General features: G+C 56.4%; 51 protein-coding genes, 3 tRNA genes and 2 rRNA genes (1 of these 56 only partly in view). 34 read left to right on the top strand and 22 right to left on the bottom strand.

Going from position 1 to position 57,671, the window contains the following annotated elements:
- From dnaA to rrf (QFX05_RS06750), 16 genes are all read left to right on the top strand, one after another.
- On the top strand, positions 1-1,343 hold the 3' portion of the coding sequence (dnaA, locus tag QFX05_RS06825) for a chromosomal replication initiator protein DnaA (RefSeq protein WP_279741959.1). It extends 358 nt beyond the left edge of the window; only the last 1,343 of its 1,701 coding nucleotides appear in the window; the start codon falls outside the window, past its left edge; it ends in the stop codon at positions 1,341-1,343.
- Between the two features lie 787 nt (positions 1,344-2,130).
- Positions 2,131-3,255 carry a DNA polymerase III subunit beta gene (dnaN, locus tag QFX05_RS06820; RefSeq protein ID WP_279741958.1) on the top strand — a complete coding sequence of 375 codons (1,125 nt, stop codon included), beginning with the start codon at positions 2,131-2,133 and terminating at the stop codon, positions 3,253-3,255.
- A gap of 205 nt (positions 3,256-3,460) precedes the next feature.
- Complete coding sequence (gene recF, locus QFX05_RS06815; protein ID WP_279741957.1) at positions 3,461-4,702, top strand: DNA replication/repair protein RecF; 1,242 nt, start codon at positions 3,461-3,463, stop codon at positions 4,700-4,702.
- The gene (locus QFX05_RS06810; protein WP_279741956.1) at positions 4,695-5,390 is read left to right on the top strand and encodes a DciA family protein; all 696 of its coding nucleotides are present in this window, start codon (positions 4,695-4,697) and stop codon (positions 5,388-5,390) included. Before recF ends, QFX05_RS06810 begins: the two co-directional genes overlap by 8 nt.
- A 416-nt stretch (positions 5,391-5,806) precedes the next feature.
- Positions 5,807-7,837: a DNA topoisomerase (ATP-hydrolyzing) subunit B gene (gene gyrB / locus QFX05_RS06805; RefSeq protein WP_279741955.1), complete on the top strand. Its 2,031-nt coding sequence runs from the start codon at positions 5,807-5,809 to the stop codon at positions 7,835-7,837.
- A gap of 79 nt (positions 7,838-7,916) precedes the next feature.
- On the top strand, positions 7,917-10,547 hold the full coding sequence (gene gyrA, locus QFX05_RS06800) for a DNA gyrase subunit A (RefSeq protein ID WP_279741954.1): 2,631 nt from the start codon (positions 7,917-7,919) through the stop codon (positions 10,545-10,547).
- Positions 10,547-11,128, top strand: coding sequence for a DUF3566 domain-containing protein (locus tag QFX05_RS06795; protein WP_279741953.1), 582 nt, complete (start codon positions 10,547-10,549; stop codon positions 11,126-11,128). The genes gyrA and QFX05_RS06795 overlap by 1 nt, the downstream gene beginning before the upstream one ends.
- Before the next feature lie 199 nt (positions 11,129-11,327).
- Positions 11,328-11,401: transfer RNA gene (locus tag QFX05_RS06790), tRNA-Ile, on the top strand.
- A 144-nt stretch (positions 11,402-11,545) separates the two neighbouring features.
- Positions 11,546-11,618: transfer RNA gene (locus tag QFX05_RS06785), tRNA-Ala, on the top strand.
- Between the two features lie 3 nt (positions 11,619-11,621).
- Positions 11,622-11,738, top strand: a 5S ribosomal RNA gene (gene rrf / locus QFX05_RS06780).
- Between the two features lie 556 nt (positions 11,739-12,294).
- On the top strand, positions 12,295-13,524 hold the full coding sequence (locus tag QFX05_RS06775) for an inorganic phosphate transporter (protein WP_279741952.1): 1,230 nt from the start codon (positions 12,295-12,297) through the stop codon (positions 13,522-13,524).
- 2 nt (positions 13,525-13,526) lie between these two features.
- Positions 13,527-13,832 (top strand): hypothetical protein, encoded by a 306-nt coding sequence (locus tag QFX05_RS06770; protein ID WP_279741951.1) that lies wholly within the window; start codon positions 13,527-13,529, stop codon positions 13,830-13,832.
- Between the two features lie 50 nt (positions 13,833-13,882).
- Positions 13,883-14,335 (top strand): DUF3349 domain-containing protein, encoded by a 453-nt coding sequence (locus QFX05_RS06765; protein ID WP_279741950.1) that lies wholly within the window; start codon positions 13,883-13,885, stop codon positions 14,333-14,335.
- A gap of 206 nt (positions 14,336-14,541) precedes the next feature.
- Positions 14,542-15,723: an acetamidase gene (locus tag QFX05_RS06760; RefSeq protein ID WP_279741949.1), complete on the top strand. Its 1,182-nt coding sequence runs from the start codon at positions 14,542-14,544 to the stop codon at positions 15,721-15,723.
- 91 nt (positions 15,724-15,814) lie between these two features.
- Positions 15,815-15,887, top strand: a tRNA-Ala gene (locus QFX05_RS06755).
- Positions 15,888-15,890: 3 nt separating this feature from the next.
- Positions 15,891-16,007 (top strand): 5S ribosomal RNA (gene rrf, locus QFX05_RS06750).
- Positions 16,008-16,272: 265 nt separating this feature from the next.
- Here the strand turns inward: rrf (QFX05_RS06750) and QFX05_RS06745 are convergent.
- Positions 16,273-16,608 carry a hypothetical protein gene (locus QFX05_RS06745; RefSeq protein ID WP_070684764.1) on the bottom strand — a complete coding sequence of 112 codons (336 nt, stop codon included), beginning with the start codon at positions 16,606-16,608 and terminating at the stop codon, positions 16,273-16,275.
- A 173-nt stretch (positions 16,609-16,781) separates the two neighbouring features.
- Here QFX05_RS06745 and QFX05_RS06740 point away from each other — a divergent pair, with 173 nt between their 5' ends.
- Both QFX05_RS06740 and QFX05_RS06735 read left to right on the top strand, forming a co-directional pair.
- Positions 16,782-17,309 (top strand): peptidylprolyl isomerase, encoded by a 528-nt coding sequence (locus QFX05_RS06740; RefSeq protein WP_279741948.1) that lies wholly within the window; start codon positions 16,782-16,784, stop codon positions 17,307-17,309.
- A 158-nt stretch (positions 17,310-17,467) separates the two neighbouring features.
- On the top strand, positions 17,468-18,250 hold the full coding sequence (locus QFX05_RS06735; RefSeq protein ID WP_279741947.1) for a rhomboid family intramembrane serine protease: 783 nt from the start codon (positions 17,468-17,470) through the stop codon (positions 18,248-18,250).
- A gap of 375 nt (positions 18,251-18,625) precedes the next feature.
- Here QFX05_RS06735 and QFX05_RS06730 read toward each other — a convergent pair whose 3' ends face one another.
- The 5 genes from QFX05_RS06730 to QFX05_RS06710 all read right to left on the bottom strand — a co-directional run bounded on the left by QFX05_RS06730 (position 18,626) and on the right by QFX05_RS06710 (position 23,126).
- Positions 18,626-19,444 (bottom strand): shikimate 5-dehydrogenase, encoded by an 819-nt coding sequence (locus tag QFX05_RS06730; protein ID WP_279741946.1) that lies wholly within the window; start codon positions 19,442-19,444, stop codon positions 18,626-18,628.
- Between the two features lies 1 nt (position 19,445).
- Complete coding sequence (locus QFX05_RS06725) at positions 19,446-19,766, bottom strand: glutaredoxin domain-containing protein (protein WP_279741945.1); 321 nt, start codon at positions 19,764-19,766, stop codon at positions 19,446-19,448.
- Positions 19,767-20,265: 499 nt separating this feature from the next.
- On the bottom strand, positions 20,266-20,430 hold the full coding sequence (locus QFX05_RS06720) for a ribosome recycling factor (protein WP_279741944.1): 165 nt from the start codon (positions 20,428-20,430) through the stop codon (positions 20,266-20,268).
- A gap of 438 nt (positions 20,431-20,868) precedes the next feature.
- Entirely contained in the window at positions 20,869-22,266 is a 1,398-nt protein-coding gene (locus tag QFX05_RS06715; RefSeq protein ID WP_279741943.1) for a galactokinase, read from the bottom strand.
- A 257-nt stretch (positions 22,267-22,523) separates the two neighbouring features.
- A complete protein-coding gene (locus QFX05_RS06710) occupies positions 22,524-23,126 on the bottom strand; it encodes a TetR/AcrR family transcriptional regulator (protein ID WP_279741942.1) in 603 nt (200 codons plus the stop codon).
- 292 nt (positions 23,127-23,418) lie between these two features.
- On the opposite strand from QFX05_RS06710, the gene QFX05_RS06705 reads away from it, so the two are divergent.
- The 4 genes from QFX05_RS06705 (at position 23,419) to QFX05_RS06690 (ending at position 27,397) form a co-directional block, all read left to right on the top strand.
- Complete coding sequence (locus QFX05_RS06705) at positions 23,419-24,321, top strand: biotin synthase (protein WP_279741941.1); 903 nt, start codon at positions 23,419-23,421, stop codon at positions 24,319-24,321.
- Between the two features lie 248 nt (positions 24,322-24,569).
- Positions 24,570-26,312: a cation:proton antiporter gene (locus QFX05_RS06700; RefSeq protein ID WP_279741940.1), complete on the top strand. Its 1,743-nt coding sequence runs from the start codon at positions 24,570-24,572 to the stop codon at positions 26,310-26,312.
- 201 nt (positions 26,313-26,513) lie between these two features.
- Complete coding sequence (locus QFX05_RS06695) at positions 26,514-27,041, top strand: hypothetical protein (protein ID WP_279741939.1); 528 nt, start codon at positions 26,514-26,516, stop codon at positions 27,039-27,041.
- Between the two features lie 11 nt (positions 27,042-27,052).
- Positions 27,053-27,397 carry an ATPase gene (locus tag QFX05_RS06690; RefSeq protein WP_279741938.1) on the top strand — a complete coding sequence of 115 codons (345 nt, stop codon included), beginning with the start codon at positions 27,053-27,055 and terminating at the stop codon, positions 27,395-27,397.
- Between the two features lie 152 nt (positions 27,398-27,549).
- Here the strand turns inward: QFX05_RS06690 and QFX05_RS06685 are convergent, their stop codons facing one another.
- From QFX05_RS06685 to QFX05_RS06660, 6 genes are all read right to left on the bottom strand, one after another.
- A complete protein-coding gene (locus QFX05_RS06685) occupies positions 27,550-28,074 on the bottom strand; it encodes a hypothetical protein (protein WP_279741937.1) in 525 nt (174 codons plus the stop codon).
- 161 nt (positions 28,075-28,235) lie between these two features.
- Positions 28,236-29,009 carry an HAD family hydrolase gene (locus tag QFX05_RS06680; protein ID WP_279741936.1) on the bottom strand — a complete coding sequence of 258 codons (774 nt, stop codon included), beginning with the start codon at positions 29,007-29,009 and terminating at the stop codon, positions 28,236-28,238.
- Positions 29,010-29,191: 182 nt separating this feature from the next.
- Positions 29,192-30,046 carry a PTS system mannose/fructose/sorbose family transporter subunit IID gene (locus tag QFX05_RS06675; protein WP_279741935.1) on the bottom strand — a complete coding sequence of 285 codons (855 nt, stop codon included), beginning with the start codon at positions 30,044-30,046 and terminating at the stop codon, positions 29,192-29,194.
- An 11-nt stretch (positions 30,047-30,057) separates the two neighbouring features.
- Positions 30,058-30,927 (bottom strand): PTS mannose/fructose/sorbose transporter subunit IIC, encoded by an 870-nt coding sequence (locus QFX05_RS06670; protein WP_279741934.1) that lies wholly within the window; start codon positions 30,925-30,927, stop codon positions 30,058-30,060.
- Positions 30,924-31,904 (bottom strand): mannose/fructose/sorbose PTS transporter subunit IIA, encoded by a 981-nt coding sequence (locus QFX05_RS06665; RefSeq protein WP_279741933.1) that lies wholly within the window; start codon positions 31,902-31,904, stop codon positions 30,924-30,926. Before QFX05_RS06665 ends, QFX05_RS06670 begins: the two co-directional genes overlap by 4 nt.
- Positions 31,905-32,624: 720 nt before the next feature.
- Entirely contained in the window at positions 32,625-33,494 is an 870-nt protein-coding gene (locus tag QFX05_RS06660) for a PRD domain-containing protein (protein ID WP_279741932.1), read from the bottom strand.
- 252 nt (positions 33,495-33,746) lie between these two features.
- Here QFX05_RS06660 and QFX05_RS06655 point away from each other — a divergent pair, with 252 nt between their 5' ends.
- From QFX05_RS06655 to QFX05_RS06625, 7 genes are all read left to right on the top strand, one after another.
- Positions 33,747-34,490, top strand: a complete 744-nt coding sequence (locus QFX05_RS06655; RefSeq protein WP_279741931.1) for a response regulator transcription factor — start codon at positions 33,747-33,749, stop codon at positions 34,488-34,490.
- Between the two features lie 93 nt (positions 34,491-34,583).
- The gene (locus QFX05_RS06650) at positions 34,584-36,239 is read left to right on the top strand and encodes a sensor histidine kinase (protein WP_279741930.1); all 1,656 of its coding nucleotides are present in this window, start codon (positions 34,584-34,586) and stop codon (positions 36,237-36,239) included.
- 250 nt (positions 36,240-36,489) lie between these two features.
- Entirely contained in the window at positions 36,490-37,191 is a 702-nt protein-coding gene (locus tag QFX05_RS06645) for a TetR/AcrR family transcriptional regulator (RefSeq protein WP_279741929.1), read from the top strand.
- Between the two features lie 201 nt (positions 37,192-37,392).
- A complete protein-coding gene (locus QFX05_RS06640; RefSeq protein WP_279741928.1) occupies positions 37,393-40,188 on the top strand; it encodes an MMPL family transporter in 2,796 nt (931 codons plus the stop codon).
- Between the two features lie 72 nt (positions 40,189-40,260).
- Positions 40,261-40,716 (top strand): fluoride efflux transporter FluC, encoded by a 456-nt coding sequence (locus QFX05_RS06635; protein ID WP_279741981.1) that lies wholly within the window; start codon positions 40,261-40,263, stop codon positions 40,714-40,716.
- A complete protein-coding gene (locus QFX05_RS06630; protein ID WP_279741927.1) occupies positions 40,716-41,168 on the top strand; it encodes a fluoride efflux transporter FluC in 453 nt (150 codons plus the stop codon). The genes QFX05_RS06635 and QFX05_RS06630 overlap by 1 nt, the downstream gene beginning before the upstream one ends.
- A gap of 223 nt (positions 41,169-41,391) precedes the next feature.
- Complete coding sequence (locus QFX05_RS06625; RefSeq protein WP_279741926.1) at positions 41,392-42,033, top strand: VanZ family protein; 642 nt, start codon at positions 41,392-41,394, stop codon at positions 42,031-42,033.
- A gap of 190 nt (positions 42,034-42,223) precedes the next feature.
- Here QFX05_RS06625 and QFX05_RS06620 read toward each other — a convergent pair whose 3' ends face one another.
- From QFX05_RS06620 to QFX05_RS06610, 3 genes are all read right to left on the bottom strand, one after another.
- Complete coding sequence (locus QFX05_RS06620; RefSeq protein ID WP_279741925.1) at positions 42,224-42,493, bottom strand: aquaporin; 270 nt, start codon at positions 42,491-42,493, stop codon at positions 42,224-42,226.
- A 446-nt stretch (positions 42,494-42,939) separates the two neighbouring features.
- Positions 42,940-44,169: an acetylornithine deacetylase gene (gene argE / locus QFX05_RS06615; RefSeq protein WP_279741924.1), complete on the bottom strand. Its 1,230-nt coding sequence runs from the start codon at positions 44,167-44,169 to the stop codon at positions 42,940-42,942.
- Positions 44,170-44,305: 136 nt separating this feature from the next.
- Positions 44,306-44,848, bottom strand: a complete 543-nt coding sequence (locus QFX05_RS06610; protein ID WP_279741923.1) for a flavin reductase family protein — start codon at positions 44,846-44,848, stop codon at positions 44,306-44,308.
- Between the two features lie 393 nt (positions 44,849-45,241).
- Here QFX05_RS06610 and QFX05_RS06605 point away from each other — a divergent pair, with 393 nt between their 5' ends.
- From QFX05_RS06605 to QFX05_RS06585, 5 genes are all read left to right on the top strand, one after another.
- Positions 45,242-47,242, top strand: coding sequence for a DUF6541 family protein (locus QFX05_RS06605; protein ID WP_279741922.1), 2,001 nt, complete (start codon positions 45,242-45,244; stop codon positions 47,240-47,242).
- Between the two features lie 254 nt (positions 47,243-47,496).
- The gene (locus tag QFX05_RS06600) at positions 47,497-48,183 is read left to right on the top strand and encodes a glycosyltransferase family 2 protein (RefSeq protein WP_371567857.1); all 687 of its coding nucleotides are present in this window, start codon (positions 47,497-47,499) and stop codon (positions 48,181-48,183) included.
- A 2-nt stretch (positions 48,184-48,185) separates the two neighbouring features.
- Positions 48,186-48,563, top strand: coding sequence for a DUF2304 domain-containing protein (locus tag QFX05_RS06595; RefSeq protein ID WP_279741920.1), 378 nt, complete (start codon positions 48,186-48,188; stop codon positions 48,561-48,563).
- A gap of 50 nt (positions 48,564-48,613) precedes the next feature.
- A complete protein-coding gene (locus QFX05_RS06590) occupies positions 48,614-49,489 on the top strand; it encodes a glycosyltransferase family 2 protein (RefSeq protein ID WP_279741919.1) in 876 nt (291 codons plus the stop codon).
- 117 nt (positions 49,490-49,606) lie between these two features.
- Entirely contained in the window at positions 49,607-51,007 is a 1,401-nt protein-coding gene (locus QFX05_RS06585; protein WP_279741918.1) for a hypothetical protein, read from the top strand.
- 90 nt (positions 51,008-51,097) lie between these two features.
- Here the strand turns inward: QFX05_RS06585 and QFX05_RS06580 are convergent, their stop codons facing one another.
- From QFX05_RS06580 to QFX05_RS06555, 7 genes are all read right to left on the bottom strand, one after another.
- On the bottom strand, positions 51,098-52,213 hold the full coding sequence (locus tag QFX05_RS06580; protein WP_279741917.1) for an acyltransferase: 1,116 nt from the start codon (positions 52,211-52,213) through the stop codon (positions 51,098-51,100).
- Positions 52,214-52,274: 61 nt separating this feature from the next.
- Positions 52,275-53,267, bottom strand: a complete 993-nt coding sequence (locus QFX05_RS06575) for a glycosyltransferase family 2 protein (RefSeq protein ID WP_279741916.1) — start codon at positions 53,265-53,267, stop codon at positions 52,275-52,277.
- Between the two features lie 41 nt (positions 53,268-53,308).
- On the bottom strand, positions 53,309-54,289 hold the full coding sequence (locus QFX05_RS06570) for a glycosyltransferase family 2 protein (protein ID WP_279741915.1): 981 nt from the start codon (positions 54,287-54,289) through the stop codon (positions 53,309-53,311).
- Positions 54,290-54,395: 106 nt separating this feature from the next.
- A complete protein-coding gene (locus QFX05_RS08405; RefSeq protein WP_459550500.1) occupies positions 54,396-54,608 on the bottom strand; it encodes a phage holin in 213 nt (70 codons plus the stop codon).
- Entirely contained in the window at positions 54,601-54,825 is a 225-nt protein-coding gene (locus QFX05_RS06565; RefSeq protein ID WP_279741914.1) for a hypothetical protein, read from the bottom strand. The genes QFX05_RS08405 and QFX05_RS06565 overlap by 8 nt, the downstream gene beginning before the upstream one ends.
- 194 nt (positions 54,826-55,019) lie before the next feature.
- A complete protein-coding gene (locus QFX05_RS06560; RefSeq protein WP_279741913.1) occupies positions 55,020-55,619 on the bottom strand; it encodes a hypothetical protein in 600 nt (199 codons plus the stop codon).
- Positions 55,620-56,648: 1,029 nt separating this feature from the next.
- The gene (locus QFX05_RS06555; protein ID WP_279741912.1) at positions 56,649-57,299 is read right to left on the bottom strand and encodes a peptidoglycan amidohydrolase family protein; all 651 of its coding nucleotides are present in this window, start codon (positions 57,297-57,299) and stop codon (positions 56,649-56,651) included.
- Between the last annotated feature and the right edge of the window lie 372 nt (positions 57,300-57,671).

Genomic DNA, 57,671 nt, shown 5'->3' with positions numbered 1-57,671 from the left:
ATCCCGAGACGCCCGCTGGCTCGCGTGCCTTTGAGTACTACACGGAGCCGCATCCGGGTCCGGACCACTACGAGGTGCCCGCTGATGAGCAGGTCACCCGCCCCTCTATGCATGCTTTGGAGGCGGAGCGTGCCGGATTCCCCTCCGTACAGCAGCCCGCTCCGACAGCTCCTGTTGAGGCGCCATCTCCTCGCGAATACCCGACACCTTCTTTCGTTCCGGACGCCCCGGCGGTACCGGAGGCTCAGCAGGTGCATCCGCATGAAGACCCGGAAAACGCGCCGACTTGGGATAGCTCTGCCCGACTGAACCCGAATTACACCTTCGACACCTTCGTGATTGGTCAGTCCAACCGCTTTGCGCACGCAAGCGCTTTCGCAGTGGCGGAGCAACCCGGCATTGTCTACAACCCGCTGTTCATCTACGGCGGTTCGGGTCTGGGTAAGACCCACCTGCTGCACGCGATCGGCCACTACACCAAGTATCTGTACCCGAATTTGCGGGTGCGCTACGTGAATTCTGAGGAGTTCACGAATGACTTCATTAACTCGATTCGTGACGATGAGGGTTCGTCGTTCAAGCAGATTTACCGCAATGTCGATGTTCTGCTGATTGACGATATCCAGTTTTTGGCGGGTAAAGAGGCGACGATGGAAGAGTTCTTCCATACGTTTAACGCCCTGTATAACCACCAGAAGCAGATCGTGATTACCTCTGATTTGCCGCCGAAGCAGCTGACCGGTTTTGCTGAGCGTATGCGTTCACGGTTCGGTTCAGGCCTGAATGTGGATGTGCAGCCTCCGGAGCTGGAGACTCGTATCGCGATTCTGCGGAAGAAGGCTCAGAACGAGATTTTGCCGGTGCGCGATGACGTCATGGAATACATTGCGTCCCATGTCACGGCCAATATTCGCGAGTTGGAGGGCGCGCTAATTCGTGCGAGCGCTGCCGCCTCGATGAAGAAGCCGCCGGAGCCCATTACCCTGGCTGAGGCTGAGACTTATCTGAAGGATTTGCTCTCTGATACCGGTGGCGCGGAGATTACATCAGCACTGGTTTTGGCGACGGTGGCGAAGTATTTTGATGTCTCCATTGAGGATATGCAGTCGAAGTCTCGCACCCGTACACTCACGAATGCGCGTCAGGTGGCGATGTATCTTCTGCGTGAGCTGACCGAGATGTCTCTACCGCGTATTGGCAACGATTTGGGTGGCCGCGACCATACGACGGTGATGCACGCGGTGCGTAAGGTGAGCGCACAGATGGCTGAACGTCAGACAATTTTCAACCAGGTGACTGAACTGACGAATTTGATCCGCCAGGAGCAGCGCGCCGCCGGCTAAATGTGCTTTTCTCCCCGTTCCGTAGCTTATTTTACGCCTCGACTAGATGTTTTATGGGATTCCGGGCGAGCATTCACGCTGGATTCAAGGATTTTAGTGACTCGAAAAAGTGGATTTTCGGGGTGTGGATAAGCTGTGCTTTAACTCATGCATTCGTGTGGACGTTAAGTGCATGAATATTCAAAAGGTGTGGAATTGAGAAAATGTATAAATATCCATACACAATGCATCCTCAGCACTGAGTGGATTCTTCCACTTAATGTCCACAGGCTACTTCCGTGTCATTGCAGGCAAGGAAGGGGTTTTCCACCGTTTCCACAAGCGTTAACAATACTACTATACTTAAAGAAAAAATCCTCCCCATAACAAGTCGTTCTGCTCAGCAAACCGGGTTGGTTCAGGTTTTTCTATGTGTCCCTACTGAAAATCGTAGATTTTTGCGGATTTGGATTGATCGCTGCATGCTATCTCTGAGCTTGGGTTTGCATAAGAAACCAACACTGAATCATCATCTAGTTCGAATCTTTTTTCGACTGGATTCACTGCATCTTCCACCTATCTTTGTAATTACAAAAATACAGCGGCCCTTAATGCCTTACCCCACCCAATTTTTCACTACAGGATTGACCTTCGAGTCTCTGTGTAATTACAAAATCCGGTAGGATGGATAGACGCGCGCGCGGAAGATTCACTGCGCATCAGAGCACGCGGTATTTCCGGCTCTATCGTCCAAAGTTTTACGTGCGCCCAAAAACTACTATCTAATTCCGTGAAAGGCGCCTTCTCGATGAAATTCACCGTTGAACGCGATGTCCTTGCCGAAGCAGTCGGCTGGACGGCACGCTCACTTCCGTTGCGTCCCACCTCCCCCGTACTCAACGGTCTGCTGATTACCGCCTCCGCAGGTGAGGTTAGCATCGCAAGCTTCGATCACGAGACCAGCGCCCGTCAGGTCATTGCAGCCGATGTTGAAGTAGAAGGCGTTTGCCTGGTTCCCGGCAAAATCCTGGCAGAAATTTGCCGTTCTTTGCCGAACTCGCCCGTCGAGTTCACTGCAGATGAGTCCGTTATTCGTATTCACTGCCGTTCCGCTAACTTCCAGCTGGCTGGCATGCCGGTCGTGGACTACCCCGAGCTTCCCGAGCTTCCCGAAATTTCCGGTACCGTGGACGGTGCTGAGTTCGCTGAAGCCGTTAAGCAGGTTCAGATTGCGGTGTCCAAAGATGAGACCCTGCCGCTGCTGACCGGTATCCGCGTAGAAATTAATGGCGACACCATGACCCTGCTTGCCACCGACCGCTATCGCCTGGCAATGCGCGAAATTAAGTGGAACCCGGTCAACCCCGATGTTCAGGCGGCTGTGCTGCTGAAGGCTAAGACCGTCTCCGAGGTCGGTAGCACCCTCTCCGGATCTGGTGAACTGTCTATCGCTCTGCCCGCCGCCGGCGAGCTGATCGGCTTTACTGCCGGCTCCCGCCGCACCACCAGTGTTCTGATGGACGGTGACTACCCCAACATCCGCGCACTGTTCCCGGAGCAGACCCCGATCCACGCAGTTGTTCGCACCTCCGATCTGGCTGAGGCTGCTCGACGTATCTCCCTCGTGGCGGAGCGCAACACTCCCCTGCGTCTGAAATTCACTCAGGGTTCGGTTGCTATTGATGCCGGCCGCGGTGATGAGGCTCAGGCTTCCGAGACTCTGCAGGCGCACCTGTCCGGTAATGACATCACCGTTGCGTACAACCCCGCCTACCTCTCGGATGGTTTGAAGGTTTTCGGTACTGAGTTTGTTCGTTTCTCCTTCACCGATGCGCCGAAGCCCGCCGTGATTTCCGGTCAGAACGAGCCTCTGGCTGAGGATGACCGCAACTACCGTTACCTGCTGATGCCGGTTCGCCTGCCGTCGAACTAGGTCCAGCCTTTGCCGCCCCGTACGTCTTTCGGCGCCCATGCGCCGCGAGTATGTGCGGGGTTGCGCTGTTTTTTCTGTGCTCATCCGCGCGGAAAAACCTAGTATTGTGACCTCTCACTGTGCCTTCCAGCAGGGTGCCGTGAAGCCCTAAGATAAGAACCCTAGCTAAGAACCCGCGTATGAAACCCCGTGAAAGGAGCTTCCGGTGTATATCGACCATATTTCGTTGTTGGATTACCGCACCTACGCTCTGCTGAGTCTGCCTCTTTCGGCGGGAGTTACGGTGTTTCTGGGCTCGAATGGTGTGGGGAAAACCAACATTGTTGAGGCGATCGACTATGCAGCGTCGCTATCTTCGCACCGTGTAAGTTATGACGGGCCGCTGGTGCGGATGGGCGCTTTGCGAGCTTATATTCGCACCCGTACGGTGCGTGGTTCGCAGCAGACGGTGACTGAGTTTGAGATTGCTCCGGGGCAGAGTAACCGGGTGCGCATTAATCGTGCCGCGCCGGTGCGTGCTAAGGAGGCGCTGGGTATTGCCCGCACGGTGCTGTTTTCTCCGGAGGATCTTCAATTGGTGAAGGGGGATCCTGCGGGTCGTCGTCGTTTTGTGGATGAGCTGGCTATCTCTTTGCGTCCGGTGGTTGCCGGCTACCGTAGCGAGTATGAGCGGATTTTGCGGCAGCGTAATTCGCTGCTGAAATCCATGCAGCGTAAGGCGCGGGACGAGAACGCTTTGAGCACACTCTTGGTGTGGGATGAGCAGCTGTCGACTCTGGGCGCCCAGCTGCTTTCTGCGCGTTTTCGTCTGCTGCAGCGTTTTTTGCCGCAGCTTCGCCGTGCCTATGCGGGGCTGACGGACGGCTCTAAAGAGGTCGGGTTCAACTATGAGTCGACTGTTTTTTCGAGCATGGGCGAGCGCTCAATCGAGCATGCGGCGCTGATGCGCATTGAGGACCTCAAGGAGGCTTTGATGCGTGGTTTTGCGGAGCGTAGGCGCGATGAGATTGAGCGTGGCGTGACCCTGGTGGGTCCGCACCGTGAGGATATTACCCTGCTTCTCGGCGGCATGCCGGTGAAGCATTTTGCCTCGCACGGGGAGAGCTGGTCTTTTGCGCTGGCACTGAAATTGGCGTCCTGGTTTGTGCATGTTGAGGATGACTCCTCGGTGGGTTCTTCGCCGATTCTGATTCTTGATGATGTGTTTGCGGAGCTGGATTCTGCGCGCCGCCACCGCCTGGGTGCGATGGTTGCTGGCGCGGAGCAGGTGCTGATTACCTGCGCGGTACTTAGTGATATTCCGGAGGAGCTGGGCGACTACCGGCTGGTGTCGGTGACCGCGGGACACGCCGAGTATGCGCATCCTGCCACCGACTCTGTCACTGACTCTGCGGGACGGTCGAGCTCAACCGATTCTGCGCTCGAGGAGAGTGACGGCAATGAGTAACCCCACCCGTCCCCAAAACCATGTTTCACGTGAAACATTCGATGAATTCGCGGAATCGCAGTTTGTGGAGACTCAAAATCCGCGCGAGGTTGACTGCGTAGGTGAGTTCTACCGTGACGAGGTGGATGCCCCCTCCGCCCTGCTGACCCGCATGCGAGTGGCAGCTCAAGAACGCGGCGAGGCGCCCCTGAACGTCTTCTCAGCGAATAAAATTATGCGCGATTTTGGTGCGGTCATGTCCGGCACCGCCTCGAAGAAGAAATCACTGCGAGCGCAGGGCTGGGACCCCCGCGTTATGGGCGGCTATAGCGGCCCCGGAGAGAGCTCTCGCGATCCCAAACCCCTCGGTGGTATCGTCAGTGCTCTGATGCGTTCTCGCGGATGGAAAGAGCCCGTGGCAGTCTCTAGTGTGCTGGCTCGCTGGGCAGAGCTGGTGGGCCCTGAAATCGCGGCGCACACCCGCCCGATCAGCTTCGAAAACTCCATTGTTGAAGTCCAATGCGACTCTACCGCCTGGACGACTCAGCTGCGCCTGATGCAGGGGCACCTCATTGAACTATTCCGCCACGAACTGGGTGAAGGTATCGTAGCTCAAGTTCGAGTACTGGGTCCGAATAACGGACACTGGAATCAGCGAGGCTATCGGCGCGCTACCGGCATGCGCGGTGTACGTGACACATACGGGTAGCCTTCTGATTGCCCCCGACCCTCGGGCACCTTCTGGTTGAACAGTGTTAGGTCAAAATAAGCCTTTTTTACACGGCATGAAAGCTATAGAAGCGCCAGCAATCCCCACGAGGCTGTGAGCTGTACCCCCTTACCTCAAGAGGGGGTTGAACCACTCTAAACCGCCTTTGTGGGCTTTTGAGCTGGTGATAGCCCTCAAAAAGCTCAATAAATGACGTATACAGATGGTTTTATGCTCTCTTGCTCGGTAAAATAAAAGAGACAATGCGTAAAGTGTGCCCACCTATGGGCACTACCGGCAGCACGGGTTGTAATAGGCACTTTCTTGTGCCCTCTGTGAGGCGTTCTAGGCTCCGCTCTTAACTACCCGTAACTTTTCTTCGCCGGTTGCATCATCTACTCAAGGAGTTCTGCCTCGTGGCATCTGAACAGAATGCATCTGAACAGCAGCATGAATACGGTGCATCCGATATTACCGTGCTGGAAGGTCTGGAAGCGGTTCGCAAGCGCCCCGGCATGTACATTGGCTCGACCACTGAGCGCGGTCTGCACCACCTGGTCTACGAGGTCGTAGATAACTCGGTTGACGAGGCGCTCGCTGGCTACGCCTCCGAAATTGACGTGACCATTCAGGCTGACGGTTCTGTCCGCGTGAAGGATGATGGCCGCGGTATTCCCGTGGATGAACACCCCACCGAGCGCAAGTCCACCGTTGAGGTTGTTATGACCGTGTTGCATGCCGGTGGTAAGTTCGGTGGCGGCGGCTACTCGGTCTCCGGCGGTCTGCACGGTGTGGGTATCTCCGTGGTGAATGCACTGTCGACCCGCGTGATTACCGAGGTGCACCGTCAGGGCTACGCATGGCATATCTCCTTCTCTAACGGTGGCGCGCCGGATGGCCCCCTGCGCCGTGGTGAGCCTTCCGATAAGACCGGCACTATCCAGACCTTCTACCCGGATCCTGAGATTTTCGAGACTGTTGAGTTCGACTTTGAGACTCTGCGCGCACGTTTCCAGCAGATGGCGTTCCTGAACAAGGGGTTGACCATTACCCTAACTGATGAGCGCGAGAAGTTCGTTGGTGACGAGGTTACCGACGAGGAGAAGGCGAATACCCTCAACCGCGTGCGCGCGAATGCTGAGGGTTTCACGACCGTCACCTACCGTTATGACAACGGCCTGTTCGACTATGTGCACTTCCTCAATGCAGGTGCGAAGACCATCGTGAACGAGGAGATTGTCTCCTTCGAATCTGAAGACACCGACCGCAATATGAGCCTGGAAGTGGCAATGCAGTGGACCGGTGCATACAAGGAATCCGTCTACTCGTACGCGAACACGATTAACACCCATGAGGGCGGTACCCATGAAGAAGGTTTCCGTGCTGCTCTGACCTCGCTGGTGAACCGTTATGCGCGTGAGAATAAGCTGCTGCGCGATAAGGACGATAACCTCACCGGTGAAGATGTGCGTGAGGGCCTGACCGCGGTGATTTCGATTAAGATTTCTGAGCCGCAGTTCGAAGGTCAGACCAAGACTAAGCTGGGTAACTCGGAGGCTAAGTCCTTCACCCAGCGTGAGGTGAATGATCACCTCGGCGACTGGTTCGGCCGTAACCCCGCGGTGGCTAAGGATATCGTGCGCCGCGCAATCACTGCCGCTCAGGCACGTATTGCAGCTCGTAAGGCACGCGAAACGACCCGCCGTAAGGGTCTGCTGGAAACCAGCTCCATGCCCGGTAAGCTCAAGGACTGCTCCTCGAAAGATCCGTCGATTTCTGAGATTTACCTGGTGGAGGGTGACTCTGCGGGTGGTTCGGCGGTCCAGGGTCGTAACCCGAATACTCAGGCTATTCTGCCGTTGCGCGGTAAGATCCTGAACGTTGAGCGAGCTCGCCTAGATCGTGCCCTGTCGAATGCTGAAATTCAGGCGATGATTACCGCTTTCGGTACCGGTATTGGTGATGACTTCGATATTGAGAAGGCTCGTTACCACAAGATTGTTCTGATGGCGGATGCGGATGTGGACGGTCAGCACATTACGACTCTGCTGCTGACTCTGCTCTTCCGCTTTATGCGTCCGCTGATTGAGGCCGGATACGTGTACCTGGCTCAGCCGCCGCTGTACCGCATCAAGTGGTCGAATGCGCCGCACGACTATGTATACTCGGACGCTGAGCGTGATGAGGCTCTGGATCGTGGTGCCGCAAAGAACCTGCGCCTGCCCAAGGATAACGGTATTCAGCGTTACAAGGGTCTGGGCGAGATGGACTACACCGAACTGTGGGACACCACTATGGACCCAGCACGCCGCACCCTGTTGCAGGTGAAGATGGAGGATGCAGCTGCTGCTGACCAGATCTTCTCTGTTCTGATGGGTGAAGATGTGGAAGCTCGCCGTGAGTTTATTCAACAGAACGCCAAGGACATTCGTTTCCTTGATATCTAGCCCGAAAGGGTATATACCCCATATGACATATGTCAAATGAGGTATATGACTCTATGGGGCATAAACAAATGAGAAAGTTATGAGCGAAGAACACCAGAATGAGACCACCGAGGTTGACGTAGTCAGCAATGGTGGTGCTGAAAGCGTAGACCACCACGGTCACATTGAGCAGGTGGACCTGCAGACTGAAATGCAGCGTTCCTACCTGGACTATGCGATGGCGGTTATTATCGGTCGTGCCCTGCCGGATGTGCGTGACGGCCTCAAGCCGGTGCACCGCCGTGTGATCTACGCGATGTACGATGGCGGCTACCGTCCGGACCGATCCTTCAACAAATGCGCCCGCGTGGTCGGCGATGTGATGGGTCAGTTCCACCCCCACGGTGACAGCGCTATCTACGACACTCTGGTGCGTCTGATTCAGAGCTGGATTATGCGTTATCCGCTGGCACTGGGTCAGGGTAACTTCGGCTCTCCGGGTAATGACGGTGCTGCAGCGCCTCGATACACCGAGACCAAGATGGCTCCCATTGCCTTGGAGATGGTGCGTGATATCAACGAAGACACCGTTGATTTCCAGCCCAACTACGACGGCAAGTCCCTGGAGCCTACCGTTCTACCCTCACGCATCCCGAACCTGCTGGTTAACGGTTCTTCGGGTATTGCTGTGGGTATGGCGACTAATATTCCGCCGCATAACCTGCGTGAGGTTGCCGAGGGTGTGGAGTGGTTCCTGAAGAACCCGCACGCCACCAATGATGAGCTGCTGAACGCGCTGATGGCGCGCATTAAGGGCCCCGACTTCCCCACCGGTGCACAGATTCTGGGCACCAAGGGCATTGAGGATGCGTACCGTACCGGTCGTGGTTCCATTACCATGCGCGCGGTGGTCAACGTGGAAGAAATCCACGGTCGTACCTGTCTCGTGGTGACCGAGCTGCCGTACCAGGCAAACCCGGATAACCTAGCAATTAAGATTGCTGAGCTCATCAAGGACGGTAAGGTCAGCGGCATCGCGGATTTGCGCGATGAGACGTCGGGTCGTACCGGTCAGCGTCTGGTGATTGTGCTCAAGCGTGATGCTTCCCCGAAGGTTGTGTTGAACAACCTGTACAAGCACACCCAGCTGCAGGAAAACTTCTCCGCGAATATGCTCGCCATTGTTGATGGTGTGCCGCGTACCCTGTCCCTGGACGCGTTTGTGCGTCACTGGGTGGATCACCAGATGGACGTTGTCGTTCGTCGTACCCGTTACCGTCTGCGTCAGGCGGAGGAAGAGGCACACATCCTGCGTGGCCTACTGAAGGCTCTGGATGCTTTGGATGAGGTTATCGCCTTGATTCGCCGCTCCCCCACCGCTGATGAGGCGCGTAGCAGCCTGATGGAGTTCCTGCAGATTGATGAGGCTCAGGCCCAGGCAATTCTGAACATGCAGCTGCGTCGTCTGGCTGCGTTGGAGCGTCAGAAGATTCAGGATCGCCACGATGAGCTGATGCGTATGATTGCTGAGTACAACGCGATTATTGCCTCGGAGATTCGCCAGCGCGAGATTATCTCTGAGGAGCTGGGCGAGATTGTGAATCGCTACGGCGATGAGCGTCGCACCCAGATTATGTACGGCTACAACGGTGACATGTCCATGGAGGACCTCATCCCTGAGGAGGAGGTCATGGTTACGATTACTCGCGGCGGCTACATTAAGCGCACCCGCAGTGATCAGTACCGTAGCCAGCACCGAGGTGGTAAGGGTATTAAGGGTGCCTCTCTGCGCGGTGATGATGTGGTGGAGCATTTCTTTGTGACCACTACGCACAGCTGGATTCTGTTCTTCACGAACCTGGGTCGCGTGTACCGTGCGAAGGGTTACGAGCTGCAGGAAGCTGGCCGTGACGCGAAGGGCCAGCACATTGCGAACCTGCTGGAGTTCCAGGGCGGCGAGCATATTGCTCAGGTCATGGAGCTGAAGAATTACGACGATGCTGAGTACCTGGTGCTTGCTACTCGCGGCGGTATGGTGAAGAAGAGCCGCCTGAGCGATTACGATACGAACCGTACTGCCGGCCTGATTGCGATTAACCTGCGTGAGGGCGATGAGGTTGTTTCGGCGTTCACTGTGTCGGCTCAGGACGATATTCTGCTGGTGTCGCGTAACGGTATGTCGCTGCGCTTCCACGCTGATGATGAGTCGCTGCGTCCGATGGGTCGCTCCACTTCCGGTGTGACCGGTATGAAGTTCCGTGAGGGCGATGAGCTGATTTCTGCGAATGTGGTCACTGAGGGCTCCTTCGTCTTCGTGGTCACTGAGGGTGGTTACGCGAAGCGTACGAGCGTGGATGAGTATCGCGTGCAGGGCCGTAACGGTTTTGGCATTAAGGTTGCTAAGCTAGTTGAGGATCGTGGCGCCCTGGTGGGTGGCCTCATTGTGGATGAAGAGGACGAGGTGCTGGTGGTTATGGCCAGCGGTAAGGTCGTTCGCTCGAACGTGAATGAGGTTCCCGCGAAGGGACGCGATACTATGGGTGTTATCTTTGCAAAGCCCAGTAAGGGCGATTCTATTATTGGTGTTGCGCGCAACCAGGATCGTCAGCTGGATGATAGCGACGATGAAACCACTGAGAACACCGAGGCTTCGGAGTCTTCTGAGACGCCCGGTACGGACAACGAGGGTGAAGCGGCAACTGCCGATCTCACCGCTACTGGAGGTAACTAATGAGCAGCACTCCTGCGTCGACACAGCGTTCGGCGTCGGCTGGCGCATCCAAGTCTTCGGGTGCGGCTAAGGCTGGTGCGCGTCGCCCGGCTCAGTCGCGTTCGGGTCAGGCTCGTCCTGGCGGTACCGCTAAGCGTCCTGCTGGCAAGCGCCCTGTAAAGACTAAGCGTCCGACCGGTTCGCGCCGTCAGTTGGTGCGTCCGGCGCCGCGTTCGAAGATTCGTCGCGCGCGTTTGGTGGTTCAGAAGGTTGATACGTGGTCGGTGGCTAAGCTGATCTTCCTGCTGTCTATTGCTCTGGGCATTGTGACTGTGGTGGCTTCGGTGATTCTGTGGCTGTTCCTGCAGGCTTCTGGCGCGTTTGTCGGTGTGAACCAGCTGATTAGCTCTCTGGGTACCGGTTCGACTGCTGTAGATATTTCGCAGATGATTTCGCTGGGTCAGGTTGCTTTGGTGACTACTATTTTTGCTGTGGCCAATACTGTGGTCTTTACTCTGCTGGGTATGATTGGCGCGATTCTTTACAACCTGGCTGCGAAGCTGGTTGGTGGCGTGACCTTGACTCTGAGCGATGAGTCCTAGTTTGTAGCTTTTTGAGCTTTGTGTGCGGGCGGTACTGTCTCCGATGGAGACGGTGCCGCTCGTTCTGTATGTCCCCGTTCTGTATGCTCGGGAACCTTCGATATTAAATGTGATGCAGAACATGCTTTTTTGGTTTGGTGTTACCTTCAAAAACCTGTATAGTTATATTTCGTTCTACGGAAGAAATTCCGCAGAGGGAGGGCGTATAGCTCAGACGGTTAGAGCGCTTCGCTGATAACGAAGAGGTCCCAAGTTCGATTCTTGGTACGCCCACTCCACACTATGAAAGGCAATAATGAAGAGATTATTGATTCTTACTGTTATTTCGTGTGTCACTGTGAAGATCTTGAAGAAGTATCAGAGCAATGAAGTCGTGAAGGCTTGGAAGAATAACTAAACAGTGGTTTCCGCTGAGACGGGGGCGTGGCGCAATTGGTAGCGCATCTGCTTTGCAAGCAGAGGGTTAGGGGTTCGAGTCCCCTCGCCTCCACTTTCCGGTGATTATAGCAAGAGGGAAACGCCTGGCTCCATTCCGAACCCAGAAGCTAAGACTCTTCGCGCCGATGGTACTGCACTTTTGAGGGTGTGGGAGAGTAGGTCATTGCCGGTTTCTTTTTGAAAAAGACCCCGTATCGAAAGATGCGGGGTCTTTTGTTGTATGCTGAAGCTGGTATATGGCAATCTGGGCATCTGTCCCATGTTGTATCTGACCTATGTATGCTTGCGGTCTTTGAGGGGAGCTCTTGACTGTAGCTTGGTGATCTTGGCGTGTGATGGCAAGTACAGTTGATCGAAACCCACATCTGCAGCGAAAAGGGTGCTGCTTGGGCGTGAATGAGGGATAAATGAGGTCTGAATAATAAAGATGAGTCACAAAAAAGAAAGCTGGGAGGTTCCTGAAGGTGAACACTTGGTGAACACACTTTAGCCTATCGATGGATATAATCGCCCCTCTCCCCCACGTCTACGCTTAAGCCACATAAACCAACTTAAATATTCTGTTGGGTGCACCTATCCTGCCGCGGAATTTCAGTGTTTTTGCTCCTAAAATGTAGGCTCTCCAGTGAAACCCTCACGAAAACCCGTAAATAGATATGGGTTCATCTGTTATTTCGTGTTAATCCGGAATACTTTAGATTTCGCGAAAACCGACAGATAATTTTCTTGTGACTACAGAACTCATTATTCTCGTGATCGTGGTGCTTACCGCGCTCGCCTTCGACTTTACGAATGGCTTCCATGACACCGGTAACGCGATGGCAACCTCCATTGCAACCGGTGCTCTGAAGCCTAAGACCGCCGTGGCGCTTTCTGCGTCCCTGAACCTTGTGGGCGCATTCCTCTCCGTTGAGGTGGCACGCTCGGTCGGTAGCGGTATCGTGAACCTAGACCGTATCGATGTAGCGACGGATGGTTCAGCGCTGATGCTCATCGTCTTTACCGGCCTGGTTGGCGGCATCCTCTGGAACGTTTTGACCTGGCTTTTGGGTCTTCCCTCCTCCTCGTCGCACGCTCTGTTCGGTGGCCTGATTGGTTCGGCTATTGTCGCTATCGGCTTTGACGGAGTGCAGTGGATGGGCGTTCTGTCCAAGATTATTGTTCCCGCGGTTCTCTCCCCCGTCATCGCGGCTATCGTGGCAGCAACCGGTACCTGGCTGGTTTACCGTATTGCTGCTCCGGTTGCTGATGACCGTAAGCACGGTGGTTTCCGCAAGGGACAGATTGCGACCGCCTCCCTGATGTCTCTGGCACACGGTACCAACGATGCGCAGAAGACCATGGGCGTGATTTTCCTGGCTCTGGTTGCTTCGGGCACCCTGAACAATGACGATGCGATTCCCATGTGGGTGAAGGCATCCTGTGCTGTTGCTATTGCCCTGGGTACTTACCTGGGCGGCTGGCGCATTATCCGTACCCTCGGTAAGGGCATTGTTGAGGTGGATACCCCTCAGGGCGTTGCTGCTGATGGCGCGTCTGCTGCGATTATTCTGACCTCTTCGCACTTCGGTATGGCACTGTCCACCACTCACGTGGCATCCGGCTCGATTCTGGGTAGTGGCCTGGGTCGTAAGGGCGCTGAGGTTCGCTGGTACGTTGCTGGCCGTATGGTGGTTGCTTGGCTGATTACTCTGCCGGCTGCTGCAATTGTAGGTGCGCTGACCTGGTTGATTGGTCACGGCCTGAATACTCTGAGCGGTACTCAGTTTGTTGGCGAAATGACCGTGTTTGCGTTGCTGATTATCTTCTGCTTCCTGATGTGGCGCCATTCCCGGAAGGACAACATTGATGCTTCGAATGTGACTGGCGACTGGGATGAAAAGGAAGGCGCTGCAGTCACCAGCGCTGAAGTATCCGCAGAAGCTCAGACTCTTGCTACTGAGAAGGCAGGTTCGTAGCCATGCAGTACGTAATCGACATTCTAGATAAGGTCATTCCGGTGTTTATCGCCGGTCTGTTCTTCGGTGCGGGCCTTCCGGCACTGTATGCGATGGGTCTGCGTCTGCTGGCCGGTCGTACCGAATACACGGCGGACGGCAAGCTTGTGGAAATTGAGCCTCCGGGAACGATGGCGAAGATTGCCGCGTCCTGCATTTTTGCTATTATCGTAGCAATCGTAATCATCGGTATTCTCTGGGTCGCTAAGGACTTTATCGACCACACTTTCGGCTGGAATATCTTCGGCGTAACCGGTGGAGGCCACTAATCCCGTGAACACTAAATTGCATATGATGACTGCTTTGAAGGAGGGGCTCGGTGCCTGATAAGAGCATAATCTCTCGAGTAATCGACTGGCTGAGCATCGGGTATCCCAAGGATGTTCCGGTGCAGGACCGTGCGGCAGTGATGGCTATTTTGAAGATGCGTCTGACCGATGAGCAGCTGCAAGAAGTTGTTCGTCAGCTCATGCAGTCTCGCGCTGCCCGTGGTGAGGCATATGTCAGTGACCAGCGCATTAATGAGTACATGCGTCGCGTGGTGGACCATACTCCGACTCCTCAGGATATTGATCGTGTCGCTAAGATTCTTGGTGCTCACGGTTTCCTAATTGCGGAGAATCACGTGAACGAGGATGCAGAGCCCCTCGCAGGCGGCACCGAGTATGTTGCGTATGAGGATCCGACGACCGGTGAGATTCGCATTGCGGAGCTTGCTGCTGAGTCGGCTAATATCCCGGCTCCGAACGCTGCTTCGGTTGAGGAAGCCTAAATAATCTGTGCTGAGAGTTCAGAGCTCTCATGAAGCTTATGATCTATGGGGTGGACTGAGTCCACCCCATAGATTTTCTTTATGCCCTTGTGATTGATGCGCCGCGATTCTTTAGCAGATGTAAGGACGCGAGCGGTATTCTAGAGGGACTTCACTCCCCTCAAACCGCCGGTGGGCTTTGCGCTCGCTCTCACTATGGAGATTCTGTGTCTTCTTCACCTACCCCTGAACCCGAGAACTCTCACATTACATCCGCTCAGGGCTCTTCTGAGGCGGCATCGGTTGCCGCTGAGGACTCTGTTGCTCAGACCCCATCTACTCGCGTAAATGCCGCTCGCAAGGCTATTGCCGGGCAGATGCGCCACCTCGTGGTGCCCCGCCGCTCACTGCTTCTGACAGGCGGCGTGGTTGCCGCCACCGGGGTGCTCGCCGCAATGCCGCAGATTGCGGCAACCGGAGTGCTGGGCGAGGATGCGGCAGCGGTGGTTTCAACCGAGAAGCTGTTGGTGCGCCGCGAGCGTCTGATTCGTGAAAATATCGATACCCGCTACCTGAAGATTGAGTCGCTGGGGCGTATCTATGTGGGTCAGGGGCGCCGTGAGCAGGATCTGCGTCTGGTGGGTTCTTTCTCCCTCACGGAGGCGGCACAGGCCGATTTGCCGGTGGCTGCTACAGCGCTGACAAACCTGTCTGTCTACGGTTCTTTGAATCGGCTGAGCGTCACCTACGGAGGTGTGGACTTGGCGAATGACCCGCAGAATATTGCTCATACGGTGACGGATGCGCCGGTGAGCCCGCTACGCGTGAACGAATCGGCAATCCTGAAGGAAGAGCAGTGGCTGAAGGTGCTGACCGCTAACGCGGCTCTGGGAACGACTGCGAGCTACGCCCAGGTGGGCCTGCTGGCAGATGAGCTGCATCTGAATACTGCAGTGATTGATGAGAACTATGAATCCCTGATGAAGCGTTTCCGTACTCTGGCTGAGCTGGATTTGAAGAACGAGAGGGTACAGCAGATTCACCTGAATATTCAGTTGGCTCCGGAGAAGGCACTGAGCCTGCCCTCGGGTGCGCAGTCGAAGATTTCGGTGAGTGTTGCCGAGTCTTCGCGTGTGGCAACGGTCACTGATGTGTTGTCGAAGGCTGCCACGAAGAAGGAGCTCAACACTTTGGCGTCGTTCTCGCTGGTGTGGAATGCTCGCGAGAAATATCCGTCGGCGAGCCAGTGGGATGGGTTTAAGGTGGGTTTCACGGCTCCTGAGTCGAAGGAGGAGACTGTGAAGGAGGCACAACGCACTGCGGTTCGTAAGTACCTGCAGGAAGTTAGTGCCTCCCTGCAGGCTCTGACGAAGCGTGAGGCGACAGTGCCGGGTGAGGTTATTACCTAAATCCCTCAGTAATGTGATGGGTTTAACTAAAAAAATGCACCTGAGGATTTGGTGAAGTCGTAAAAGTTGTTATAGACTAGTAGGGCACCACGGGGGCGTGGCGCAATTGGTAGCGCATCTGCTTTGCAAGCAGAGGGTTAGGGGTTCGAGTCCCCTCGCCTCCACTTTCCGGTGATTATAGCAAGAGGGAAACGCCTGGCTCCATTCCGAACCCAGAAGCTAAGACTCTTCGCGCCGATGGTACTGCACTTTTGAGGGTGTGGGAGAGTAGGTTATTGCCGGTTTATTTTTGAACCGAGAACCCCATGTTGAAAGACATGGGGTTCTTTGTATATCCGGGTATCTCAGGGAAATACAGCAGGGTGCACCCAAGGAGATTTAGTGCTCTATCTCTAGCGCCTCCTTTTGCCTCTGCCCCCCTAAAAAAATAAATAAATAGCCGCCCACCAGAGCACAACTCTAGCGGGCGGCTATCTTTCATAAAGCACTCCCTCACGCCGCTAGCGGCGTCTCAGAACGTGTAGAGAGGAAAAACGGGGAATATAACGCTTATGCGTTCTTCCAGGGGTCCTCCACGGGGCGAGCTGCGTTATAGGCTGCAGCGCCCGCAACACCCAGAGCAACCAGCAGACCCAGGAACGCCAGCCCCTTACGGGGGCGCTTGCCGCCGTTACGCTCAATACGAGCCAGTTCCTTCTCAGCGGAACGAACGGTCTTCGCGGTAGCCTTACGAGCCTTGTTCAGGGCCTTCTTGTTGCCGGTCAGCTTCTCAGCGAACATCTCAGCGGTCTTGCCTTCCAGCGCGGATTCAACAGCAGCCAGAGAAGAGACGATAGCCTGAGCCTTAGCGGCCTTGCGTGCCTTACGCTTCTTGCAGCAGAACATAGGGTGACCTCCATCGGTTAAAATGCGCTAGCAACCAGAAAACGCCGCCGCGCGCGTAGTGTTCACCTCTCAGGATATTCAATTCCCGCCCAAAAAGCCCGCTCAACGGTGCGCCCGGGGCGAAAAAATATGTTAGATGGCGAATGAGCACCGCCCCGTGCCACAATAGAGCCATGACTAATGCAACTGCTAAGGCAACTATCCACACTAACTACGGTGACATCATCGTCGAGCTCTTCGGCAACCACGCACCGCTGACTGTTGAAAACTTCATCGGCCTGGCTGACGGCTCCCGTCAGTGGAAGCACCCCCGCACCGGTGAAATCATGAACACCCCCCTGTACAAGGACGTCGTGTTCCACCGCATCATCAAGGACTTCATGATTCAGGGTGGCGACCCCCTGGGCATGGGCGTTGGTGGCCCCGGCTACCAGTTTAAGGACGAGATTCACCCCGAGCTCTCCTTCTCCAAGCCCTACCTGCTGGCAATGGCTAACGCAGGCCCCGGCACCAACGGTTCTCAGTTCTTCATCACCACCGTTGAGACCCCCTGGCTGAACGGTCGCCACACTATCTTCGGTGAGGTTACCGATGAGGCATCCAAGAAGGTTGTTGACGCTATTGAGGGCGTTGAGACCGGCTTCCAGGACCGCCCGGTCAAGGACGTTGTCATCTCCTCGATCGATATCGAAAAGCTCTAACAAACCCGATCAGAAAGCTCATACAAGCATTCTGCTGAAGGTATTGAGAAAACACGTATAGTTCAGGGGCCCGCCAGGATTCTTCCGGTGGGCCCCTGCGCTTATATGCCCACATACACCACCTTCGGATGAACTGGTACACAACCTTTGGAGGTTCAGTGGAGAACTTTCCCAACTACGCAGGCTATGCACAGACCCCCACGGTCTGCATCAACCACCCCAACCGCGTGAGCTACGCCCAGTGTGGGCGCTGCAATCGAACTGTCTGCGGCGAATGCCAGGTGGCACTGGACGTGGGGATGGTCTGCCCCGATTGCTACCGCGATCTCACGGGCGGCAGCTCGAAGGCGCAGGGCTCCTTCCTGGCGCACCATTGGCATATTAGCTACACGCTCATTTTGATAACCGCTACGATTTACGGCCTGCAACAGATCATCCCCAGCCAATGGGTCGTTAAACATGGCGCCATCTGGTGGCCCTACGTCCAGCACGGCGAGTACTACCGCATCATTAGCTACGGTTTTCTGCATTCGCAGAATGACCCGATGCACCTGGTGTGGAACGTGATTAATCTGTTTATCTACGGCGTGTCCCTCGAACGCATGATGGGCCGCTGGAAGTTCCTCTTCGTGTATCTGGGCTCAATCGTCTTTGGAGCCATCGGCGTGTATGTATTGGCTCCTGCAACCAGTGTGGTGGGTGCCTCCGGAGGTATTTTTGGCCTGATGGGTTCGTTCTTGACCCTACTGATCATCATGAAGCAGAAGGACACCGCCCGTGTGTTTGCCATGATTACCGCGGTAAATGTCATCTATAGCCTTTTGACTTCGTCAAATATTTCCCACGCGTGCCACGCGGGTGGCTTTATAGGCGGCGTACTGCTGACGCTGCTACTTTTTCCTTTTGCGAAGAAGCCCGAGTCCTCGAATCCGCTGCCGTAAAGCCCTCAAGAGTGGCTCAACGGCAGGTATTGAGCCTGAAAAACCGCGAAATCCGACACTGATATACGTTATCCACAGTAGTTTTCCACACTGTGTATAACTACATTCGTGTAATTCCACGATTGTGAGTGTAGGTTAAAAATCTGTAGATACAGGCTAAAACAATCGAATTACACAGGCTGAATTACACGGGTGTAAGAGTTTTCCCCAGATTTCTCCACAGATGTGGAAAACTTTAAACACCAGGGTGTGTGTAATTACAAAAAATTCCGGTGCTATGCACCGGAGAAAATAAAAAGTGCCCGGACAGATCAACTTTCCGGGCACTTTCACGTATCGAGCCCCTCACGGGGCAAAGAAGCAGCGGGTGCGAACCTAATTTGCCTGAGCCTCCGCCTCCTCAACCTCCTCGGGAGTGAGCTCCACACCGGTGTACAGACGGAACTGCTCAGCAGCCTGCAGAGCAATCACCTCACCGCCGTGAATAACTTCCTTACCTGCCGCGCGAGCTGCACGCACCAGTGGAGTCTCAACGGGCATCGCCACCACATCAAAGACCACCTGCGCCTCAGCAATAGCCTCCTGCGGGTAAGACAGCTCCTCGCTCTCCTCACCGCCAGCCATGCCAATCGGAGTTACGTTCACCAGAATTGGCGCTCGCAGATTGCCCACCTCCGGTGCCCAGGCGTACTCGTAACGCTCAGCCAGCGCACGGCCGGTCTTCTCGTTGCGGGCTATAATCATGCCCTGCGAGAAGCCTGCGTCAAAGAACGCGCCAGCCACAGCCGCCGCCATACCGCCCGAACCACGCAGCAGGAACGGTAGCGACGGATCCACATTATGCGAACGCAGCAGGGAAGCTACCGCAATCATATCCGTGTTGTACGCTTTCAAGAAGCCGTCAGTGTTCATAATCGTGTTTACTGCACCAATAACCGCAGCCGAGTGATCCATATCGTCTATCAGCGGAATAACAGCCTGCTTGAACGGCATAGACACCGAGCAGCCGCGAATACCCAGTGCACGCACGCCGGCGATAGCACCCTCAATATCAGTGGTGGTCATCGCCTTGTATAGATAATCCAGACCGTGCTTCTCATACAGATAGTTATGGAACTTAATGCCGTGATTTGACGGATGACCAGACAGAGAAATACAGATCGCCGTATCGCGGTTCAGCGCAGGGCGAGCCATCTTAAGCCTCGCCGCCAGCGTCGAGAGTGTTCTGAATCAGCTTCTTCACCTTGTTGCGGCTCACCAGGTCAGCAACCACAAAGTGGGTGTCGCCGGTGTCCACGGTGGGAACGATTGCGTTGCCGTCGTTGAGGGACTTCACGTGTGCCTCAGCCTGCGGGTCTTCCCAAATGTTGACCCAAGTAGCGTGGTCGCCCAGCTCACCCAGCTTAGAATCCAGAGCCTCGCAATAAGGACAGCCGGGACGCCAATAAATGACGACGCCGCCATCCTTCATGACCTCGCGCGCCTTCTGCTGATCGGACTGCTGACGTTCAAACATGGTTCCTCCATAGATGGGGTGCTCCGCGGTCTTCAGGAGGCGCTGAAACCTGCCTGAGAGCGTAGCTTAATAAAATTGACATATCAAGCATAGCCTGAGGTTACAGGGGTGGGGGAGAGGTCCTCATAGGGCGAACATCCGAGCAGTACCCCCCCCAGCCCGCGCAACACTCTCCCAGAAGTCTTCGCCCCGCGCTTTAACGGCATACGCCCCACACCAAGGTTGCCGGACCAATGATGCGGGGCGTATACAGTTCGCGAGAAAGTGCGAGCACTTGTGCTGAGTAAGAGTAAAAGAAGAGTGAAAACAGGCTACCCGGTGGTAACTGAAGCTGAGCAATAAGCCGAGTGAGTTGGTGAATGAAAGAACCTAGGTGGGGCAGAACGCCCCATTATTCGAGAGAGATGTTGAGCGAAAGCCTGAAATGCAAATCCAGAGGAATGGTGCCCTACCCCATGAGGAGGTGAGGTAAGGCGCCAATCCAAAGGATGCTGTTACCTTACTTGCCGAACTTCTCGGTCAGCTTGGAGACGTTGTCGGTCACGACCTCTTCAACCTTGGCAATCTGCTCGTCGGTGACGACCTCCTTGCCAGCCGTGTCGTTGATAACTTCCTTAGCCTTGTCGAGACCCTGCTCAACGGTGCCCTTGATGTCGAAGCCCACGGGGGCCTCCTTTCTGCACTTTCGCGCTCTAAGCCTCACTTGTGGTGAGGGGTGATTCGCCGTGCTGGCGAAATCGGAGTGTAATGCTTTGGTAGACGAAACCTGCAAACTGGGTTTATGCCTGACGGTAGAACCCAAGTGCAGATACTATCCATGTGCCGGATTATACGCATTGAAACTTTACAGCTCACGGATTGTGTCCGTCGATAGATAAGTCTACATACCCGCGAGGGAAAGAAAAACCACCCTCAGAAAACGTAACACCACTTTTGATCAATGACCAAAAAAATTATGGCTTATCAGCGCGTTATTATGGGGGATAAACGGAGGAAATTTGCAGAGATTCGCAGGAAACTTCCAGCTATGAATCTCGTTCAAACCCCGAAAAAATGCCTCTATGACACCCCGCCGATTTATGACAGACCTCAGCACTCAACCTTACAACACCGGAATATCTGTAGGATCAGCGCCCGCAGCCCAATCATGAGACGCCGCAAAACCAGCAACCATCGGCAAAAAACGAGGCGCTGCATAACCCCGCACCGCATATGCAGTAGCTACCGCATCCGCGGTGACCTCCAGCTGAGAGGTCGGAATCAGCGCCATCACCGCGCCACCAAAACCGCCACCCACAATACGGGCACCCAGCGCGCCCTGATCCAGACACACCTGCACCGCAACATCAATCTCAGGGCGAGAAACACGCAACTCATCACGCATCGACACAAAGGACTCCATAAAAATACGGCCCGCCTCCTCAAACGCCGCGTAACCCAACTCATCAGTATGCTGCAACAGATAGCTCGCACGACCCACCAGAGTCATATCGTGGAACGCATGACGTACCCAACCACGCGGGAACGAACACGGACGACCCGCGTCCTCGAGAGCATCCAGGGCACGATTCACCGAAGAATCCACCAAATCAGCACGCCACGCCTTCGCCACACGCGCATCCATACCCCCGCAGGACAAATCCTGTGGCAAAGCATCACGCAAAAAACGCAGACCCAAAGCGTCAGCGCACGCCTCAGACGCCGCACGACGAGCCGCAAAACCGCCATCCGTCAGCTCATGTGGAGTGTTCGTATCGATCACCAAAAAACTCAGACCATGCTGGGCAATATCCACCGCAACCGGCTCAATCGAAAAATCACGGAAATCAACCACCAGAGCCTGCTCCGGATGCGAACGCAACGATGCCGTCTGATCCAGGCCACCCGTATGCGCGCCAGCTACCTTATTCTCAGCCGTAATGCACACCTGAGCCAGACGCGCACGCAATGCATCACTATCAGCCGGGGTAGCATCCGCCTCCGGGCAATCCTTACGCACCGGACACGAGAGTTCCAACAACGCCAACGCAGTAGAACACTCCAAAGCCGCTGACGACGACAAACCGCCACCCACCGGAACACGAGAATTAATCAGTAGGTCAGCACCAAACTCATCGGGCAGCATAATATCCCTGCCGCCCTCCTGATTCATCGCCCACGCAACACCCGCCACATAGGTGAACCAGCCCTTCAAATGACCCGGCTGAATATCGCGAATCACAACCGTGCGCTCATCGCCGGGCATCTGTAAAGAAGCCGCACGCAACACGCCATCACGACGCAACGCACCCGCCACATAGGTGCGGTACGGCAGTGGCATCGGCAGGCACGAACCACCCAAAAAATCAATGTACTCGCCCAAAAGATTCAGACGCCCAGGCGCAGACCACACACCATCCGGCTCATAACCATACGCAGTAATAAACTCCTCACGTACACGCGCAATCTCCGCACTATGGTCCGGAAGAGCCGCCCACTGGGCGGTAGCGGTCATCGACATGGAACACCTCTAATCAAGCCCCAACAGGGCACCAAGACATAAACGACACCCCGCCCATACCCGATACACTCCGGATATAAGCACCTGTCACATCTAGACTAAAACAGAAAACCAGCGAACATCGACTCAGTCACCAAACCGCACCGGTATCAGAGTGTGGCAGGGCACTCAAAGCCAACGCATGCAAAAGCCCCGCACCCCACAAGGGGGCAAGGGGCACCATACATAACTAATAAACCAAAAGAAGGGTCAAGCGATTACGCATCCTGCGTATAGGGCTCCTGCACCACCATTATCGTGTCAATGGCAGATAGCAGATCCTGACGGTAACGGGTAAACGCATTCTCAATCAGAGGAACATCGCCACTCGCCACAGCCTCCTGAGGCGAAATCAGCGGCAGAGTCTGATACTCCTCCACCAGGCTCAACGCAATATGAGTCAGCAAACGAGCACGACGCAGCGCCTCCGCATGACCCAAACCAAGCGCCTGGAACTCATGAGCCATCGCCACCACCGGCTTCAACTCACGCGGGTGCAGAGTCAAACTCAAGCGCACCACCTCAGGGCATTCACGAATCGGGTAGAGCAGGGAGAACAGCGTATCGCCGCGGCGAATCATTGAAGCACGAATAGCCTCCGGATTCGCTTCAGCCTCCTCAGACATCGACTTCGGGGCACGAGCCAGAATATAATCCGCCAACAGAATCAGAAGCTGCTGCTTATTCTTCACGTGGTAGTACAGAGCGCCGGGAGCCACGTGAAGCTCCTGAGCGAGTCGGCGCATGGAAAGGTCCGCCAAACCGTAGGTCGCCAAGACCTCGTAGGCGGTATCTAGAATCTTTTCACGGGAAAGTACCACTCTTTCATTTTAGGGTGTTCAAATCTGTAACGTGAGCAAGATGCACCCCACCGCAAACAAAAATCGCGCAAATACACGGCATAACCTCAAAAATGAATGTCGATTCTCACCCACCCGGAGCGAACGTTTCGCGTTTCAAGGGTAGTTTTGCACCAGAGCGCACCCCAAGAAGCAGAGAAAAACAGCCACTCCCACGCTCTTGGCATAAAAACACGTCTTAAACCGCCCAAAACCGCCAAGACAGGCAAACCTCGCGGGCGCACAGGGCAAAAGGGGGTGTTTAATATTCGGTATGAGCAACGCATTTTCTGAACTAATCGAGCGCGCCACCGCAGGCGAAGGCCTCAACCGCGAAGAAATCCACACCCTCCTCGTGGACGGTGAAGGCCAGGACTTCGCTCTCATCGAGGCAGCCTCCGTAGTGCGCCGCAACGAATTCCGCAACATGATTGCGATCCACACTAAAGATGAAGCGCTCGCCGATGCGCTGGGTACCCGCTCCATCGCCGTGGAATCCTACGAAGTTCTGGATATCTCCCGCGACATCGACTCCGAAGAACTCGCGGCAGCCATCGAACGTATTGCAGAATCCTCCGCAATCGGCGTGACCGTACTGCTGCCCGAAAATGCAGTGCCCATGATGCTCATGCGCGTACTGTCCATCCTGCGCCTGGCAGCACCCGCCAAGGTCATTCACCTGCCCGAAGGCTACGAACAGTCCCTGCGCTCGCTGACCTCCCTCGCAATGCACGTGGTCAGCGCTATCACCATTACCGACGACATCGAGCAGTGGCCCATGGTCAACGAGGTGCTCAAGGCACTACGCCACGGCGGCATCGTCATTTCCGGCACCGGTGGACGCGACGCCCTTGCAGGTTACCTGCGCTACCTCTCCGACCTCGGCGTGGACCTCATGGGTCACCGCGACGCACGCGGCTCCGCCTGCGGCTCGGTTGACGGTGGCGGCTGCGGTTGCGGTTCGGGTGGCTGCGGTAGCCACGATGAGCCGGCACCTTCCACCGGTGGTTGCGGCTGTGGCTCGGGCGGATGCGGTTCCTCCGCTGAAGCTCCGGCTGAGCCTCACGGCCACTCCCATGGCGGCTGCTGTGGCGGCCACGACGAGCCCGAGCCGGTCGTGGAGGAAGCTCCCGTTGGTGGTTGCGGCTGTGGCGCTGGCGGTTGCGGCTCCAAGTAGCCCGCTAAAGGTAACTACCCTAATCGACATATTCTAAATATGGAATTTTCCCCTGAATAACCTGCCGAAAAGCAAGGATATTCAGGGGAAAACTCTATATTCCACACAAGACATTAGGCTTAGAGGTAAACAACACCACAATAAACGCTACAAAACCCCATATCCCAAAAGCGGTATGCACCGCTCCGGTAGAGTAGAAAGACGTAGCCGACTAATCCTAGCCGCGCGAAAGGAACAATACCGGACTAATGCTTTACCTCTCCGTTATCGTCATCATCCTCATTGCGACCGTGTTCATGGTCAGCGTCGGTGATCGACTCAACCTCCCCTGGCCGGTCATGATGACCCTGCTCGGTGCCGCCGCGCTCTTCATCCCCAACCGACCGGACCTTACTGTCGACAGTGACATCATCCTGCCAATCTTCCTTCCGCCACTGCTGTGGGCCATTGGCGTTAAATTCTCCTGGGGCACCCTGCGTCGCCGCTGGAAATCCGTACTGCTCTACTCGGTACTGCTCACCACCGTCTCCGCCCTGGCAATTGCCGGCGCCACCATGTGGTGGGTCCCCGGCATGACCACCGCCGTCGCCCTTGCTGTGGGCGCAGCCGTTTCCCCACCCGACCCCGTCGCCGTGGAGGCAGTGGCTGAGCCCGTAGGTATTCCCCGCCGCCTCATCGGCACTCTGCAGACCGAAGGTAGCTTCAACGACGCTATCGCAATCGTTCTTTTCCACGCCGCAATCCACTCCATGACCAGCGGCCACCACATTGACCCGCTCTCCGTTGCCAAAGACTTTGTGCTTGGCTCAATCCTGGCGGTCATTATTGGTTACATCTTCGGTTGGCTCGGCGGCTACGTTCGCCAGCGTGCCCACGACGTGGTCACCAGCAACGCCGTGACCCTCGTGATTCCCTTCGGTGCCTACCTCGCTGCTGAAAGTGTGCACGCCTCCGGCGTTATTGCCGTGGTTATCGGCGCTATCCAGTTCACCAGCACCAAGTACATGGCGGCACTTGAAGCGGAAGAACGCCTCTCCTCCACTTCCTTCTGGCAGATTATTGAGCTGCTCATGACCGGTGTCGCCTTCGGTCTCATTGGCCTGCAGGAAAGCAACATTATCGCCACCGCCGACCCCTCCCGCATCACTGGCCTCCTCGCTGACGGTGCCCTGGTCGCCCTGGTCGCCATCCTGGTACGCCTCATTTGGTTCACCATTGTCTGGCTGGCAGGACGCAAGAGCCCCATCCACGAGGGCGCCCCCGAAAGTTTCGCCGAAGTTATCGTCATGACCTGGTCCGGCATGCGAGGCCTCGTGACCCTGATTCTTGCTCTGTCCAACCCCGTGGTCAACGGCACTGAACAGGTCCGCCAGGATGCTATCGTCATGATGCTCTCCGTACTCTTCTTCACCCTTGTGCTGCCCGGCCTGACTCTGCCCATGCTCGTGAAGGTCCTTGGCGTGCGGGCTAACCATGAAGAAGAAACTGCAGTACCCGAACTGCTCAAGATTGCGCAGGACGCCGCCCTTGAAGCACTGCAGGCAGAGGCGAAGGCAAGCACCGACCCTGAGACCTACGCTCGCGTGATGGAAATGTGCTCCGCCATTACCCGCCGCGATGAAATCAGTGAAGCACTGCCCGAAGAATATAAGCAGCACATGGAGAAAATCAAGGGCAAGAGAAATGACTTCGTGCGCCTGCGTGATGCCGCCCTCGTCGCCGCGCAGAACGAGGTCATTGCGGCGCAGGACCGCTACGACTCCCACGACGTGACCCGCGTGGTGCGTAAGCTGGACATCCTGGCGCAGGCTGAAAGCATCCGCTCCTCCGGCGTGTTCATTCTGCCCGCTATGACCGCCGGCGCGGTCGCTATGGAACGCTACAACCTCTGGAAGAAGTACCAGGGCACCTTGAGTACCCGCGCAATCCCCGTGGTGGAGAACGCGCCCGCCTCGCCCCTGGTCACCAGCGAGGTAACCCCCAAGTCCTAGCGGGAACCCTCACCGCGTACCCGAACGCCACGTTTCTGTCCCTGCCTACCGCCCGCAAGTTAGAATGTCCTTCCTCTTTAGCTCACAGGCGATAGACGGGGGCAGAGGCAGATTAAGCCTCAACTATCACCTAAAATGAGACAGGAAACGTAGTGAACGTACGTTAGCTCTCTCAAACTCACGAATACATTGAAAGTAGATATGGACTTCAAGACTCTCTCGCCTGCGTACCTGACCTCCCTCGGCGTGATTTTTTGTGGCGCGCTCATGGTCGGATCCTCTATTCCCTGGCTTCTTTGGTTCGGCTGGATCCTTCTCATCCTTGCATTGGGTCTGAACGTTCTTGCTTTTCTGCTGTCCGTGGGTAAGGCGAAGGGTAACCCGACTCCCGCACTGGTTACCAACCTGGACGGTTTCGAGTCCTCCGTGGAGAACCGCATCCGCGGGCGCGCTGAGCACCGCCGCGAAGAACGAGAAGCAGCTGAGCACGAAGCTGCTGAGCAGTCAGTGGAAGCAACCGCAGAGGCTGATCAGGAAGTGGCTCCAACTGAAGCTGCTGAGGCTGTTGAGGCAACCGAGCACGCTGAAACTGCAGAGGCTACCGAGGTTCGTGAGGAGGAGCCCACCGAGTCCCAGCCGATTGTTGAGCGTGCCCCCGGTCGCATGAGCGTTCTGCCCTCGCGCCACCGTTCGGGTCGCGCCCCTAAGCCTCGCTCCAACGCACGCTAGGTAGGTCGGTAGTGAATACGAAGTTTTTGCTCTCCCCGGCGTATCTCGCCTCTATCGCCCTGATGCTTTCCGGAGCGGTACTTTCCGGTGGTCGGTTCATGCTGATCGGTTGGATTCTGTGCATTGTGGGTGTCTGCCTGAATGCCATGACCCTGGTGGTGCTGACGAACCGCGAGCAGCTGTACACCCTTGACGCGAAGGTAACCCGAGGCACCCGCCGCAGCTTTGATTACCGCTCCGCTGTGGTGCAACGAGTGGACGAGGCTCCGGCTGCTGGCGACACCCCGGTCACTGAGGAAGCAGACGAAGAATCCGCAGAAGAGCACGTCGAGGCACCCGAGCAGAAGACCAACTAGGGTGTATTCCCCTAAGACATAAAGACCGTAACCGCCTCCCCGTATGGGGCAGTGGTTACGGTCTTTTGTATTGTGCCTCAACGTTCACCTCACTCGACGCTAGGCGAATACTTTTTGGAGGGGGGGAGAGGCGAGTTAGCGCAGCGGGGTCTTTAGCGCTGAGTGCCCAGCTTCTGTGCCGCGAAATCAGCGTACTCCTGCACATGTGCACGAGCCTGCTTGGTCAGCGCCTTATTCTCATCTAGGATGCGCGCTGACTGCGCTGCCATCAGCTCCAGATATTGGCGGTCGCGGGTCTTTTTCCATGCGGTGCGTGCCGCCTCCAGCTCCGCAAAATCGTTGAGCACCTGACGCTGCATTGTGTACCGCACCCACATGAGCGCCAGAATCAGCACCAGCGGGATGAGGCACGCCCAGCTCTGCCACAGTCCGTACAGTGCCGCCGTAATAGCGCTCAAAATAATCAGCGCCGGGGAAATCGAGACGATGGGGGAGTTCGGGCGGCTCTTCTGGTTCTTCACGAGTGATTCACGCGCCATAGCGCGGAAGGTGTCAGAGAAGCTGGATGGGTCGTAAGACTGGGCAGAATCGACCTGCGGGCTCTTCTGAGACTGGCTCTTGGGATACTGATACTTGCCGGTCTGGTTCTTACGGGGCTGAGAAGCGGAAGGGCACATAGAAAACCTTACGGGGATACACGGGGAGTAATGGGAAAGTGGGTGTTTCACGTGAAACGGGGGGAGTAGGCGGCGAGTACATGCGAGAGAAGCGACAAGTACACGGAAGCGGCTGGCAGGCGTTCAGTACTTGCCGCGCCTGAACGCCACCTCGGGAGCTTCTACAGGGAAGTCTCAATAAACTCGTACGCCTTATCCACACAATCGGTGGTGACAGCTTTAACATCATCGGGGGAGTAACTGAACGACGCCGAACGGTCAGCGTAGCGGTGCATGTCGATATCGTTCCACGAATCACCAATCGTATGCACTTCATAGGAGCTACCCGGACGCTCAGTCTGTAGGTACTCCACCAGATACTGCAGGCCGGTGCCCTTGGTGCAGGTGGGCGGCACAATATCCAGGAAATCCTGGTTCTTATGGCAGTCCACCGAATCACCAAAACGCTCCAGAATCCAGGTGTACGCTGCCTGGCGGACCTGCGCATCCGGAATCCATAGGGGCACACCCACGTACTCGTGGTTCTGCAGGTCATTAGCCGGTAGGGGAGTGAACTTCGGCAGAATATTCGTCGAGGACCCCACCCTATCGCAGAGGCTGTAATCGTTATCCAAGGTGGTCGCGAATAGTGCCACGCCGTCCACCGTGCTGAAATGCTCGTAGCACGCCTGCACAATACTTACCGGAAGAGGCTGATGGTAAATTACCCGGTACTGCCGGTCAGTAATCACCGCACCCGTGTACAGCACGTGGTAATCAAAGCGGATGGCGGTCGGGTTCAATGCCAGCTGAGCGGCAAAAATACTCTTACCCGTGCACGAGACCGCCAGGTTACCCTCCGCCTGCCAGCGGGCAATCGCCTGCTCATTGGCAGGGTCCACGGCACGGTTAAACAGGATCGTGCCGTCAAGATCGAAAGCCATCAACTTGGTCATCGAAACTCCTTCGCGGGAGGGCTGCGCCAATAGTTCGCATACACCGCACCCAGCATAAACCTGCGCAAAAATAGGGATGCGGCCGGCACCTCTCAGTGTACCGACCGCATCCCCTCCATATGAGATATAGCCTGTGAACTTCACGCCTTCAATGAAGAGTGAATGGGCTCATTCCCGAATTCTTAGAGAGCCAGGAAGCCCAGGTAAGAACCGAAGATACCCACGGCAAACAGGGCGAAAATCAACCAAATAGCATTGACCTTCTTCTTCAGTAGCCACATGCACAGGAAGCACAGACCCAGCGATGCAAGGCCCGGCAGCAGATCGTTCAACACAGACTGAACGGTCACATCCACCATAGCGCCCGCCTGGTTCTTGTAGCTGGTCAGCGGCAACGGAATGTTCACACTTGTCCAGCGGTACACCAGCGCGCCCATCACGAACAGACCCATCACGGAAGCGCCCTGAGTGATCTTCTGCAGGGTATTACCGCCCGCCTCAGTCACAATCTGGGTACCCTTCTCATAACCGTACTTGAAGCCGTACCAGCGGGTTGCCCAGCGAATCGCGGTCAGACCAAAGAAGAACAGCAGCGGGCCCAGGATATTACCGGTCACCGCCAGGGAAGCACCCAGAGCAGCCAGCACAATACGTGCGGTACCCCAGTAAATCGGGTCACCGACACCAGCCAGCGGGCCCATCAGACCCACCTTCACGTTGGTGATAGCGGCTTCGTCAATGTCCTTACCGGCTGCCTTCTCACGTTCCATCGCAGCGGTCACACCCATAATCGAGGATGCAACCCACGGCTGGGTGTTGAAGAACTCCAGGTGGCGGGTCAGCGCCTCTGCCTGGTCTTCCTTCTTGGTGTAGAAGCGCTTAATCGCCGGAATCATGGAAACCGCGAAACCGATGGACTGCATACGCTCAAAGTTGAACGAACCAAGCAGGAAGGTGGAGCGGATGTAGGTTTCGACCTTATCGCGCTGTGTGAGCTCGGGAACTTCAACGAGCTCGACGTTCTTGTTCTCAGTCATGATGATGCTCCTTACTCGAGCTCGTTATCAAGGTCGTTTGCTGCGGCTGCCGGTACTACGGCGGGTGCCTCACTCTTATGGAAGAGCGGGTTCAGCTGGGTGTACAGCAGACCCAGGCAAGCGCCCACAATACCGATAGCAACCAGGTTGAACTGTGCCTGACCGGACAGGGTTGCGATGAGGTCCTTTGCGCCCTCGGCGCCAGCAATCGAAATCGACTGGGTTGCCGGGATAGCGGCAGCAGCGATGAAACCAAGGAAGAAGAAGGGCATGAGAGCCTTCGAACGCATCATGTTGATAACCATTGCGAAACCGACCACGGTAATCATGCCACCGGCGATACGCAGACCGGTGGTCACCTCGGCAGGAATCATGCCCAGCAGGCGGGTCAGCTCATCGGAGCTAATCAGAGCCACAATAGCGGTCGGAATAGCAACACGCAGACCCTGCAGAGCCATACCGCTGATATGCATCAACTCAATACCGCGGAAGTTTGCCGTCTTCGCGAAATTATCAGCCTGATGCTGGAAGAACACCGTAATGGTACGAACGAAAATGGTCAGAACCTGACCTGCTGCAGCCAGCGGCACAGCAATAGCAATACCGGTGGTGATGTCCTGGTGACCCTGAATCACAACGACAGCGGAGATGGTGGATGCCAGAGCCGAGTCGGGAGCCATCGCCGCACCGACATTCATCCAGCCCAGGGCGATGAGCTCCAGTGCGCCACCGAGCATAATGCCGGTAGTCGGGTCCCCCAGTGCGAGGCCCATCAGGGTACAAGCGACCAGAGGGCGGTGGAACTGACGCTCGTCCACCACGGATGCGACGCCCGCAATGAACGCCACGAGAACAACGAGAATAAACGTCAGGGCGCTCATGCGTCCAGGCCTTTCTGCTTGAGGATCTTTTTCAAATCAACCGGGGAATGGTTGGGCAGCTGCTGCACCATCAGCTTCACACCGCGCTTAATAAGTTCACGGTAAGCATCCAGATGCTCCTCGGAGGCGTACACCGCGTCCGAAAGCTGAACCATACCGGTCTTGAAGGTGACGCCACCAACGTTCACTTCGTTGATTTTGACACCTTCGTCGAGCAATCGCACCACGTCAACGGGGGATTCCACGACGAACATGGTCTTCATGCCGGTGTACTTAGGGTTGTTGTACACGCGGCCCGCCTTAGCGATGTCCAGGACGTTGGTCTTCACGCTGGTCGGTGCGACCTGCAACAGCAGGGACTTGCGCAGCTGATCGTGTGCCGCATTATCGGATGCCGCGATGAAGGTCTGCGGTGCGATATGGGGAACCCAGGTGCCTGCCACCTGACCGTGAATCAGGCGGGAGTCGATGCGGGTGAAGATAGCGTCCATGGTGCCGCCGGGAACCTGTTGAGCAGCCGGAACCTCGACCGCCTTGGTCTCTGCGGGCTTCGCCTCGGCGGGCTTAGTGGCTACGGGCTGGTTTGCCTCCTGGAAGGAGCGAATACCCTTAGTGCCAGCCTTGTGAGCCTTGGCGACCAGGGACTTGAGGGTTGCGTTCTTACGGCCTGCGCTGGAGATGACCTCGATAAGCATCGGTACGTTGACACCGGAGACGACGTCGACACCTTCGCGGGTGGCTGCAAACTGCGCACCGGCGTTGTAGGGGCTACCGCCGAAGAGGTCGACCAGCAGCAGGGTTTCTTCTGCTTCAGATGCCTCAACTATGCGGGTGTACTCTTCGATGAGATCTTCGGGGCCCTGACCCGGCAGGAACGTGACCGGGTGGACGTTTTCGAAGTTACCGAGGATCATGCCGGCGGTCTTCAGCAGAGCCGGAGCCGACTCGCCGTGTGCCGCCACAATGATAGTGACCATAGTGGTCCTCTCGTGTTCGTGACATGGTGTGTAGTGGCCCATGAGGAGCCTCATAATTCTCAGATAGTAACACGTATATTGTGTGTTTTGTGGGGTTTTTCTGGCTATGCACACTTTAGGTTCGGGTGACATTTTTTCAAGTGTTGGAATATGGGTTTTTGATGTCAGAACACGTATTTATTACCGGGGCCCAAAAATTTTAAACAGAACACCGAAAAAGATTGCCAGTGTGAGAGGCGGAGTGTTATTTTTGTGAAAAATTGAGAGCCTGGACATTTTGCAAGTGGACTGACGAGGCACGTGATGTGCAATATTTGGATCCCAAGGGTGCGAGAAAAAGATTTACAATGAAAATATCGAATGAAAAATCGGCGCACAGATCAAAAGGTGTGGGATTTATAAAAAACCCACATGTTCTTGCGGCCTGTCCACAGAATGATATTTCTGGAATGTGCCGACATGAACCATCATTTAAAAATTTAAATCAATGCGCTAATGCGCGAAAAACCCGGTAAACAGCATTTTAGTGACAGGTTGTATATATAAATAGCAGCTCACTTTTGAATAGCACGTTCCGCCTGGTAACACCTCTCTAAAACCTTCACTCCCAAATCCCCCGCCCGAACTCCTCACCAGGATTCAGAAGTATAGAATTCGGGGTATATATTTCAGAGCATAGAAAAAGCGACCGAGAGCCCCCGGTTGCTTTCTGTACATGCGCTACGCGTTAATGCCCCACATATCCCGTGCCAGACGCGCAATATGAATCGTCAAATACGTCAACTCATCACGAGTCAGGCTCTGCTTCAACTGCATCTGCAGCACCAACAAAACCTTCTGTGCACACGCGTAGGCGCGCGGTGCATCCGCACGAAGAGCCGCCAACAAACTCGGCTGCGACACCTTATCAACATCCTCGGTGCGATTTGCGGAGGTGCGGCTCGCCCGCACAAATAAGTACCGTAGATGCGTCACAAAACGTGCCGCGCTCATCGAGTCGGGATTAATGGTCCGCTCATAGCTTGCCTCAATAATTTCAAAAACCTGCGCGAAAACCTCAGTCATGCGGAATGCCTGAGACATATCCGCTGTCGCAAATTGTGCGTTGACAAGGTGCAACGCCAAAGGAATAGCCTCATTCGGGTCTAGCTCAACCTGCAGGCGCTCGCGAACCATCTTCAAAACCGCGCGGCCGTACTCCACCTCGCGCGGGTAGAGAACAGCCACCTCCGGGGCAAGCGGATACTCCACCCGAACTCCATCACGCGCACGAACCACCGCATAGTGCAGGTGATCAGCCAGCGGAAGAATAAACGAGTTCGATAGCTCCAACACACCCTCGGCGCGCACCTTCGACTCCAGAAGAGTGGCAATCGACAGAATCTCCGCCGGAATCTCAGACAGGGTCATACTCAGACGCTCACCCGACATGCCCTGCTCCGGCACAAAGGTCTGCTCCACCGCAGACGGGTCAATCAGCTGACCCTTACGCTTACCAAAAGCAATGCCGCGACCAATCATCACGGACTCCTTGCCGTAATGATCCACAGTGAGGACAACATTATTGTTATAAATGCGGCTAATGCGCATGCGTCATCCTCCTTCATGGGTGTTGGGTCGCCAGAGCAGAAATGGCAAAATCAAAAGATACGCAAGGTGATTGAGTGTTACCTAAGCTAGTACAAATTCTACCGAAAGTTTGAAACCGTCATAAAGGGTTAACGCGCAAATGTGGGGTAAAGCTGTGTCCCAACTGTGATGAGGGTAAGCATTCCATAAGTTTGCGGCTGAAAACCGACTCCCGCCCCGCCGCGAACCCTAAATCGCGATACCCTTAATCACATGAGCAGTAAAGCAACCGAAATCGCAAAGAGTCTTCCCGCGCTAGAGCACCCGGATGGTAGTCCCATCCGCGCCCTCGTTGTTGACGACGAGGAGATGCTCAAAGAACTCGTCAGCATGGGTTTGAAAATGATTGGCTGGGAGGTGCAGTCCGCAGGTGATGGCCCCTCCGCGCTCGCGATTGCCCGCGATTGGCGTCCCGATGTGCTCGTGCTGGATATTATGATGCCCGGCTTCGACGGCCTTGAGTTGCTCTCCCGTATCCGCAAGTTCTACCCCGAAGTTCCCTGCCTCTTCCTGACCGCTAAGGATTCAGTCGATAACCGTATCGAAGGCCTTGCCGCCGGTGCGGACGACTACGTGACCAAGCCCTTCTCCATGGAAGAAGTTATGATTCGTCTGCACCGCCTAGTGCAGCGCTCAGGTGTTGCTGCCATTGACGACGCTGAGCTGGTCGTCGGCGATCTGGTGCTGAACCAGGACACCCGCGAGGTGACCCGCGGTGGTGAGCAGATCAACCTCACCGCAACCCAGTTCGACCTGCTGCGCTACCTCATGGAGAACGCGAAGCGCGTGGTCTCCAAGAGTCAGATTCTTGATAATGTCTGGAACTACGATTTTGGTGGTCAGGCAAATATTGTGGAGCTGTACATCTCGTACCTGCGTAAGAAGATTGATGTGGGCCGTGAACCAATGATTCACACCGTGCGCGGTGCTGGTTACGTGCTACGTCCCGCCGTCTAAGTTTATTCTCTGCTCTTCATATGGCGCGGTATAACACTCGGTTATGCCGCGCCGTATCAGTTATATTCCGTATTTCGAATACAGAAAGAAAGGATGTTTGTGGGCTTCTACTCACCCGGTGAACCCGCCTCCCCGGATAACGAAGCAACCCGCTCCCTGCGCACGGGTACCCCCGCACGAGACGGTGCCGCACCTTCCCGCACGAACTTCTTCGTGCGCCTACGCGCCGCCTGGAAGAGTATGAGGAACCCCGAGGCATCCCCCGAAGAACTCGGGTACGTGCCCCACCTTCGTTCGCGCCTTATCGCCATCCTCGTGACAGCCCTCGGCATTGCATGCCTCATCATCGGCCTGTCCACCTACGTGACCCTGCAGAACTCCCTCTACCAGCAGGCACAAAGCGACCTCAAAGAAACCAGCCACCGCGTAGTGCAGCCGACCTCCCGAGACGGCAAGCGAGAAGAAGTGGACTGCAGTGACCTGCAGAAGAGCAGCTCCCTCTTTGCGCCCGGTCAGGCGTCCGGAACTATCATCACCTGCGTGGAATCCGAAGGTGCCGTAGAAGTCGCCAGCAAGCTCACCAAGGAGGGCACCGTACAAACCCTCTCCACCAACGACCAGGTAACCCTCGGAACCATGGCACTCAACGCCACCAAAGAGGAAGTCCGAGAGATCAAGCTGGAATCCGGCCTGTACCTCGTGAAAATCACCCCGAAGGCTAATAGCAGCGCCGACGCCCAGGTGGTTGGTATTCCGCTCGCCAACGTGCAACAGACCCTCACTATCTTCGTGATTGTGGTAGCCCTCGGTTCCATTGCCGTGATGGTTGGTGCCGGTGTAGCGGGCTCCTACATTATTCGCGGCACCATGAAGCCCCTGGAGCGAGTCTCCGCGGTGGCAACCGATGTGGCGCACCTGGACCTGGAAGAGCACACCATCTCCTCGGCGGTGCGAGTGGAACCGCGCGATTCCGACCCGCGCACCGAAGTGGGTGCCGTGGGCTACGCCCTCAATCAGCTGCTGGATAACGTGAACTCCGCCCTCGAGGTGCGCGAACGGACTGAACACCAGATTCGGGCCTTCATTGCGGACGCCTCCCACGAGCTGCGCACGCCCCTTGCCGCCATTAAGGGGTACTCCGACATGCTCCGCTGGACCGAGCCGCTCAGTGAATCCGGTAAATCCTCCCTGGCGCGTATCGACTCGCAGACCGAACGTATGTCACGCCTCGTGGAGGACCTGCTGACCCTCGCTCGCCTGGATGAAGGCCGTGAACCCAAGTTTGAGCTCGTCGATCTGACTGAACTGGTGCTTGAATGTACCTCCGACATGCAGGCTGCCGCGCGCACCCACGAATGGCACCTGAACCTATCCGACGAGCCGGTTGAGGTCGTGGCGGATCGATCCCAGATTCAACGCGTCATCTTGAACCTGCTCTCGAATGCCCGCAAGCACGCCGATGAAGGTACGCGTGTGACTGCGGGCCTGGCTGTGGATACTGCACGCCGTGAAGCTGTAGTGACTGTGAGTGATAACGGTCCGGGTATTGCCCCTGACTTCTTGCCGAAGATTTTTGACCGCTTCACCCGCGCCGATAAGGCACGCTCCGGTTCGGTTGGAACCACTGGTCTGGGGTTGGCGATTGTGCAGGCGATTGTGCAGGCGCACGGCGGTTCGATTCAGGTGCAGAGCCAGCCTGGGCATACGGTCTTTACGGTGCGTCTGCCTTTAGAAGCGGCGCGCGCCTAATGCACCTGCTTGGTGGCTCGCTGAGCGGGTAGCCGGGTGAGCGCTCGAGGGTGGGGTGTGTTGTGCGCTCCTCACCCCTTTGGTGTGTTTTTTAGGGTGTTCTAGCGTTCTGGCAGGCTAAAATACTAAATCACATATTGATTAAACATTAAATCTTCACCTCAAGTTTATTGCCTTGAGTGCAAATATATGGTGAATCTAACCCCCAAATAGTTACTCTCAGTGAAACATTGCGCGTATTGTAAAAAGCATGGCTAATCTTGTTGAATCCCCCGCAAACATCACGGACAAGCGTTCCGCCCGCAAGGCAGAGAACCGCATTGCAATCGTTGAGGCGGCAGAATCCCTCATCCTTGAGGGCGGCTACGGCGCCCTCAACACAGAAGCACTCGCAGAACGCGCAGGCGTCTCCCGCCGCACCATCTTCAACCACTTCGCCTCCGTAGACGACGTGCTGGTCACCCGCATGAACCAGTACTTCAATCGCATCTTCGAAAAATGCGACTTCACCGTCTCCGGTGAAAACGCAAGTATGGAAGCCGAAATGCTCTCCATCGCCCGCAAGGTCTTCATGAGCAACACCCTCGAAGAGTACATCGCACCCTTCGTACACCTGCTCTACGCCCTCGAAATGGACAGCCCCGCGAAGTTCGAAGAATACTCGCACGTCATCCTTGAGCGCACCTACGACATCTTCCTCGAACAGTACCTCGCGGCATACCCCGACCTGCCCTACCTGCGCGTGGCAGTCTTCGCCTCCAACCTCTCCGAAACCATTGGTGAAGGCATCTACTACTACCTCACCCGCGCCGAAGAAATAACCGCCAAGGTCTCAGTGGAAGCCCCCGAAAGCATCCACCCCGAAGCGCTCGCCATTGAAACAATGCGCCAGTGCGTACTCGAAGCACTCGATTACCTGAGTCGTCTGGTCCAGGGCGAATTCGCAAGCTAAGCCCCATAGCTTCAACGCTCAAACACTCTCGCTCGGGCAACTCATCTACAGGTCCCCGGGGCGGGGTATTTTTTGCCCAAAACAGGTAGTAGCGTTCGTAGTGCGGGGCAAAACTGCTCGGTAAAACGGCAGGGCAAACACCACACGCACCCAACCACCTCACCGCTCCCTACTCTTCACTCAACTTCAAAGGACTAAATCATGGCTACATGGCTCTACCGCATCGGTGAAGCCGCTGCCCGTCGTGCATGGACTGTCATCCTTATCTGGGCACTCATCATTGCCGGTGTAGCGGGTGCCTATGCCGTGTTCCACGGCAAGCTCAGCAATACCTTCACCATGCCTGGAACGCAGACCCAGCAGCTCTCCGATGAGCTTGCACAGCGCTTCCCCAGCGCCAACCGCGGCTCCGGTCAGATCATTCTTACGACCGGTGATGGCACCGGCCTCACCGAAGAGCAGAAGCAGGCATTCTCCACCGCACTGCGTGCACTGCCCAGTGAGGTACCTTCTGTGGATGCGGTCACCGACCCGTTCACCACCACCTCCAAGCTTGCAGAAGCAAAAACCCGGCTCGACGAGGCGCACGCCAAAATTGACGCCGCCCCCTCCCAGATGGAGGACGGCAAAAAGCAGCTGAATACCGCCGCCTCGCAGCTTGAGGTAGGTATGAAGCAGATTGCCGACAACGAGAAGAAACTCGACGACTCACAAGCACAGATTAGTGCGGGTCAGGAGCAGGTCGCCTCTGCACAGAAGCAGCTGGATGACGCGCAGGCACAGCTGAAGGGCGGCTACGCCCAGGCGGAGGCGGCAGGCTCACCCGCCGCCACGATCGAGCAACTCGATGCTCAGCAAGCGCAGCTGACCGAGCAGCAGGATGCCCTCAATCAGCAACGCGATACCCTGACCGAGAGCCAGAAGCAGGTTGATGCGGGCCGTGCAGAAATTGCCTCTAAGAAGGACGAGCTGGCTGAGGGCCAGAAGAAGCTGGATGAGCAACGCAACCAGCTGCAGAAGACTGAGAGTGAGCTGCCGGCGCAGCGTGAGCAGTTAGAGCGCCAGCAGAAGCTCTACGACTTTGCCTCCGGCTACCGTATGGTCTCTGAGGATCAGTCCACGGCGATTGCGACTGTCTCGTTTAAGAAGAAGATTTACGAGGTGCCATCCACTGAACTGCAGAAGGTCATGTCCAATCTCGAGTCGGCGAACCTGCACGGGGCGATCATCCAGTTTGACGTGAATCTGAGTGAATCCGCGCTAGGCGGCGGCTCACACACCGGTGAGGTTGCGGGCATGGTCATCGCCTTCATCGTGCTCATGGTCATGCTCGGCACCCTCGTGGCTGCTGGCCTGCCGATTCTCATGTCTCTGGTGGGCGTGGTGGTGGGTGTGCTCGGTACGCTTTCCCTCTCTTCCGTTGTGGAGATGAGCTCCACAGCCTACACCCTGGGCCTGATGCTTGGCTTGGCGGTCGGTATCGACTATTCGCTGTTCATTCTGAACCGCTACCGCACGAACCTGCTGGACGGTATGCCGAAGATCCAGGCAATTGCCCTGGCGAACGGCACGAGCGGTAACGCCGTGATTTTTGCGGCGAGCACTGTGATTATTGCACTCGTAGCGCTAAATGTGACCGGTATTCCCTTCCTGGGCGTGATGGGTAATGCCGCTGCGTTCTGCGTGGTTGTTGCCGCCCTAATCGCGGTGACGCTTACCCCGGCGGTGCTGTCCATGGCAAGTACCAAAATCATGTCGAAGAAGCTGTGGGCTTCCATAGACACCCCGCAGAAAATTGCGGAACGCCGCGCGCGGGATGCCGAACGTACCGAGAAGCCGAACGGCTGGTTGCGCCTCGTGCTGGCGCGTCCGCTACTGACTCTGGTGGTCGGTACGCTGGCGCTGCTGGCGGTTGCCGCCCCCATGTCTCAGATGCGCCTGGGCCTGCCGGACGCCTCGAACTACCCCTCCGATAGCGCCGCGTACAAGTCGTATGCGCTGGTCAAGGACAAGTTCGGTGAGGGTATGAGTGCCCCGCTGATTGCGGTCGCGCACACGCCCGCGAACATGAGCGAGGAGCATGCTCAGCAGGCGCAAATTGATATCGCCTCTGCGGTGAAGGAACGCGGCGGTGCGAACGTGCAGGCTGTGGTTCCCGGCGGCATGACCGATGACCGTACCCTCATGATTTTCCAGGTGATTCCTGCCTATAGCGCAAGCTCTGTGGAGACTGAAGAGCTCGTCCACGAGCTGCGTTCCGTGACCGTTCCGGTTCAGGGCTCTAAGGTGTCTCTCGGCATTGCGGGTCAGACCAGCGGCAATATTGACGTCTCCGAGGTGCTTGCCCAGAAGCTACCCCTGTACCTGGGCGTGGTAATGGGGCTGTCCTTCCTGGTGCTGATTCTGGTGTTCCGTTCGATTATGGTTCCGCTGGTTGCCTCGGTGGGCTTCCTTTTCTCGGTGCTGGCGAGCTTCGGCGCCGTGGTGTCGATTTACCAGTTAGGCTTCATGAGCTTCCTCTTCGGGGTTGACCACCCGGGTCCGGTGCTGTCTTTCCTGCCGACCCTGCTCATCGGTATTCTTTTCGGTCTTGCCATGGATTACCAGATGTTCCTGGTGACCGGTATGCGTGAAGCGTACGTGCACGGCAAGGATGCGACGACCGCCATTGTGAGCGGCTACAACCATGCGGTGCGTGTGGTGGTGGCTGCCGCGATCATCATGATTTCAGTGTTTGGTGGCTTCATCTTTGCTGATTCGACCATGATCCGCCCGATGGGCTTTGGTTTGGCGTTCGGTGTGCTCGTGGATGCGTTCATTGTTCGCATGACGCTGACCCCGGCGATTATGGCTCTGCTGGGCGATAAGGCGTGGTGGATGCCGAAGTGGCTGGATCGCCTCACTCCGAATATGGATGTTGAGGGCGCCGCACTGAGTGAGAAGATTCAGCATGGGCACGACTCTGCTGCTACTGACTCGGGTAACAAGCTCGGGTAAGAGTAAAGTATTTAGTGTGCGCTATAGCGCACACTAAATACTTATGCGATGTGAAAGGGCAGGTGCACGGTGATGAGGAGCCGCGCGAGTATCCGACAGAGGATAGGAAGCGTTCTGAACCGTGTGCCTGCCCCTTTTCTTGTCTTTCTAGGTGGTGGCACGGGTACGCTGTGTCGCGTGTATACCCCCGGCGGCGTGCTGGTGGCGAACCTGCTGGGGTCGTTCACGCTGGGTCTATTGACGGTGGTGTGGAATGCCTACGCGCGCCGTGACGGTGAGGATCGGATTCATTCGTTCCGCCTACTGTTTGGTGCCGGTATGATGGGTGGATACACAACGTATTCTTCAATTGCGGCGGTAGTAGCGCAGACGATTTTTCTGCCGTACACGGTGCATAGCGGGTATATGGTGTTGGCGGTGCTGGTGCTGCTTGTGGGTGGTTTAGTTGCCGCCGCTGCGGGCATGCTGATGGGTCGTTTTGTGGGGTCCCGTCTGGTGCCTGCCAGTGATGTTGAGGAGGGCTGCTAATGTTTTTTGCTCTGATGGTTTTCCTCTGCGGCGGTCTGGGCGCTATGGCCCGCTTCTTTGTGGATAAGGCGATGTCGCCTCGCCTGCGTACGGAGTTGTCGATTATTAGCCCGGTGTTCGTCATTAACCTGGTGGGTTCGTTCTTCTATGGGTTGCTGATTATGCCGGTGTCTAATCCTCGTGCGCTGGGCGTTCACTATAACGCTACGGATCAGGTGGCGTTCTGGTGCACGGTGATTACGACCGGTCTACTGGGTGGCTTTACGACATTTTCGACCGCCATGGTGGAAGCACTGACCGCCCGCTCTGAGGGGAAGATGGTGAAGTTTCTGATGCTCTGGCTGGTGCAGGTGCTTGGTGCGATGGTGGCCGCGATTGCGGGTGCCTTCGTGTTCGTGTTGCTTTTTGGGCGGTATATTGCTCCGGTGTTTCCGTTGGATGTTTTGTACTGATGGGACCAGCTGTGGTGGTTCTCATGGCGTGTTGGGTGCCGTACAGCTTTTTCACAGTTTCGCCTATGGTGAGCCATAGAGCGGTCTTTTAGACTGGTGGTGAACGATATGCGGCGGGTACGAACAATAACCCGTTATATGCGACCAAAAATATATGCCAGAAAAGCCATATATACATGTGGAGTTCATATAAATCACTCTCACGACCCAAGGAACACACAGCATGCAGGAACTACTCAGTAAACATATGATTGGCACCTTCGCTATCGAGATTGCGGCACTCACAGTCGCGCTCTCCATCATCGGATTTATTGGTATGCGCCTGCGTGCCAAGAAGACCGGTCGAACGTACGGCGTCCGCCAGTACCTGCTGACTGCGTCCTTCGCGCTGTTTCTCGCCTCAATTCTTTCACTGACGCTAACTCCGATTGGTGGCGCAAATAGCGTCACGAACCCTGAGCTGTACTACCCGCGCTTCTATGTGGGCTGGAGCTGGCAGCAGGCGTGGGAGCTGACTGCCGGCATGGGTCTGAACCGCTTCGCAACCACCGTGTATGCGCAGCTCTTCTTCAATATTGCAATGTTCATCCCCCTGGGCTTCTTCACCGCGGGTTGCCTGCGCTGGGGTCTGCGCGCTACGGCGCTGAGCGGCTTCGCGCTCTCAAGCTTCATTGAGTTGAGCCAGCTGACCGGTAACTGGGGTCTGGCGGGCTTCACCTACCGCACCTTCGATGTGGATGACATTGTGAATAACACTGCCGGCGCGGTCCTTGGCGCGGCCTGTATCTGGGCGGTGCGCACGATTCAGAAACGCCGCACGGCTAAGCATGACCGGGTGCTGGAAATGGCTAACGCCGCCGCGTAGAATCCTCTGGAACTCCCCAAACTCCCTTCCGCGAGGGGTTCGCTGTTTTTAGGTGCAACCTCGCCGGATAAATCTACTCAGATATACCCGGCTAGATGAAACCTTAGACAGAGAAGTTCCCAAACGGGAAGACTAGCCGTTTTCGGTCACCCGGTTGACGATGAGGATACTACGGTTGCCCTTGATCTCCTCAGGCATCAGGATCGGCATGGAACCGGTCGGCGTGTATGTTGCCGCGCGGACCGAAGTCACGGGCGGGGTTGAGGTGGCCGCCGGAGTATGCGTGGGAGGCGTAGACACCGAAGGTGACGGCGAATCCCCAACCGAAGGCGATGGTGAAGAAGTTGTCGCCGTGGCCTTTGGATCGGCGAAGTTCGACGTTGGCGATGACGCCGCAGCCGATGGTGCACATGATGAGCGTGCCGAGGAATTCGGCGAGGTAGGGGCTGATGGTGTACACGGGATGTCCTTCAGGTAGTGAAGTGCAGGTGGTGCAGTGCCGAGCGCGAGGGGGTGTGATTTTGTGTGGGCTATGCCACATGGGTAGCATGTGTAACCTTCGGCATCTATGGAATCCTGAATACCTTGGGAGGGCAATACTTTAGTGTTATTTCACCCTTATACATAAGCGATTTTTCGGGTTTTTCATTTAAAAATAAATGTGGAAGATGAGGGAGAAACCGGGCGTAGTCCATACCGTGGACTCACTCCCTCAGTTCGCGGTTTCTCCCCATGGTTGATTCCACGGCTCAATCAACACTCGCCCCCGCCATCAGCACAGAATGCCCGGGCACCCCAATGGGGTGCCCGGGCAGATTCTAGAATTTCTAGGTTATGGCGGTTTTGGGCAACTCGTGCGAGCCGCCGTGGACTGGCTGTTACGCTGCTACACGGTTGCTACTTGTACTACTTGGCGCTCGCCCAGTCGAGAATCGCCTCGAAGAAGCGCTCACATTCGCTCAACTGCTCCAGCTCAATCCACTCGTTCGGAGTGTGCGCCTGGGCAATATCGCCGGGGCCGCAAATGATGCTCTGCACGCCGGCACGCTGGAACTGGCCCGCCTCGGTGCCGTAGGTGACCTTCTGCGGTGCACCGTCGGTGCCCAGCCACTCGTGCACCAGGTGAATGAGCGGCGCGTCATCGGCGGTACCCAGGCCCGGCACGGCGGCGAGTAGCTCGTGCTTCACACTCACGCGTGAGGTGAGGCTACCGGGCTGTGCGCCGGTCAGCTTCTCGGCGCGTGCGGCGCGTGCCTGCAAATCCGGCAGGATCACCTCTGAAAGCTCGCGGTCAATGCGCTCCACGAAGGACTCGGTGGTCACCTGCGGCAGGGTGCGCACATCGTACTCTACGACCGCCTGCTCGGCGACGATGTTGTACTGCAGACCGCCAGTAGCCAGGTTCACGCTACCGGTGGAGTGGGGAATGATGAACGACTCGTCGTAGGGGCCTTCTTCTTCCCACTGGTCCGCCATGTCGGTGAAGAAGGTGATGAATTCGCCGGCTGCGGCGACCGCATTCACGCCGTGGGTTGCCAGGGAGCCGTGTTTGGGCACGCCGGTGAAGGTGACGCGGCCGCGGTGCGCGCCCTTGTGCGCGGAGATAATGCGCATGCTGGAGGGCTCACCAACAATCGCGTAGTCGGGGGCGAGGTCGCGCGCCACGAACTCCTCAATGAGGGAGGGCGCACCGATGCAACCGATTTCTTCATCGTAGGAGAACGCGAAGTGCAGGGGAGTGCGCAGCTTCGCCTCGGCAACGCGCGGCAGCAGCCAGAGCGCCACGGCGAGGAAGCCTTTCATGTCGCATACACCGCGGCCGTAAGCGCGGGTACCCTCCACGCGCAGGGTGAACGGGTCTGCGTCCCATGCCTGACCCGCAACGGGTACAACGTCCGTGTGGCCGGAGAGGATAACGCCGCCGCGGGTGGTGCCGTCAGTAGCGGGAATCGTGACCAGTAGGTTAGCGCGGGTGCCGTCCTCATTGTAGGTGCGCACACCGCTGTAGCCGTAGCGGGCAAATTCGGCTTCGACGAGCTCAATGAGTTCCAGGTTGGAGGTTCCGGAGACAGTGGGGATCGCGATGAGCTTTTCGAGCCAGGGGAGGGATGCGGGCTGGGTAGTCTGAGCCGTCATGACTGTTCCTTCTGAGCTGTATTGGGTGCGCTGTGCCATCGTGTGCCGTATGCGCTTTTATGTTTAGGGTACGCCGCGGGGCGGTATTCGTCGCTTCATGGTCGTCGAATACCGCCCCGTGACCCCTGCGCGGGGGTTAGATGCTGTAGTTGTTCACGTTGGAGTGGTCACCCAGCGCGTGGAAGTTACGCGAGTGGTAGACCAGCGGGGTGCCTTCGCAATCGTTACGGATGAACTCTTCAACCTGGGCGGTGAAGACGATTGCGGGACCAGCCTCAACGCGGCTGAGCGGGGTTGCGCGCAGAACGCGGCGTACGCCGTGGACGAGTGGCTCGCCGGTGTGGACGAATTCCCAGGCGCTAGTGTCTTCGAAGCGGGGGTAATCGTGGGTGGCGAAGTTCTTGGCGATGGTGACATTCTCAGCGTCGAGCATGTGCACGAGGAAGGAGGAGGAGGCAGCGATCTTTGCTGCGGATCCGCTATTTGCCTTCAGGGAGAAGGCGATGATGGCGGGGTCTGCGGACACGGAGGTCAGGGAGGAGGCGGTGAAGCCTGCCGGTTCACCGTTTTCGTCGGTTGCGGTGATGATGGCGACGCCTGCGGGCTGGTGGCCGAAGGCTAGTTTGAATTGTTCGGAGGTATCGGCGATGAGCGCCTGTGCTGCAACGGTTTCGGTCATAATCGACCCTTTCTTCTGCGGCTGCGTTTGAGGGTTCGTCCTGTGGTGTTTGCTCTGGGCGACCCTTTAGTTAAGGGGAGATATGTTCAGAGTAAAGGTAAAGGATGCCGAACACCTTATTTATTGCCCTATGTTTCTTAGGCGAACCTTTCGTGACATTGGGTGTGAAATATTACGTCATAATCTTCGTCTTTTGGGAGCTTCGAAGATGCACTTTGCCGATTGCCCCGCATTAGGGCCTGAGTAGCGGGTTGTGGGTGCTATCCCTCTCTCTTCTGCGGGGTTTCGCGGGGTGTAGAGGCCTCTGAGGTATCCTTGCTAGGTACTTGAAAGCGTTTCGTGCCCCGTATTTGAGGGTTTTTTGGTGCGTGAACTGTGGTGAGATGAGGATTAATGAGCTGGTTGGCAACTATTCCGCTACTCCTTTTTGCGGTCATGTTGGCTTTTGGCCCCGGCTATGCAATGGGCTGGGCGTTGCGTGTTCCTGCACGTCTGCGTGTTTTTTACGCACCGTTGCTGACGTTTGCCCTAGTGACTGTCTCTGCGATTGTGCTGGGTAAGACCGGTATTCCGTGGAGCCTGATTTCTTTCGTGCTGGTCGCTGCAGTGCTGGTGGCTGCGGCTGCTGGTCTCATGTGGCTGGTGGGTCGCCGTTGGCCTGCTCTGGCGTCTGTTTCGTGGCCGGGTAATGATGTTCCTGTCGCGTGGCCGGTGGTGGGTGCAGTACTGGGGGGTTTCCTGGTACTGCACATGACCGAGGACATGGTGTTCGGTCCGGAGGCGTTCTCGCAGACCCTCGATAACTCCTACCACATGAACGCGATCCGCTGGATTCAGGAGCACGGCGACGCCTCCAGCCTGACCATGGGCGCTGTCTCCGGCATGAACCAGGAGCCGTACTTCTACCCCGCCGGTTGGCACGATTTCGTGTACCTGATTTACAACACCACCGGCACGAGCATTGCTACGGCAACCATCGTCATGATTCTGCTGGTGGCGGGCATTATCTGGCCTTGCTCCCTGGTGGCAATGTGCTTGAGCATTCCGCATCTGCGCCGCCTGCAGGCGCTCGCCATTCCGGCACTGACCTGCGGTTTCTTTGCGTTCCCCGGTCTGTTGCTGTTCTGGGGCGTGCTGTTCCCGAACCTTCTTGGTTACGCCCTACTACCCGCGTTCGTGGCGCTGCTGTCGCACATGATTCAGGTAATGGCGCGCCGCGAGTACTCCCTCGTGCTGTCCCTGTCGCTGACGATTCTGGTGGGTCTGGGCGGTTTGGCTCTGGTGCATCCGAACGCGGTGGTTTCTGCCGCAGTGTTTGCGGTGCCCATGCTTCTGGGCGGCGTGGTGCAGGTTCTGCGGACTCGTGGCGCGTCCACGCGTGAGCGTCTGGTGGGTACCGGCGTGCTGGTTGCCCTGATCGCCGGATGCGTCACCGCCTGGTCCGTGCTGCGCCCGAGCCAGGAGGCGAGCGAACTGTGGACCTCCATCATGGGCGAAGGCGAGGCGGTCTACCAGTTCCTGTTCCTGGGCCTGGAGAACGCGAACCCGCTGGGTGGTAATTTTGCTCCCGCCTACCTGGTCGGTTTCTTGGCGCTGTGGGGCGTTGGCTACCTGCTGTATAAGCGCCGTAACCTGTGGCTGATTGGCAGCTGGATGCTGGTCGGCTACATGTGGATTATTGCGGCTTCGGTGCCGCGCGGTGACTTCCGCCTGCTGATGGTAGGCCCCTGGTACACCGACCACTTCCGCCTGGCGGCGCTGGTGGTGTTCCCCTCCGTGCTTCTTGCCGGTATTGGCCTGGGCGGTGCCGTGGAGGGCATCTTCGTGCGCATCATGCACGCTATTCCGCGTGAGAAGCACGCGAAGGTCGCCCCGGCAATGATGGGTGCCGCCATGGTGCTGGTGCTCGCGGTTGCGGGCCTGTCCTCGCGTACCCCCGCAATGCATGACGCAACCCTCGAGGTGGCGAAGAGGTACCAGGTGACCCCGACCTCCGACATCCTGAACCAGGATGAGATGAACGTCATTAACGAGATTCCGAAGATCGTGCCCAAGGGCGACACCATCGTGAACAACCCCTGGGACGGTAGCGCCTACATTTACGCGCTGGCTGACCGCCACCTGACCAGCTACCACTTCGAGTTCCAGACCTCCCCGAAGTACGCGGCGATCCTGAACGATTTGAAGGACGCCCGCACGAACCCGGAAGTCTGCCGCGAGGTGAACCAGTACAAGGCTCACTGGTACGTGCACCTGGAGAACCAGGGCAACTTCGGCCCCAGCGAGCAGAAGAACTATGACGGCCTGGTGGCTGCTATCGACACGGACGTTCTGACCCCGGTGTACTCCTCAGGCCCGATGACTCTGTACCGCATTAGCGCCTGCGATAACTAATGCGCTAACTAGAAGGTGCGCCAACACCCCCTTATAGAGCGTATGCATCTCAGAGAATAAGTGGTGCAGTCTACAATCTGTCACCAAATCTTAGATGCCGCGGAACCACTGATATGATGAAAACCGGTATGTCCACTAGGGCATACCGGCTTTCACACGCACGGTAAGACACATTCATTAGGAGGGGTAACTGCCCTATGGGTTCTCCCGCACCGCCTCTCACCCCACTCACTTCACCTCGTACGCTGGTGATTATGCCCGCCTGGAACGAGGAAGAAGCACTGCCCGGCAGCATCGCTGAACTGAAGGAGACGGTACCCTACGTGGACCTGGTGGTGGTCAATGACGGCTCCACCGACAACACCTCCGCTGTGGCTCGTGAGGCGGGCGCTTTTGTGATTGACCTGCCCTACAACATGGGTGTGGGTGCCGCCATGCGCACCGGCTACAAGTACGCGCAGCGCATGGGCTACGACTACGCCATGCAGGTCGATTCGGACGGTCAGCACCACCCCGAGAGTATCCCTTCACTCATCGAGGCGGTGCAGGGTTACGACATCGTGATTGGTTCCCGTTTCGCTGATGGTGCGGCTGACTACGAGGTGTCCGGCCCGCGCAAGTGGGCGATGGGCCTGCTGTCGTTCCTGTTCACCCGCTCGGCGGGTACCCCGTTCACGGACGTGACGAGCGGTTTTAAGATCGCTAACCGCCGCGGTATCGACTTCTACTGCCGTAACCTGCCCGCCGAATACCTGGGCGATACGATCGACATCACCGCCATGGCTATTAACAATGGCTTGAAGGTGCGTCAGGTGCCGGTGCATATGCGTGAACGTCAGGGAGGTACCCCCTCCTCCGGTCCGCTGAAGTCTGCTGTCTATCTGGTTCGTTCACTGTTTGCCTACGGCATTTCGGTGAGCCGCCGTCCTGAGGAGAAGTAGCCGTGAGCGCCAGTGTTTTCTTCTTGATCCTTGCCGTACTGATCTGCACTTTCGTGGTGATTCAGGTGCGTAACCAGCGCATGAAGGAGCGGTACGCCGCCCTATGGCTGATTATTGGTACCACCATTATTGTGTTGGGTGTTTTCCCGAATCTTCTGAATGGTGTGGCGCATTTTGTGGGCGTCGCCCTGCCGGTGAATCTGCTGTTCCTCCTGTCTATTCTGCTGCTGATGGGTGTGAGTATTCACCTGACTCTGGAGCTGTCGCGCCTGTCGGAGAAGACCCGCATTCTGGCTGAGGAAGTCGCCATCCTGAAGGCGCTTCAGGAGCAGCCGGAGGGCGCTGCCGGTGCGAAAAAGCGTAACCAGCAGGAATCTTAAAAGCTTTACTGTCGAACTTTTCACCCCTTTGTGAGTTGGAGTAATACCTCATGACCGTTGATATTCTGTTCCCCTACTACGGCGACGTCGCCATGATGAAGCAGGCTGTGCTGTCTGTGGTCGGTCAGACCAACCCGGACTGGCGCCTGATTGTTGTTGATGACGGCTACCCGGACGACTCGATTCCCGGCTGGTTCGAGTCGCTGAAGGACGAGCGCATCACCTATATGCGTAATGAAACCAACCTGGGTGCGAACGCGAACTACTGCAAGTGCCTGACCTTTGTGGAGAACGAGCTGGTCACCGTCATGGGTGCTGACGACGTCATGCTCCCCAACTATGTGCAGTGGCTCGTGGATGCGGCGGCTAAGCACCCTGAGGCGTCCATTTTCCAGCCCGGCGTGGTCGTGATTGATGAGAACAACGGCCTGTCGAACACTCTGGTGGAGCAGACTAAGGCGTTCTACCGCCCCAAGGGTGAGGCTGTTCTGCAGGGGGAGGAGCTGGCTACCTCCCTGCTGCGCGGCGCGTGGTTCTACTTCCCCTCCCTGGGTTGGCGTAAGGACGCTATCGTGGGCACCGGCTTCCGTGAGGGCCTGAACGTTATCCAGGACATGGCGCTGATCCTCGACATTACGATGCGCGGCGGCTCCCTGTACTACGATCCGCAGGTTGCGTTCATGTACCGCCGCCACGGTGGTTCTGACTCGTCCTGGCGTGCCCTGGAGGGTACCCGCTTTGAGGAGGAGCGCCGCTACTACAACACCATGGTTGAAGAGATGACTGCCCTGGGTTGGACGAAGGCTGCTCGTGTGGCGCGTATTCGCTTCTCCTCGCGTGCTCACGCGCTGACTCTGCTACCGAAGGCGGCTCTGGCGAAGAAGTGGCAGGGTGTTAAGAACCTTGCTGAGCATGTGGTGAAGTAAACTCTATATTTGTGTGCGGTGCGTCGTACATCCTGCGATGGATGTGCGGCGCATCTGCGTATGTAATGATGATTTGTGTTGGCGGCTATGTTGGCGGCCTGGAACGAGGAGGATGCAGTGAGCGAGTCGGTGCAGCACCCCGATAAGAGTGGGGTGGAGGAACAAACCTCCGAAAAGACTCAGTTGTCGGGCACGGTTACCCGCTACCAGTCCCTGGCGCTTTTGGGTTCGTCCCTGTTGGCGGCGGTCTCCACACTGGTGGTGACTATGATTGCTCAGCGTGCCCTGAACGGTTCGGAGCTGACGGAGTTCCTGCTCTTTTGGGCGGCGCTTTTCACGGTGACGGGTATTATCACGGGTATTCAGCCGGAGATTACGCGTGCGGTGGGTACGGCACGCACTCATACTGTAACTGACAGGGCGGTATCGGGCAGCGCTACATCTGCTGAGGGTTCCGTGTCGCAGGGCGCTCTCGTGATTACGGTAACCGCGGCTTTGGGCGCTATCGCCGCCGCATTGGTGCTGGTGAGCTCCCCATTGTGGGCAGACCAGCAGATTCCGCATTCGGCGGCGATTGGTGTAATCGTTATGGCGGTGGGCGTGTTCCTCTACGCCCTGCAGGCGACCATCAGTGGCGTGACCGCCGGTGAGGACCGCTGGTACCTTTTCGCGGCGGTAGGCGGCCTGGAATCGGTCGGGCGCCTCATCCTCATCCTTGCGGCTGCGCTCATGATTCCTTCTCTTGCCGGTCTTGAGGTGGCAATCGTCGTGCCGATGGGCCTGTGGCTCATCCTGGCGCTCGCGACCGTCTCGGGTCGCCGCCTGTGGGTTGCCCGCGCCGATGTGCCCGCGCGCCGTCTGAGCGCCAATATCCTCTGGTCGTTCCTGTCCTCTGCCGCCGCGGCTGTACTGATGATGGGCTTCCCGAACGTGCTGAAGGCGAGCAGCACCGCAGAGAGCGAACCGGTCGTGCTGGGCACCCTGATCCTGGCGATTTCCATTACCCGTTCGCCGATTATGATTCCCCTGCAGGCGTTCCAGGGTGTGGCGGTTTCTGCCTTCTTGAAGCAGAGCCACCGCCCCGTAGCGGCGTTCATTAAGCCTGCCGCCGCCGTGGTGGTTGTGGGCGCTGTAGGCGCGTTGGCGGCGTACGTGGTGGGTCCGCTGCTGTTCCGCCTGATTTACCCGCCTGCTACAGGTGCAGAGTCCGCCTACGAGGTGGCAGCCTCCGGCATCACCCTGGGTGCGCTGGTCTTCGCCTCGGCACTGCTGGCGCTCATGACCCTCTCGGGCAATATGGCGCTCGCAGTGAACCAGCACCGCATCTACCTTGCCGGCTGGGTGGTTGCCGCGGCGGTGACATTGAGCCTGGCATTCTTGGTCCCCACCCCGCTGGTACCGCGCGCTATTGTGGCGCTGGCGGTTGGCCCGGTCTGCGGTTTTGTGGTGCACATGGTGGGTGTGTCTTTGGCATCCCGCACGAAAGAAGCTCGCGCCGAAGAAACCCACGCGGAGTAGTTTAAAACCTCTGATTAAAAACCTACGGGAGGGGTACGTACGTCACGTACGTTCCCCTCCCAACGTTTTACCCCGGTAGGCGGATCACCGCTAGGGAATCAGCCACTTACGAACCGGCGGAATCCAGCGCAGTAGCCACACCAGAACCAGCGAAGAAGCCCACACCAGCAGCGCGTAGGGTGCCTCCAGGCGGTAATCCACCAGCGGCCAACCGTAGGCGGCGAGGCCCTGAATAATCAGCAGGTGAATCAGGTACACACCAAAAGTCAGAGCCGAGAGCTTACGCAGACCCGTCTGAACCGCCTCCGGCAGGCGATTCAGCGGCAGAGACTTGAAGAATACAAAAACCGCCGAAGCCCAGAAAATCGTCGGAACAGACAGGTACTCGGTCGCCAAACCGCCCAGGCCCTGGTGGTTCAGCACCAGGTACGGGCCCACCAGAATATGCGTGAGCGAACCGGCAACACCCAGCACATAGATGACCAGACGCCACGGCAGGCTAAACTCCGTATTCGCCAGCGCGTAACCCAGGAAGCAGAAGCCCACATACCCCACGATGGGTGCCGAGAACTCCGGCATAAACTGCGGGTTAATCTTCTGCAGAGAAGCAGTCGCAATGGGCATCAGCAGACCCAAAGCCGCCATCAGCCACGCCAGCTGCACCTTCTTCTCACCGGCACCACGCAGGGCGTACGAGAAGATCGGCAACACCAGGTACACGCCGATGAGTGCTTCCAAATACCAGAGGGTCACGCCCACCTTGTTTGGTGCCAACAGCACCGCCAGAATCTCCTCACCCGTGGGCAGGGGAGTGTGCTTAAACCAGCTGCGCGCAAAGAGGTACACCTGACCCCACACCAGTAGCGGAATCAGAATCTTCGTGAAACGCTTCTTATAGAACGTGCCGACGCTCTCACGGTTCGTGAAATTCAGCAGGGTAATACCCGAGGCCATGAAGAAAAGCGGCACTGCAGCCACCGCGGTACCCGACAGGATATTCTCGAGAACCCAACCGGGCGAATCATAATCCACCCGGTAGTTGAACCGCACATGCAACGCCACCACGCAGATAATGGCGAGAACATTAATGAGGTCCAGATACACCTTTCGCGCAGGTCTGGGGCGCGCGGCAGGCACCTGAGACTCAGGCTGAGCATCCGCAGGTTGAGAGAACGCCACCTGCGCCGATGCAGGTTTGGAGGACATGAAAATCCGCTCCAATCAATGTGTGTGAGTGTGATGAAAAATGGGTGCATGCACCCGAATTCTAGAGGTTATAGACCCGCTTAACGTACGCACCATACAGCAGACGGTACAGTGTCGTGCTGGTCTTCAACAGTAGACCGGCGGCACCAAAAACCGGGCGGATGGGCAACGCAAGCAGTGCATCGCGCACCGTAAAACCACTACGGCAACCCGCCAGTACAGCCGGTGCGCTCTCACCGCCCACAATCAGTGCCTGCTGCGCATTATTCAGGTACGCAAGAACCCGGGCAATCGTCAGCGCCTCCTGACCGGCAGGCAGATGATACGTGCTCGTACGCTGCAGAGACTTCTCAAAATACTCCAGCAGGCGGGCAGTCTCAGATAGGGGAGTAATACGGCTCCATGTCAGGCTTGCCGCGCTCACAGCGTAAGCGTACAGTGGCTCATCGATGATGGTCACGCTCTGTGCTCGCAGGTAGCAGTCCAGTAGCGCGCATTCGTCCTCAGCACGTTCAATCTGGGGGTACCTGACGTTCTCAAATAGTTCGCGGCGAATAATCTTATCCCAGGCGTAAGGAGACAGCTCGTCCTTGAGTAGAGCAAATGCCGCCTCCTGACCAGTCATGGTGCCGGGGGAGCCCTTCAGACGCTTCCTGTTAGCACCATTGGTTGCCACCATATTGTGGGCGCAATTGACCACCTGCGCACCAGTACGCTCGGCGTGGTAGTGCAGGCGCTCCAGGAAGGTCGGGTAGAGAGCATCGTCAGAATCGGGGAAAGTCACCCACTCGCCACGTGCGTGGTCGAGACCTTGGTTACGCATTGCAGACAGGCCCTGATTCTTGGGGTTATTGAACACGCGCACGCGCTCATCCGGGTTCTGCTGCAGATACTCGGCAATCAGGTGCGCCGAATGATCCGGGGAGCCGTCAATCATGACCAGAAGCTCAAAATTGGGGTCGGTCTGCGCCAGCACCGACTCGACCGCCGCAATGACGGTGGAGGCGGTGTTGTAGACCGGCATGATAACGCTAGTGCGAGGGGTGGCAGACATAAAGACGGGAACCTTTGAAAACGGGGCTGATAAGAACAGGGCTACATTCCGTAGGTGCGCTTAATATATGTCCGATAGATGGGGTAATAGATTTTGGGGAAATATTTGAAGAGCGCACCTGCAAATCCATAGACGGAACCGGCGGACATCGCAAGGTATAGGGTATGGGGTGTAATTTCTTGGCGGCAGCGATGTAGGAATTCTTTACCCCCGGGAGGATTCTGTCGCAGGATGCTATTACCGCTGTTCACAAAATTGATGATGCGCGAGATGGCAAGCGCGGTCCGAACCTTCTTGCCGGCGTGGGGAGCATCTACTGTCGCATCCACGTAATCCATGAAGGCGACTAGATCTTCGAAAGGAGGAGTAGAACCCCAAGTGATAGATTCGGGGTTAACGGAGTAGAGATTCAGGGAATCAGGGATAATCTTCAGTGCGCGGGCTACGGTGCAGGCCGCGATGCTGTATCCGGCATCTTCCACTCGGTTAAAGAGAGGGAATCGGATGTCTTTGAGTGTGGTGCGACGAAAAATTTTGTCCCATGCGAAGGGCGCGATGCGACTGCTAAGAACCCGTGCTAGCGCGTCATCACCGCTAAAGGTACCGTCCTCGCCCATGAGACGGTACTGGGTTGATCCGTCCGGGTAGTAGATGTCGTGGGCGCAACCGACGATATCGACGTCATCGGTTGCGGCGGCGTGCATGACTTCTAGGAAGTTGGGCTTGTATGCATCGTCAGAGTCGAGGTAAGCGAGCCATTCGCCGGTCGCATGGCTGATTCCAACGTTGCGCGCACCAGCTAGTCCCAGATTCTTTTCGTTAAGGTGGTACGAGATGCGTGAGTCCTGGAGTTTCTGGAGATACTCCTGAATTACACGGTGAGAATCATCCGGGCTTTGATCGTTGATGATGATGAGTTCAAAGTCCGGGTCGGTTTGAGAGAGTACGGAGTCGATAGCCCGAACTACAGTGTTTACGGTGTTGTAGACCGGCATGATAATGCTGGTGCGGGGTGACGGCATAGTACCTCTTCGGAATGCGGTGGCTGGAACTTATACAGGTACATCATACGGTGGGGGCGGTGGGGAATCGAAATATGTTCCACCGCCCCCACGGTATGTGACGGACCTACTGATGAGGAGGGATATGCGTAGTATTGCGGGGCTTGCAAGTATGGTCGGTGTTAGCCCAAGCTATCCACAAACCCCAGAGGGCTATCGCGAGACCAGCCCACACACTAGCCTGCTCCTGCGTGAGGATTCCGTAGGTCTGCAGGACGGCAGTGGTAGCTGGAATGACCGCGTACAGCTGCTTACGCCATTCCGGACGGTGTCTAAGCACGGCGCTTTGACTTTGCGAGCTTCTCGATATCTTCAATACGCTTAGCAATGAGAATCACCTGATAATCGAACCATTCCACAACGGTTCGAGTGTTGACAGTAGCATTGCCAAATTTAGCAACCGCAAGATGACCCTCTCGAACAAAGGGCTCGTTATACACATCGGTTAGGGCTCGATGTGCTGCGCGGTAGGCGGATGCTTCAGAAATAGGTGCCATGATAATCTCCTTGGCGGTTGGGCAGCTATGATAGCTGCGGTTTAACAGAAAACCCCGCCAGGATAAACCTGACGGGGTGAACTACAGCAGTGAAATAACAGCTTCCTGCGGTAGCTTTATCTGCCTGGGAAAATGATGTAATCCTACTGGAACGCTTACCTATTTTCACAGGCAGAAGTTTAATGCGGACAGTATTAGTCCTGGCTATGAAGTAGCAGAGCTAAGGCCTTCATGCCCTCTAAACCTTCCCACATAGCAGAGCAAGAACGACAAGATGCCCTTTCAGCGGTGTAATACAGTGCAGGTCGGCGTATTGATGTTGAGCCGTCGCAGCTTGTTTTCATGACTTCCTGCTGCCCGCAGTTAGGACAAAATCCCTGCAAATCATGACTGGGATGGCGCAACGCAACAATGGCCCGAATCCAACTGGTCGTCGTTGCCAACGCCTCATCATGAAGCTCCTGATGTAGGTGATTGTGAATCCACGCAGAAACCTGATTTTTCAGCGGTGCACCTGGGAATGAGGGCATAACAACGGCACGAATAGACTCTTGGATTTCTAATGCATTAGCAGAAATAGGTATACGACTTCCAAAGCGGCTGGTGCTGGATGCTCCTCCAGTACGTGAACCACCGGCTACGTAATCTGCCAGCTCATCCAATAATGCCTGATGGCGTGGAATACGGAAATTTGTGCGATGTAGACACTGACGGTCTGAGTCCTTCACTGGTGTGCCCACAGTTAGAGCGATTAGATGCTGCTGCAGTTGCTCGCCAGACGAAATGGTAGCCATATGATGTAGCCTCTCTGCTAAATGAGTGAATTATTGATATCCGCTACAGTGCGGAAGGTGCGTGAACCATAGTGTTGGCTCTACAAAGAGTTGCTCTGCTTCTGCTTCTTGGCAGGGAAGTTGAAGCATGTGACAGGCGTTTTCTCCGTGCGTGTAGGAATGATGCTAAACCAGCATCATGAACGGCCCACTCATCCTGTCCGCTCTTCTTGCCGATTGGAGCTTCAGTATCCTGGTGCGCATTCTGTCGCTTCTTTTGCCGGTAGTGCTTGCGGCATAAGGGATGCCCGGCATGTCGAGAATCCACATCTATTGGCTTCTCGCAACGCGTGCAATGAGAAAGCGGAAGAAAAAGAACCGGATTTGCTCGCGAAGGGTAAATTCGCTGCTTTGAAGTTCGTCGAGCTCTAGGATTGACAGGAAGATAGACCCGCGGTGAATCAAGAGGAACGGTACCTTCTGGCGCGTGGATACATGCACGGCAGATGGAATAGATGGGATTCCATTGATTCTCTATTACGAGCGGTTGCCCGTAGTTCTCCGGGCGTACACTACTTGCCGGTAGAGAGAGACCTGCCGTACGCCAACACCGAGGGCATATTGAATGCCCCTGCATTAGATAGGGACTATCGTGCGTCTGTATAGCACGGCGTCGCGCCTGGCAGGTGCGGCAGTCCTCTCTATAGGAACTGGTTGGCTCCCTGCACCCTGCGCAGGGACGGGGTAGGTGTTTCATGGTTTCTCCTGAATACTATGCCTAGTCAAAAGAGTAAACAGATACTTTTCAATGTTCTAAATCGACATTTAATATTTAGGTTAGGGGGGAGGTGTATTTGAAGGTAGATGATGCTATTTAATTCGTAAATTAACTTATATTGGTTTATTTATCGATAAATATTCATTAGGTAAAATTTTGTAATTTATTGAATGCGTTATATTTAAAGTTTTATGGGTGTTTGGGATAGGGCCTAGAGACCCTCCCCCAAACACCCTGATGGTTATCTCTTTGGTTTCAGTAGATAAATCTAACTAGAGCGCACGCACAGCTTTTTCTGCATCATCGAGACGCTGCTGAAGGTGCAACATGGAGTTGTCGAACCAGTGGATTACGCCGCGCAGGCCAGTGAGGCGGTTGCCGAATGCCTTTTCTGCGAGATCTCCCTTGCGGATGAAAGGTTCGTCATAGATTGCATTCATTGCATTCTTAGCTGCGCGATAGATAACCTCTTCTTCGTTTACGTCTGCCGGGGGACGATAAATAGTGATCGCCGGACTACCGTTGTACGACCAAATCGTGTCGTGCGGATTGATAGAAATACCATTATGACCAGCGTTGCAATGGATAATCGTGTCGTGGTCATCATAGAAAATGCCGGTGTGACCAGCTGCGCCGCTGGTGTATCCACGGCGACCCCAAATAAACACGTCGCCACGTCGTGCCGGGTAATTACCCGATGCATCCGGTCGAACCTGAGTCCAGCCATTACTCTCCAAATCGTGGAAGAGCGTTTCGGTATTACCAATAGCAATATTCTGCGGGAGCAGGCCAGCATCTCGCAGTGCAAAGTAAACCGCAGATGAGCAGTCATAAGAATGCGGGCCAGTTCGATAATTCATCGAATAGGTCACCTTGCCCTTACGCTGCTCCATCCATGCAATCGCCTGATCAATCTTGGACATAATAAAATCCTTTCGGAAAGGCGGTAGCCCCGCACTATGAACCTCCCGGGAAGTCTATAGTTCGGGGCTACCGCAAATGAATTGGACACTAAAAACGCCGACCAGCTTTATCTTGGTCGGCGTGACTGCTCGGTAGGCACACTCCTGCCGAGGTGATATTCACTTTATGTGGGTTGGGATGTGAAAGTCCTGTCGCGTATTTTTGAAATTACAAATTTCTTTATTGTTCGCACGGTCTCCGTGTTTCTACCTACTTCAAACCCTGGGAACTTAGGTAACCCTATGGAAAATGGGCGGTGTGCTCCTTACACTAAAAGAGCACATTGACAGACCACGCGGGCCGCCCACGCCGCGACCCCACCCATCCCAACG

This window comes from Rothia similimucilaginosa, assembly GCF_029850875.1.
GTDB lineage: Bacteria > Actinomycetota > Actinomycetes > Actinomycetales > Micrococcaceae > Rothia.
The sequence above is the reverse complement of the archived record's forward strand: the minus strand, read 5'-3'. Positions and strand labels throughout refer to the sequence as shown.

Bases quoted from the DNA above. Each gene is read 5' to 3' on its own strand.
- dnaN (WP_279741958.1), top strand. From the start codon at position 2,131: ATGAAATTCACCGTTGAACGCGATGTCCTTGCCGAAGCAGTCGGCTGG.
- QFX05_RS06810 (WP_279741956.1), top strand. From the start codon at position 4,695: ATGAGTAACCCCACCCGTCCCCAAAACCATGTTTCACGTGAAACATTC.
- gyrA (WP_279741954.1), top strand. From the start codon at position 7,917: ATGAGCGAAGAACACCAGAATGAGACCACCGAGGTTGACGTAGTCAGC.
- QFX05_RS06795 (WP_279741953.1), top strand. From the start codon at position 10,547: ATGAGCAGCACTCCTGCGTCGACACAGCGTTCGGCGTCGGCTGGCGCA.
- QFX05_RS06770 (WP_279741951.1), top strand. From the start codon at position 13,527: ATGCAGTACGTAATCGACATTCTAGATAAGGTCATTCCGGTGTTTATC.
- QFX05_RS06745 (WP_070684764.1), bottom strand. From the start codon at position 16,608: ATGTTCTGCTGCAAGAAGCGTAAGGCACGCAAGGCCGCTAAGGCTCAG.
- QFX05_RS06740 (WP_279741948.1), top strand. From the start codon at position 16,782: ATGACTAATGCAACTGCTAAGGCAACTATCCACACTAACTACGGTGAC.
- QFX05_RS06730 (WP_279741946.1), bottom strand. From the start codon at position 19,444: ATGGCTCGCCCTGCGCTGAACCGCGATACGGCGATCTGTATTTCTCTG.
- QFX05_RS06725 (WP_279741945.1), bottom strand. From the start codon at position 19,766: ATGTTTGAACGTCAGCAGTCCGATCAGCAGAAGGCGCGCGAGGTCATG.
- QFX05_RS06715 (WP_279741943.1), bottom strand. From the start codon at position 22,266: ATGTCGATGACCGCTACCGCCCAGTGGGCGGCTCTTCCGGACCATAGT.
- QFX05_RS06705 (WP_279741941.1), top strand. From the start codon at position 23,419: ATGAGCAACGCATTTTCTGAACTAATCGAGCGCGCCACCGCAGGCGAA.
- QFX05_RS06700 (WP_279741940.1), top strand. From the start codon at position 24,570: ATGCTTTACCTCTCCGTTATCGTCATCATCCTCATTGCGACCGTGTTC.
- QFX05_RS06695 (WP_279741939.1), top strand. From the start codon at position 26,514: ATGGACTTCAAGACTCTCTCGCCTGCGTACCTGACCTCCCTCGGCGTG.
- QFX05_RS06685 (WP_279741937.1), bottom strand. From the start codon at position 28,074: ATGTGCCCTTCCGCTTCTCAGCCCCGTAAGAACCAGACCGGCAAGTAT.
- QFX05_RS06680 (WP_279741936.1), bottom strand. From the start codon at position 29,009: ATGACCAAGTTGATGGCTTTCGATCTTGACGGCACGATCCTGTTTAAC.
- QFX05_RS06675 (WP_279741935.1), bottom strand. From the start codon at position 30,046: ATGACTGAGAACAAGAACGTCGAGCTCGTTGAAGTTCCCGAGCTCACA.
- QFX05_RS06670 (WP_279741934.1), bottom strand. From the start codon at position 30,927: ATGAGCGCCCTGACGTTTATTCTCGTTGTTCTCGTGGCGTTCATTGCG.
- QFX05_RS06665 (WP_279741933.1), bottom strand. From the start codon at position 31,904: ATGGTCACTATCATTGTGGCGGCACACGGCGAGTCGGCTCCGGCTCTG.
- QFX05_RS06660 (WP_279741932.1), bottom strand. From the start codon at position 33,494: ATGCGCATTAGCCGCATTTATAACAATAATGTTGTCCTCACTGTGGAT.
- QFX05_RS06655 (WP_279741931.1), top strand. From the start codon at position 33,747: ATGAGCAGTAAAGCAACCGAAATCGCAAAGAGTCTTCCCGCGCTAGAG.
- QFX05_RS06650 (WP_279741930.1), top strand. From the start codon at position 34,584: ATGTTTGTGGGCTTCTACTCACCCGGTGAACCCGCCTCCCCGGATAAC.
- QFX05_RS06645 (WP_279741929.1), top strand. From the start codon at position 36,490: ATGGCTAATCTTGTTGAATCCCCCGCAAACATCACGGACAAGCGTTCC.
- QFX05_RS06640 (WP_279741928.1), top strand. From the start codon at position 37,393: ATGGCTACATGGCTCTACCGCATCGGTGAAGCCGCTGCCCGTCGTGCA.
- QFX05_RS06635 (WP_279741981.1), top strand. From the start codon at position 40,261: ATGAGGAGCCGCGCGAGTATCCGACAGAGGATAGGAAGCGTTCTGAAC.
- QFX05_RS06630 (WP_279741927.1), top strand. From the start codon at position 40,716: ATGTTTTTTGCTCTGATGGTTTTCCTCTGCGGCGGTCTGGGCGCTATG.
- QFX05_RS06625 (WP_279741926.1), top strand. From the start codon at position 41,392: ATGCAGGAACTACTCAGTAAACATATGATTGGCACCTTCGCTATCGAG.
- argE (WP_279741924.1), bottom strand. From the start codon at position 44,169: ATGACGGCTCAGACTACCCAGCCCGCATCCCTCCCCTGGCTCGAAAAG.
- QFX05_RS06610 (WP_279741923.1), bottom strand. From the start codon at position 44,848: ATGACCGAAACCGTTGCAGCACAGGCGCTCATCGCCGATACCTCCGAA.
- QFX05_RS06605 (WP_279741922.1), top strand. From the start codon at position 45,242: ATGAGCTGGTTGGCAACTATTCCGCTACTCCTTTTTGCGGTCATGTTG.
- QFX05_RS06600 (WP_371567857.1), top strand. From the start codon at position 47,497: ATGCCCGCCTGGAACGAGGAAGAAGCACTGCCCGGCAGCATCGCTGAA.
- QFX05_RS06590 (WP_279741919.1), top strand. From the start codon at position 48,614: ATGACCGTTGATATTCTGTTCCCCTACTACGGCGACGTCGCCATGATG.
- QFX05_RS06580 (WP_279741917.1), bottom strand. From the start codon at position 52,213: ATGTCCTCCAAACCTGCATCGGCGCAGGTGGCGTTCTCTCAACCTGCG.
- QFX05_RS06575 (WP_279741916.1), bottom strand. From the start codon at position 53,267: ATGTCTGCCACCCCTCGCACTAGCGTTATCATGCCGGTCTACAACACC.
- QFX05_RS06570 (WP_279741915.1), bottom strand. From the start codon at position 54,289: ATGCCGTCACCCCGCACCAGCATTATCATGCCGGTCTACAACACCGTA.
- QFX05_RS06565 (WP_279741914.1), bottom strand. From the start codon at position 54,825: ATGGCACCTATTTCTGAAGCATCCGCCTACCGCGCAGCACATCGAGCC.
- QFX05_RS06560 (WP_279741913.1), bottom strand. From the start codon at position 55,619: ATGGCTACCATTTCGTCTGGCGAGCAACTGCAGCAGCATCTAATCGCT.
- QFX05_RS06555 (WP_279741912.1), bottom strand. From the start codon at position 57,299: ATGTCCAAGATTGATCAGGCGATTGCATGGATGGAGCAGCGTAAGGGC.